This is a genomic window from Bacillus sp. CR71, assembly GCF_003429245.1.
GTDB classification, from domain to species: Bacteria; Bacillota; Bacilli; order Bacillales; family Bacillaceae_G; genus Bacillus_A; species Bacillus_A thuringiensis_S.
The window spans coordinates 1,820,410-1,878,080 of record NZ_CP031748.1 but is presented as its reverse complement, the minus strand read 5'-3'; the positions used below and the strand labels follow the sequence as shown (position 1 = coordinate 1,878,080).

Genomic DNA, 57,671 nt, shown 5'->3' with positions numbered 1-57,671 from the left:
ACTCTGCTCTATCATAAAGTGAAACTTTAATTAGCCCTCACCAGTCGAATCTTTACCGGCAAATAGCGGGATAAAAATAAAAAGCATTCATTCTTTTTTGTTAAGAATGAATGCTTTTTAAAAAATCAATTTCTAACTCTAGCATCTTTTTTTGACGAGGTTTTACTTTCCTTACGGGAACTCCAGCGTAAATATACCAATCATCTAAACTCTCTTTTACCATACTCATCGCGCCGACTGCCGTACCTTCTCCTACAGTTACATTTGGAAAAACAATAGAATTAGCACCAATAATCACATGTTTTTTTAAAATAACTTTTTCTGCTTTCACATCCCTATATTGATTCGGGACGGTTGGCCCCATTAATGTATTTCCACTGAAATCATCAAGTACTGCATATACAATTGTTTTAGCTGAGATGTTTGCAAAATCATGCATTTCAATCCCAACTTCCCCTCCATATAACGCTGTATACGCTGATATGTGCGAATAACTTCCAATTGTGATTTTGCCACTTAAAATGCAAAAATCATCAATTCTTACATGATTACCAATTGATATAGCACCCGGATTATATATACTTGCTTTTTTACTAATCAATACATTTTTCCCAACAGATAAAAACCCAATTTTCTTTAGCTCTTCTTGACTATAAAAACTATTCATCTACCGACACCACCTTCTGCTCTAAACAGATTACAATTTGCTCTACTAGTTCTTTCGTCATTCCTTCCCATAAAGGTAAACTTACAATTCGTTTTGCTATTTTATTCGTTTTTGTTAAATCTGTAGACTTATATTTTCTAAAAAGAACTTGTTGGTGGCAAGATGGTGAAAAGTATAATCTAGCTTCTATTTTCTGTTTTTTCAGTTCTTCTATTACTTGTATGTTGTGAACTTCTTCTGGACAAATGATAGGCATAAATTGATGAATAACCGCTTCTGTCTTTTGGACTTCCCACCCTTTTTTCATTAACCCAGTACTTTGCAATAACTGTTTATACCATTCAGAAATACGGGTGCGTTCTTTTAATTTTTGATCCCATCTTTTTATAGTCGCTATCCCAATAGCTGCTGCGTATTCAGACATTTTACAATTAAACCCCATCATCGTGCATTCACGATTTTTATCAAATCCGAAATTCCCCATTCTTTTAATACGTTGTATATCTTCTTCGTTTTTACTATATATGAGCCCTCCTTCACCAATTCCGAAAGGCTTTGTTGCATGAAAGCTATATACGATCATTCCACTAAAATCCTGACCGTAATGCATACCACTATTCATTAATCCAAATCCCGGTGCCGCATCTACGACAACCGGAACCCCGATTTTCTCTAATTCTTCATATTCTTCTAAGTCCATCCATGATCCAAAAGTTGCGTACGGGACAACAATCGCAACCTCTTCTTTTAATTCTTCTATCTTATCCAAAAGTACGGTTTTATCCATATACCAATCATCGATTGAAATATCAATAAAATAAGGTTCCAATCCACACCAAATAGCGGCTAAGGCAGTCGCAGGGAATGTAAAGCTAGGCATGAGAGCATACTTTCCCTTTCTTCTTTTCTTTAGTTGAATAGCCGCCATTAACCCTAACGTTGCGTTTGCTACTGTTGTAACAGCTCCCCTGTTTTGAAAAAATACCGACATAATTGTTTCCTCAAAACGTTGATTTATAGGTCCATAATTCGTATATATGTGAGATGTATCAATTTCCTTCAATTCGTCCAAATACTCAATTACAGGTACAGTTGAAGCACGTAAAAAAGGAATATTCTCCATATCTATCTATTCCTTCCTATCATTTTCGGACAATATAGAGCATATCCGTTTCAGATAATCCAAATCTCCTAGCACTTTTCATTCCTTGTTTTTCCGCTATGTTATATAATTCCACCTTAAATCCTGCATTCATTAATCGTTGAATAAATCCCGATTGATTATAAATTCTCACATGATCTTCTTGACCAAAAGCTAATTTCCTCAATTGTGGTGTTACAATTAATTCATTCTCTACAATAAAATCTACATTCATTACGATTGGTACTTGAATAATTCCCCATCCATTTGGCTTTAACACTCTATATAACTCTCGCATTGCTTTGTCATCATCAGGAACGTGTTCTAACACATGGCTACATAATATTACATCAAAGGTATTACTATCATATGTAATCCTTGTAACATCAATTTCCTTCATTAATGGATCCTTTGGTTCTAAGTCACCACATACGTACGTAATATTTTTATACTCGTTAAACCAATCTCTTAACTTCGCTTCAGGTGCAATATGAAGCATAGTATAGTTTCTATTTAACAAGTCTGTTTCCGTTTCAATGTATGTACGATACAATCTTTCACGATCCATCGAATTACAAACTGGACATATCCCTGTATCTTTATTCCACATCTCAAATTTATATTTCGGAAAATCATAATGTGCTGGCCAAGGTGAAAATTTTTCAAATTGTTGATTGCAATATTGACAATAACAGAATTCTTTCTCAAACATGTGAGCAACTAATTTGTGTAACCCTTTTTTTATCTTTTCATTATAAATTTGATCTATTTCGCCGTTTCTTACTGCATCCTTAACTATAAATCCCGCATTTTCTAAACAATAAGATAAACTCTCTTTATACTCACTTTCAGAACTTAAAAATCCACTATTATATGCATCTATAATTAATTCAATCCACTCTTCAATTGTCATTAACATAAAATGCATTTGTTTTTGATTTTGTCCACTATGTTGTCTAAAATAACTAAGAGGTTCTTGTATATAAACTACTTTTCCTTTTCTCATCATATCTATCCAAGTTGCAATATCATTAATAGCAGAATAAGCCTTTCCTTTAAAATACCCAAACTTACCTTCAAACAAATCCCGATTAAACAAAACAGTTGTCGGCTCACCAACTATATTTTTTAAGTTTTTTAACATATAATTCCCTAATTCTTTTCCTTCAAAAAGTGTTGTTTCTTTCGCGATTTTCATATTCAATGTTGAAGGTGGTAATATCTCTCCATTCTCATCAATCAGTTCACGATATGACGTCACAAATGAAATGTTTTCTAATGCCAAAAAGTATTTCATCATTCTCTCGATCTTTTCATGATGAAATAAGTCATCATCTAATAAAAAGTTTATATAATCCCCATTCGCAAGTTCTATACACTTATTAAAGTTTTCAGCAACTAATGGCGTTTCATTTTCAACATATGTAATACACTCATATTCACGTAAGTACGGTTGAATCATAACATTGACTTCATTATTTGTACTGTCGTCAGAAATAATAATTTCTATATTTTCATATGTTTGATTCAGAGCACTGTTGAGCGCTAATTCCAAGTAATAAGGTCTATTGTATGCAGGAATAAGTATACTTACTTTCGGTAAAGAAGAATTATTATTTATATGCTGTTTTTTCTTTTCTATATTTATTTTCTTTCCTCTAATTTTTTGGTAATAGTCTAATGTATATAATATCGATGATGGAACTATCCTTCTTGCATAATCTAGAAAATTAGTTATCGCTTTGTCTAAATCTTTTTCGTTGGATAAGAAACCATATTTTTCTCCCGCTATAATACTGTGTGAAAAATCTTCTAACCCATCCATCATTTTATTAGATTCATTTAACTGTTGATCTGGATGTAATCGAAAGTAACTAAGTGTCTCTGCTATATATACTGCTTTTCCTTCACTTAATAAAGATAACCATGAAGCTATATCTACATTACATAAATACCGCCTCTTATCAAAAATCCCATACGGTTCTTGTAACTCATTTTTACGAAATAAAACTGTTGTTGGTTCTCCAATATAATTTTTTTGATCCACAATTACCTTATTTCCTAATTCTATTCCCTCTATAATCGTATCCTCTTCAAATAAACGGACAGTTGAATAAATATGTCGTAGTTCTTTCCCTTTATCATCAATTACTTGACGATGAGATGTTACTAGCTTAATTTCATTATCTAGATCATTGAAAAAATACTTCATCATCTTTTCAATTTTATTCACATGAAATATATCATCATCCATTAAAAAATTTATATACTCACCGTTCGCTTCATGAAATAACATTAGCGCATTTTCAAATTGTCCGAGAGTTGATGTGTTTTTTATATAAATAATATTTAAATGATCACATAAATATTTTTGTAACACCTTTTCTGTTTCGTCATTCGTGCTGTCATCTCCAACTATAATTTCTATATTAGGGTACGTTTGTTCTAACACACTACATAACGCCTTTTCAAAGTAGCGAGGACGATTATACGTAGGAATTAACACACTTACCAACGGAAGTTGCTCTACGACCTCTTCAATTCTTTCAATACGATTTCTCATTTTAACTCTCTCACCTCTTCGCATATTATTTATATACGCGACACAAAAATCACATTACTTTAACTGTATGGAGCCTATATACTTTTATGCAAACATGAAACAAAATATCATACTCTTCGTTCCTGAATAAACATATTTAATAACGCGGACATTTTATTTGCACCTTTTTTATTCATATGATCACTATCATAAAAATCATCCTCACAAAATAATGGCGAATCAAATAGATCTATGATTTGAAAAGAATATTGAGTTTGAAACTCATTTATAACTTTATAAAAATCTTCTTTTAATTTCTTACTACTACAATTGAAATAATGTGAAGTAACAGGGAATACAACAATTAATGGCTTTATATCGTTTTTTAATAGTAATTCTAAATATTTCTTAAAAATCATTTTATTTTCAACTAAAGTATGAGGATACGCCAATTTAGCGTGTGAAGCTGCTCTTATTTTCCCGTGTTCTTCAAAAGGAATGTAAAGAGGAGTAGTATTCCATTCAGCATTTATCCAAGGCAGTACCAATGATTCATCTTTTAGTTCATCTAATAAAATATATTCAAAATGCAAATTAAAAATAGAAAGAAGTGGTTTCGGAGTATTTAGATGTGAGAATCCATCAGTGGGTAGAGGAGAATGAACTACAGTATGATGACCATCTTGAAACAATGGATAATATACTTTGTGAATTCTATATGATTCAGATGATAACGACATATCAAAGAAAAATGAAAAATAGGCTATTCCTATTAAACAATATTGAAATGAATGAGTGTTTGATAGAAGTTGTGACGCTATTAAATAATCATAGTATAGATCTTGCGATGGAAGTGTTAATTTTATTGACTTTTTTGAGAGGAGCTCCGTACTTATGCCACAATGTGGATAAGACAAACCGGTAGCAAACAATTCATACGTCGGATCACTCTTTGCTTTTTTCATAGAAATGTATAAAGACATAAGCTCTGGATTTATTTGATAGATAGAAATTAATTTATCCTTCCATTCATACATGTATTTTGTTAAATTAATAATTTTTGAACTTTGCACGCCCCTATTTATCAAGTCATTTGTAAGTTTTTCTGCTTCCACTCTCCAAATGACTATATATTGAAAAGAATTTTCTATTCGAACAACATCTGAAACGTCTACAACATGAACTATTGTTTTACATTTATTTTTGTCTAATGTATTTCGAATCCTCTCCCCGGATAATTCATCACTTAAAACAATGATTTTATACTGCTCCTTCATGTACATCCCCTCCATTATATGTATAATATGAAATTCATTTTTAATTCGTAACAATCATATACACCTGCAATCTAACAAAAAAATAGCTCCACCATTAGGCGTAGCTATTTTTACAATTATTGCTTATTCAAATCATATTCCTTTATCTAACTCATAAAGTTTACGATACTTTTCATTTTCTTTCAGAAGTTGTTTATGACTACCTTGCATGACAATTTGGCCACGATCAAGGAATATAACTTCGTCTACATGTTCTATTCCTACAAGATGGTGCGTAATCCAAATAACCGTCTTTTCTTCCGTTGCAGAAAACATTGTTTCAATTAAAGACAATTCTGTTTTCGGATCTAAACCGATAGTCGGTTCATCAAGTACAATGATGGGTGTTTCTTGCATAAGAGTTCTAGCAAAAGCAACCCTTTGTCTTTCACCACCAGAAAACCGCTTTCCCATTTCATGCATTTTTGTTTGTAATCCGTCCGGAAGAGAAGTAATATGTGAAGCTAATTGTGCTTTCTCTAAAGCTTTCCATATCTCTTCATCCGTCGCCTCTGGTTTGCCAATTCGTACATTATTTCCAATTGTCGTATCAAACAAATGGGGCTTTTGATTTAATACAGAAATATATTTAGATAAAAGATTCGTATGAGCTCGTTCACCATTCAATACAACTTGGCCGTTTACTGGGCTTAACGCCCCTGTTAACAATTTTAGTAAAGTAGATTTCCCTGTCCCACTTCTGCCTAAAATAGCAATTTTCTTCCCTGCTTTTATTTGTAATGATACGTCTTTTAATACAATCTCATTACTATCTGGATAACTATACGATACGTGATTCAGTTCAATATCTACATGTCTTGGTTCAACGTAATCATTATCTCCATACAAATCCATTTTATCATGTAAAACAATATCACTTTCTACGCCATTAAGACGATGGGTAGATTCTACATACGACGGGATTCGATCGATGGCATCTGCAATAGGAATAAGCGCATTCGTTACAGATAAAGTCATTAATACGAAAGCTGCGATAACTGTAGGAGCAATTTGCTCACTTGCCGCTTCATTTCCAGTCCATATAATCATCGAAATAACTACAATACCTACTACTGATTGAATGATACTGTCCCGAATATGATACCAGCGTTTCACTCTCTTTTCGATTTTTAACAACTGATCATTTTGTTTTACATACTCATTAATAAATTCACCTTTACGACCACTTGCCTGCCAATCAGATAATCCAAAAACAGCATCCGTCAGTTGTTGATACAAACGGCTTCTGCCTTGCTTTAAAGTAACATGGTGTTTCTTCATCAAAAGTAATGATACAAATGGAAGAAGAAACACGATAATAGCTAACATACAACCTACAATAAGTGCAAACACAAGGTCAAATGCACCGATAACAAGTACGAAGATACTATAAACAACTAGCGCTAATATACTAGGAAATATTGTACGTAAATATAGGTTTTGCAAATGCTCTATATCTTCGGATAACACTCCTAACATATCACCCGTTTGAAATCGAGAACGGAAAAATAACCCCTGTGGTTCTACTATTCTATATAGCTTCGTTCTCATTTTTTCTAATATACGTAGTACGACATCATGTCCGACTAAGCGCTCTATATAATGAAACACAGCTTGCCCTATACTAAACGCTCTTGTTGCAACAATAGGAACATATACAGCCATTACATTTTCTGGTCTAAGGGCAGATTTTGAGATTAAATAACCTGAAATAAAAAGTAACATCGCTCCTGAACTAACTCCAAGAAGACCAAGGAAAATAGTTAAAGTCATTCTACCTTTATTTTGTTTTATATAAGGTTTAACCCAGTTACTCATTTCTCTCCCCTCTCTTCCCTATGAAAATGTAATGTCTCACTCTCTAAAAGTTCTTCATACGTCCCACTTTCTTTCATTTCCCCTTTATTTAAAATAAGGATATGGTCCATTTGTTTCATCCAATGTAGACGGTGAGTTGCTAAAAATACTAACTTTCCATTAAATAGACGTAACATCGCTTGCTTTATTTCAAATTCGGTTTCAATATCAAGATGTGCCGTAGGCTCATCTAATAAAATGATTGGTTTTTTACTTAAAAGTGCACGCGCCATAGCAACACGCTGTTCTTGTCCGCCACTTAGCATACGTCCACCTTCCCCAATTCTTTCGTGCATCCCATTTGGAAGTGATGTAACGAGTGAACGAAGGCCGACTTCATTAATAACTCTTTCAACTTCTTCATCTGTTGCTTTTGTTTCATAAAAACGAATGTTATCCTTTAATGAAAGCGGAAAAATATAAGGTTGCTGCGGAATGTAAGCAATATTTTTTTGCCAATCTTCACGAGTAGATCCATCAACTTCTAGACCATTTACTAACATCTTTCCACTCGAAGGAGATAAAAACCCGGCTAATACGTCGATTAACGTCGATTTCCCCGCACCACTTTCACCAATAACACCAATAGCACCGTTACCTTCCCAAGTAAAATTAATCCTTTCTAATATAGCCTTCTCAGATTCAGTATTATTAACTTTGATATCTTGTAATTTCAAGCTACTAGAGGCATTCCATACTATATCTTCATTTAAATCTTTCTTTTCTATTCCTTTTTGTTGTTGCAAAATCTCTTCTATTTGCTCCATCGCAATTTGTCCATCTAATGTCGCATGATAATTTGCTCCCACTTGTTTAATCGGCAGAAAATATTCCGGAGCTAAAATCAAAATTGTAAGGGCTGGTAATAGTATAATCGTTCCATCTATTAAGCGTATCCCTAATCCAACTGCCACAAACGCGATTGATAAACTCGTAAAGAAATCTAATGCAAAAGAAGAAAGAAAAGCAACTCGCAAAGTACGCATCGTTGCTTTTCTATATCTTTTACTTACTTTTTCAATCTTTCCTTCGTGCTGTTCACTTTTCCCTAAATACTTTAATGTTTCTAAACCTTTTAACGTATCTACAAAATGGTTCGAAAGTACACGATATATCTCATACTGACTATCTGCCATTTTTTGCGCTGCTAATCCGAGAAGAATCATAAATATGATCACGATAGGAATCGTTACAACTAAAATGATTCCAGACTCAATATCTAGCGTAAAAACATATAGTACAATTAGACCTGGAACGATACTGCTTCTAATCATTTTAGGAATCGTTAATTCAATATATGTTTTAAATTTCTCAATCCCCTCAATTGATAAGGTAACCAGATGACCAGTTCCAACCGTTTGAACATACCTTGGACCTAATGTGAAATATGCCTCTATCAATTGTTTTCTTAGTAACGACCCTGTTTTTTCGGCAAAACGTTCCACTAATATTTGTGATGTTCGAACTACTATGTGACGCGCTGCAAACGCGATACCAAAATAAACAATTTCACTTAATATTGTTTGTACTGTCTCTCCATGAAATAAAAACGTAATAGCTCGTGCTAAAAAGATTGTTTGCGCAATAATACTAAAAGCTTCTAAAATACTAATAATCGTTAACGCTACATATAAAATACGGCTACCGGGATAAGACGGAAGTCCTCTTTTTCTTTTCATTAGTACTCCAAATCGTTGTCTGACTTAACAGGTTGTCTAAATACATAATAACTCCATATTTGACTTCCGATAACGAAAGGCAAAATAGCAATCGCAAAGTAAGTCATAAGTTTTAATGCATAAGCTCCTGATGCTGCGTTGTAAATTGTCAAATCATTCATTGCTCCTAAAGAGCTAATCATAACACGTGGGAACATACCGATAAATACACTCGCACTTAGTAAAATGATTGTTAAACTCGTCATAAAGAAAGCCCAACCATCTCTTCTTCTTTTATTTAATAAAGTGGACACTAATAGTGCTACAAAAGCTCCGATTGGTACCATAATCCATTCTGTTCCATGAGCAGTGAAAATGTCGGTTTTCCATAACCCCACACCAGCAAAAACAAGAAGTGTAATTAATGAAAATGGTGCAATTTTTATTGCAGCAATTCGTGCACGTTCTCTCAATTTACCAGTTGTACGTATCGTAAGAAATTGTAATCCGTGAACAATACATAGTAGGAGAAACATTACTCCCCCAAGTAACGCAAATGGATGAAGTAATTGCAGGAATCCACCTACAACATTTTTACTCTCATCAATAGGTACACCTACCATAAAGTTTGCAATCGCAACTCCCCAAAGGATAGGAGGTAACATACTTCCAATAAACATCCCCCAATCCCACGCACTCTTCCATTTATGATTATCTATTTTCGCACGAAATTTAAAGGAAACACCTCTTAAAATTAAAGCAAGAAGCATAAATACAAACGGAATATAAAAACCACTAAATAAAGTTGCATACCAGTGCGGAAATGCCGCAAACATGGCTCCACCAGCACAAACAAGCCATACTTCATTCGCGTGCCAGAACGGTCCTATTGTATTTAAGTAAACTCGTTTTTCAAAATCATTCTTTCCTAAAAACCTCGAAACCATTCCTACCCCAAAGTCGAAACCTTCCAGTACGAAGAATCCAACAAATAAGATTGCAATAACTAAAAACCATAACTCATTAAGAGATAACATACTCTTCCTCCTTATCAAATGGATCATGGCTTTGATAATCCTTTTTCGTTTTCTTATTCGTGTGGCCCTTAATGGTACGAACAAATAAGTACACACAAATTCCACCCATAATTAAATACATTGATGTGAATGAAATAAGTGAGAATAATACTTCACCGAATGTTACATTTGGTGATACAGCATCTTCTGTTTTCATTACACCAAATACAACCCAAGGTTGACGACCCATTTCAGTCATAATCCACCCTACTGTATTACCGATGAATGGAAGAGAAATTGCATACACCATTAATTTTAAATACCACGTTTTTTCAGCTAAACGATCTTTTCTTGATAAGAACCATCCGTAAGCTCCTAGAAGAAGCATGAATGTTCCACTCATTACCATCGCTCTAAAACTCCAAAACATTGTATGCACTGGAGGAATATAATCCCCAGGTCCATATTTTTCTTCATATTGTTTTTGAATTTGATTCATCCCTTCAACTTGACCGCTAAACTTATCATACGATAATAGACTTAGCATATAAGGGATTTGAATTTCAAACGAATTTTCTTTCTTCTCTGTATCAATTTTCGAAAATACTGTAAATGGCGCTGGATCCTCACTTGTATTCCATAGTGCTTCAGCTGCCGCCATCTTCATTGGATGTGTCTTAATTAATTGTTGCGCTTGTGCATGACCGAAGAATAATACAAGCGCCGTTGTAATTGTTCCAACAATGATAGAAATGCGGAAAGATTTTTTAAATACTACAGTTTCTTGTCCTTTTGTAATTTTCCATGCACTTACACCCGCAATAAAGAATGCACCTGTTGCAATTGCTGCTGTAATTGTATGCGGGAATTGTACCCATAGTTGTGGGTTTTGAATAATGGCTAAGAAATCATTCATTTGTGCACGACCATCAGCTGCCATTTCATACCCGACAGGTGACTGCATAAATGCACTTGCAGTTAAAATCCAGAATGCTGATAACATCGTTCCAATTGAAAGGAGCCAAATACACATTAAGTGAATTCGCTTCGGTAATTTATCCTCACCGAATACCCATAAACCTAGGAATGTAGACTCAATGAAAAATGCCAGTAATCCTTCAATTGCAAGCGAGGGACCAAATACATCACCTACAAAACGTGAATACGTTGACCAGTTCATACCAAACTGAAATTCTTGTAAAATACCTGTTACTACACCTACTGCAAAGTTAATAAGGAATAATTGCGTCCAAAACTTTGCCATCTTCTTATATACTTCTTGCCCTTTTACCACATACAACGTTTGCATGATCGCAATAATAAAAGCTAAACCAATTGACAGCGGAACAAAAAAGTAATGGAAAATCGTTGTTGATGCGAACTGTATTCGTGCCAATTCGAGCGTTTCCATACTAAAATCACTTCCTTCATAGTTTTTATAATAAAAATTAATTGAGCAATCTTATCAAACTCAATTATTAAGAAATACGAAAAGACAAAAACATTTTGTATGTATTGTCGAAAAATATGAAGTTTCAGTTTTTCAAACTATTGCAATGCTAATTTTTACCTTTTCACTATTTCTGTAGTGTTTTATTCGTTAATCGAATTGTATAATATACCTGCATAGTAAATTCAGGTTATTTTTGACGTATTATTGACATCATTTTGTCTGAAATATGTCTTTTGTCATTTTTTTGAATCAGATTTTTTTCATTAGCAAAATGTGTTTTTTCAATATACTTCTTACTTTTATATCTATAAAACAATCGTTTTTTCTTCATACACTTGACTTTCAACCGAAAAAATGTCCTCGAAACTACCCTCGATAAATGCTTATTTTTTGTCAAGAGAAAAATGTATTTTCAAAATTCAAACTCGAAATAATGTTATTCAAAAATAGAAAACAACTTCCCTCTCCCTCGACTAAAAGTTCATTTTTTTGTCATTTTTCCATAACAAATAAAAAACTGAGAGTCAATTAGACTCCCAGTTTTTTTATTTATTTTGCTGTATGTTTTCTAACGGCTGGTAATATTTCAGTAGCAATTAATTCAATATTTTTCTCAATTTTATCAAATGGTACACCGCCAAAATCAATTTGTGCCATAAAGCGTTGTTGGCCAAACAATTCATATTGGTAAAGCATTTTCTCAATGATTTGTTGTGGGCTACCAACCATTAAAGCATCACGGTAATCTATTGCATTTGTAAATTGCTGTTTCGGATACCCACCACCGCGCAGTGTAAGCATACCAGCATTAATGTGAGGATAATATTCACTAAGTGCATCTTGTGAATTTTTTGCCGTATAAAATAAACTCGTTGTCGCAACTGGTAAACTAGCTGGATCAAATCCACTTTGCTGAGCAGCCTCGCGGTAAGCATCTACTGACACTTTAAAGTTAATTGCTGGACCACCAAGTGTTGTTATCATCATTGGCACACCTGCACGTCCTGCTTTAATTGCACTAGCTGGTGGACCTCCAACTGCACGCCAAATTGGTAAGTTATTATTTTTCGCTCTTGGAATAACCGATGCATGTGCGAGCGGTGCTCTGAACTGTCCATTCCATGTTACATGTTCCTCGTTATTAATTTTTAATAAAAGATCCATCTTCTCTTCAAATAATTCTTCATAATCATTCACGTCATAACCAAGTAAACTATATCCTCCAATACGAGATCCACGACCAGCTACGATTTCAGCACGACCATTAGAAATCAAGTCAATGGTAGCGAAATCCTCATATACTCGAACTGGGTCAGATGTACTTAATATCGTTGCGGAACTTGCAATTTTTATATTTTTCGTAGCTTGCGCGACCGCACCTAAAATAACTGTATGAGCTTGCGTTGTAAAATGCGTTTGATGACTTTCACCTACAGCAAACACATCAAGCCCTGCCTCATCTGCTAACTTAGCTGTTTCAATTAGTTCGTGAATTCTTTTCTCTGGCGTAATTTTCTCCCCATTATGTGGATTTAAAACATGATCACCAATTGAATATAATCCAAACTCAATTCCTTTTCTTGTATCTATACGGTATTTTTCCATAGTTACTCTCTCCTTTAATGAAGTAATATTAGTTTCTCTTCTAAAAACGTTGGTAAGTCAAGTATATCTCCGTATTACCTATCTCATCACTTGATTAGTCAATTGATAAGGTAAAAAAAATTACTCTTGCGGTAATTCTTTTTTTTCACTATGTTTATGAACTTTCGTCATCAGCTCGTATAATATTTTCTGCTCTTCTTCATTTAATACATCATCAAAAAACGAAGATTGAAATGCAAGTTGCTCTGGCAAGGCTCTCTCTAAAGCTGCTTCTCCTTGCTCTGTAAGACTAATTGTTTTCGTTTTCCAATCTTGTTTTCGTACAATATATCCTTCTTTTTCAAGACGAGTTAACATTCGAGAAATGCCACCTTGTGTAACAGTTACCTTTTCAGCTAACTCCATTTGTGTTAGTGGTTGATACGTACGTATTTGCAAAAGCACATCAAATTGAGCTGTCGTTAAATCAAAACGTTTTAAAAACTCATTTGACATTTGATTACTTTGGTTCGTAAATCGTATTAAACGTAACCATATTAATGATCCTATCGTATTATCACGCATGTTTCATCACTTCCTAGCGTTCATCTTACTATCAATTTACTACGCAAGTGATAAAAAAGCAAGATAAAATGTAATAAATATAGCGATAGAGTATTGCATAAATAATGATAAGTAAGAATTCATATAAACATGAATTCTTACTTATCATTATTCTTAACTTTTCATTTCAGTCATTACTATATTTAAAGCTGTTACTGCTTTGGGCCAGCCAACATAAAAAGCCATATGCGTTATTAATGCAATCATTTCATTTTCTGCAATTCCATTTTGTTTGGCCAACTGCAAATGAAATAATAATTGTTCTGTATGACCAAGACTGATTAATGCCGACACTGTACATAAACTTCTTTCTCTTAATGTTAAAGTATCATCCCGCCACACTTCCTCAAACAATATCTCTTCACTATAATGAGCAAATGCAGGTGCCTTTTCTCTCATTTTCTCTTGAATACAATATTCAATTGATTCATTCATCATTTCACTCACCCTTCACTTTTACCAATTGTGCCAATCCTTGACCAAATGACCAATTTTCAGCAGATGTCTCATTTAGCGTAATAAAAATATCTGCACTTTTTATCCCCGAGCATTTAGAAACCTTCAAGGATATCGACTGATATAAATTCCTTTTTTGTTTTATCGTTCTTTCCGGTCCACATGTAATAGAAACATAAATCATATTCTCCGTTCTCTTTTCTCCTCTTTCTAATAAATAATATGGATTATATAAAAAGTGATTTTGTTGATAAGGTAAAAACATTTGAAAAAAATCATTTTCAGGGATGTTAAAATGTTCAATTAATGACAGATGAATACATTCACCTATCTTTTTCAGCTCTTCTTTATTTAATATATTTTCATGATAATAAACGTTCACAAAAGGCATACATTTTCATTCCTTTTTCTTAATTTAATTTCAACAAGTTTTCATCGTGAAATGTGCAAAATCTCATATACTGTAACACCTTTATTTGTTACCATTTCAGGCTTCTCTTCATAAAACTCAAACCTACTGTATCCCCATTTATCCGGATTATAAACGATTACATTCCCTAAACACTTTTCATTGTTTTGTACATTTTCATTTATCGTGTTTAATTGAGTCCCAATCAACGTTTTACTTTGAGAAATACTTCCTGCATATTCAACAACATATCTACTTTTCTTAAATCCATCACTTAGATTAACCACTAATGGAACACCTATATGTATTTGTTGCCATCCAAAAGATTGTAAAATGTTATCGTAATACCCTTCAAAGATAAATTTATTCATCCCTTCATGACCATTCCAAATATATAAAGGTGCATAGCAGTTATAAAAATTCCCGTCTTTCTCCGTTTCCGTAATTAAATAAGCTTTAAAATTTAGTTCTTGGAAACCATCAGTTTTATAGCCATTATCCTTTACCCTTTTCTTAATAATTTCCATGTCATAATCCTTTGGAAAAATGACCTTATATTGCATTCCAATCATGTTTATCACTCGCTTTCAATCTTATATACATTATGATAAATCGATAAGCGGCTAACGTAAAATAGGTATAAATTATGTTTGGTATCATTTATAATGATAGTGCATAAGGGGCTGAGATACATGGAAATAAATGATCTTATTATATTCAAAACTGTGGCCAGTGAGGGTTCTATTAGTAAAGCTGCTAAAGAGTTAGGATATGTTCAACCGAACGTAACTGAGCGAATCAAAAAATTAGAACAAGAATTAGAAACGCCTTTACTACATAGAGATAACAAAGGTGTTTCCTTGTTACCTGCTGGTGACATTTTATTAGATTACACGAATAAAATATTAACTCTATTAGAAGAAGTAAAAGATGAAATTAAAACGAGTGGTTCTTCTTATATAATAGCGACGTCACAATCTATTTTGACAAATTATTTAAGTAAGCGTATTAAAGTAAATTTCAGAAATTATCAAATATATGTAGAAAGTAGTAGTCATTTGCAAAAATTACTGCAGCAACAAAAAGTTGATATGGTCATAACTTATGAGGATTATCCTGACGCATCGTTTAAAAAAGTGTTCACAACCTCAATTTCTGTAGGCTTATTAAAAGCGAAAGAAAAATGTACCATTGATTATTCAAAAGAAATTTTCTTCGTTAGCAATGACAAAAAGTGCCCTTTTAGGAATAAGACAATACAATTTCTAAAAGAAAACAATCTATCTCAGCGACAACTTCAACAGTTGGATTCTTATTCGCTTATGGAAGAGTTTATTGCTGATGGAAAAGGAATAGCTTTTTTACCGATTAAAAATGATACATTAGTAATAATTGAAGATGTTCCCCTTGAGAATTTAGCTGTTCATTTTTTTACGAATCAAACCTTTATCAAGCATATCCCTGATGAACTATTTGATTAATAAAATGACTTTGATTACAAACTTTTTTCAAAATAAAAATCCCTCTTTAACGAATATACAAGAGGGATTTTTATTTTGTATACAATTGATTTTTCACACGTTTTGCTCCACTTCTGTACTTTTCTCCTTTTTATTCCTTTTAAAACTCTTCAATTTCTTAACCGTCCCAACCAATCCTTTCGGAAAAACGAGTAGCACGATAATATACAATAAACCTAGAATAATCGTCCATCTTTCAAAAATCGGATATTCCGTCGCTAGTTCTGATAAATAATATTTTAGTGATTCAATAATCCCAGACCCAGCAATAGCTCCAATTAATGTTCCGACTCCTCCAATCATTGTCATTAAGAGTGCATTTAGTGTCATTTCAATTGAAAATACAGTCGTATTGACAAAGCGTAATGTAATAACAAATAAACCACCGCTAATTGCAGCTACTATTCCTGCGACTACACTTGCGATTATTTTATAATGGAGGACTTTATATCCAAGTGCTTCAACACGTTGTTCATTTTGTGAAATTGCCTTTAATACTTTCCCAATAGAAGACTTTGTAAAAAGACGTAATAGAATAAAAATGAAGCATAAACATACAAGTGATACATAATAAAAAGTAAAACGATCACGGAATATTTCTGGTACCCCAAATGTAAAACCATCTCCTCCGTGAGTAAGCCCACGCCATTTTTCAGCAAGTACGAAAAACAACTGTGAAATAGCAAGTGTTAACATTGCATAAAAATGACTTTTCAATCGTAAAGAAAGCAAACCAATTATATAACTAACGATTGCTGAAACGATAATTGCAGCTACTATTCCAATTAAAAAGTTCGTTATTGATACGCCTTGTCGATCAAATAAAAGCGCTACCCCATATGCTCCTATCCCAAAGAACATACAATGACCGAACGATACAATTCCTGTATACCCAAGCAATACATCAAAACTCATTGCAAAAATAGCAAAGATGAAGATTTGAGTGAACAAAATTAACAGGCTCCGTGAATCATTTACGAACGGAAATACACTTAAACAAATGAGCATACATACTCCGGAGTATACTTTAATTCGGTTCGATGTGTTGTTCACCATTTCACCCCTTTTCACCAACAAGTCCAGTTGGCTTCACTATTAAGAAAAATAGTAACATTAACATATTAATTGCAAGTGATAAATCTGGTATAAAATACGCTGTAAAAGCACCAGCTAATCCGACAATTAAAGAAGCAATAGCTGAACCTTGTACGCTTCCTAATCCACCGATAATTACTACTATAAATGCTAAAATTGCATACTGCATGCCCATCTCGGCGAAAATAACGCCCGAATACGGTGCTAATAAGAATCCTCCCAAAGCTGCCATCCCTGCTCCTAATAAAAAGACGAAAGAAAATATCGCTTTTACATTAATACCAAGCGCTTGAACCATTTCTTTATCCATTACACCAGCACGGATCATAAGACCTATCTTCGTCTTTTTGAGTAATAATAGTAGTGCAATGTAAATAATTATCCCAATCAAAATAACAAATAGACGATATTTAATTAATATAATACCTCCGGATGTAAAACTTCCTTGTAACCATAACGGTAATTTTGCACTAATAGGGTTTGGCCCCCAAAATATTTTAATACACTCACTAAGAACGAGCATTCCTCCAAGCGTAACGAGCAGCTGTCGAACATGATTTCCATATACTGGTCTAATAAGAAACCTTTCTAAAATAAATCCTAGGAACATTCCCATAGCTACTGCTCCAACTAAAGCTAATATATAACTTCCTGTCATATTAAATAACCAAACACCTGTAAATGCTCCCCACGCAAATAAACCACCGTGTGCAAAGTTTAAAACGCTCATTAGACCGAAAATAAGTGAAAGACCTGATGCTAACAAAAAAATGAGCATCCCTGTTGAAATCCCATTTACAAATAAATTTATTAACACATCCATCCTTTTCACCTCGGGTTCATGTTAAGAGATTCCTAAATATTTATGACACATTTCCTTATCCTTTTTTAATTCATTCATAAAACCGTTATGAACAATTCGTCCGTTATCCATAATGTAAAAATAATCGCCAATTTGACTAGCCATCATAAAATTTTGCTCAACAAGTAAAACTGTTGTTTTCTCTTTCATCTTCAAAATAGCTACCATTAATTTCTCCACCATTATCGGGGATAGCCCTTTGCTCGGTTCATCAATAAGTAATAATCCATCACTATTAATAAACGCTCTTGAAATAGCCAACATTTGCTTTTGCCCTCCGCTCAAGAGCCCACTTTTCTTATTCCAAAACTGCTTTAAATCCGGAAATAGTTCCAGCATCCACTCTATTTTCCCTTCTACTTCTTCACCTTTCCCCCTAGCAAGAGCGAATGTTTCTTCTACTGTCAAATCATGAAAAATACCTTGATTTTCTGGTACATACCCTATTCCTTTCCTTGAAATTAAATGTGTAGGTAATCCACTTACTTTTGCACTATCATAATAAATTTCACCATCTGCAATCCGGTGAAACCCCATAACTGAGCGTAATGTCGTTGTTTTCCCTGCCCCGTTTCTACCAAACAGTACAGTAATCGTCCCTTTCTCAACAGTAAGAGATACTCCTTGCAAAATATGAAACTGATCTAAATACGTTTCTATATTATTCACTTGTAATAGTGCCACTATATAATCCCCCTAAATAAGCACTTTGTACACGCTCATCTTTTATAATTTCTTCTGGCAATCCTTCAGCCAATAACTCTCCATGAAATAAAACGATAAGATGATCTGACAAACCTAGTATCATATCCATTTTGTGTTCGATAAGTACAATTGTGCTCTCTGGATGTTTCTTAATATTTTCAATCACTTGTAATATAGCAGGGACTTCCTCAACCGAAATACCTGCCGTCGGCTCATCAAGTAATAACACATCCGTTTTTAAAGCTAATAACATCGCAAGTTCTAGCTTTCTTTTCTCTCCATGTGCTAAATCTTTCGCTAATACGTTCTCTTTCTCGTGAAGTAATACTGTTTTTAAGAAACGTCTCGCCTCTCCAACTTGTTGCTTTAATTTTGCTGGACTCGGGAAAAAACTATAGTAATCTTGTACGAATGATTGAACACTTAAACGGACATTTTCAAGTACCGTTAATTCTGGGAATATGTTTGTAAGCTGAAAAGAGCGACCGATTCCTAAGCGTGTTCGATCTGAAATCGATAGTTTTGTAATATCTTGCCCTTTAAAATACACTTCACCTGTTGTGGGTGAAATCTGTCCACTTAGTAAATTAAATAATGTTGTCTTCCCCGCACCATTTGGCCCGATAATAGAAATGAGTTTTCCTTTTTGGACAGTTAAATTTACATCTTTAATAACATGATCTTCACCAAAAGATACGCTAAGATTTTTCGTCTCTAACAAATGTGTCACGAAATCCCCTCCCTTTAAAGCCGTGAGTATGAAAGAAATATGTATAAAGAGGGTCCCCCCTCTTTATACAAAAACAACAGAAAATTCAGTCTATTTATTTTGAACTGGTGGTTCTGTTTCTTTCATCGTTAATTCTCGCTCTAACACTGGCACCGGATAATCAACACCGTCTTGCTTTTTCAATGTGATAGAATACAGTGTCTGCATCGCTTGGTGATCCTTCTCTCTAAACTTCATCTTTCCTTTTGGTGTATCAAATTCCATTCCTTCCATTTTCTTAATCAAGGTATCTACATCTGTATCACCTTTTGTTTTCTTTAAGGCTTCTACAATAGAAATTGCTGCTGACATTCCTCCCGCTGTAAACAAATCTGGCACTGCACCATTAAAACGTTTTTTATGCTCTTCAACTAGCCAATCATTCACTTTATTTTTTGGAAGTGTGTGATAATATACAGAAAAACCTTGCATACCTACTAATGCATCCATTGTTTTTAATGCTGGTATATCTGGCGCACCTGTAGAAATTTTAATACCTTGCGCTTCCACATTCATATCTTTCAACTGTTTCCAAGGTGAATTTGCCCCTGCCCAAACGATAAATAAATAATCTGGTTTTGAACTAATGATATTTTGAATATTCGCTGTAAAATCTGTTGAATTTGTATCCGCGTATTGCTCATTCACAATGTTCGCACCTAATTTTTTCGCACCCGCTTTAAATGCAGCAATCCCTTCACGACCAAAAGCGTTATCTGGGGCAAATGTCGCAATCTTTACATCTTTTTTCGCAATTGCTGCTGCTCCTGCAATCGCATCTTGTGAGGAACTTCTTCCAGTTCTAAAAATATATTTATTCCAGTTCTTCCCGGTAATACTATCCGCAACTGCCGGTTCTACAACCATAATCTTTTCATATTCTTCTGCCAGTGGTAAAACCGCTAACGTATCACTTGAACTAGACGATCCAACTAAAAAATCAACTTTCTCTTCTTCTAATAACTTCGTAGCTTTCTTCACTGCTACATCCGCTTTCGTTTCTGTATCTTCTACAACAAACTTAATCTTTTTCCCATCTACTTTCCCAGTCCCACCAGTTGCATAGTCTAACCCTAATTCAAATCCGTTCACTGTTTGTTTTCCATACGATTCTAGCGGTCCTGTTAAAGAAGCAAGGACTCCTACCTTAATCGTTTTTTCATCTTCTGTACTTGTTTTCTTTCCTGAACAAGCTGCCGTTATTAATAACGAACCTAAAACACAACCAGTAAACATTGTCTTTAGCCACTTACGTTTTTTCATCGACATTGTGATCCTCCCCATACTTTACTTTCTGATAGAATCAAACACGCCAAAATCCCCTGTCCGTAATCATGACTAACTAATACGATAGATAATGGAAAACTCTTGTAGTACCCTCTACATTCGGCACAAATATATAATCACCTTCCTATGTAATGGAAACGGACATACAATCAATATATATTCTGCAATCCAATTGAAAATACTGTTTCATTTTAGTAATGGCCATACAAAAAGACTAACTTATTTTTTAAGTTAGTCTTTTCACCTTAATTAGAGTTAAGTTCTACTTTCTCTAACCCTTCAGCCAATCGTTTCTTATCTATTCCTTCTCCAATTACTACTAAGTTTGTTGGGAAACCGAAATCTTGTTCCAGTAAAGTCGGTACTCCGAACGAATATTGGAATAGGTGAGGGTATTTATCTCCATGGAATTTCACAAAGCCTTTCACTCGATAAATACTATCTGGTAAATTCGAAAGCCATTCATATAATTTGTCTTGATCAATCGGTTTCGTAAATTGATACGTCATCGTTTGTATATGTAAATGCTGTTTAACGTGTAGTGTCTCATGTTCCTCATCATTTGGAAATTCTGCTTCTTCTATATCTTTTAAAGATATATTACAATACTTTGTCTCATACATTTTCGCATGATCATTTATTGTCTTTACTTCTTCAAGTACTATGTTCTTATCTTCATCTGTTAGTAAATCTGCTTTATTAACAAGAATGTGACTACCAAATTTCAGTTGCTCATGCAATAGCTGTTGTACATTTGCACTTAATATACTTTTGTTTAACCACCTTACTGCATCTAAAACGACTACAATTGATTTCACTTCCAGGAAAGGAGCTAAAATTGGCGAGACACACGCGTCTAACACTTCAATTGGATGCGCAACACCTGTCGTTTCTATATAAATGACATCTGGTCTTTCTTGTTGGTATAACGAATGTAATTGTATTTCAAGCTCTTCTTTTAACGTACAACAAATACAGCCTTTAAGAAGTTCTCTTAAAACATTCTCTTTTCCAATAATATCTGTATCTACCGAGTATTCACCAATTTCATTCATTAATACTGCAACTTTTCTATTCTTCTTTTTCTCTGCTAACAATAAATTTTGTAATAATGTTGATTTTCCACTACCTAAAAAACCACCTAATATATGAATCTCCACTTTATTCATTCAACCGACCATCCATTTCTTTACTTCAAATGTATTCAAAGCGTATTAATTACGATTTATATTTATCATTTTATTAAAAGAATGACCATTTGTAAATATAAGAGATTCACTGTTCATTTACTTCATATGCAACTCTTACTCCAGACTCAATTGCCCCTTGCATCCATCCATGTGTTAATGTCGTATGCTCTCCTGCAAAATGTACTTTTCCAGATGGTGGTGTAATATACGGAAATAACTCGAGCTCTTGGCCTGGTTCGAAAGCTGTAAATGCACCGCAAGAATACGGATTTTTACTCCAGCTAAAAGATGTTCCAGTGACAAACTCACTATAGACGATGTCACCGTATATTTCCGCTAAATTTTTTAATGCGTAACGAATACGATCTCTTTGCGGGAGACTATCCCATGTTAACGCCTCATCTGCCCACGTATAACTTGCTATTACGATAGCTGGTCCTGGAGTATGAATGCCATAACTCGGATAGTATGTAAACCGTATCGGTAAATCAGTAATAGATTTACCGCCACACTGTCCCGCTTTCTCCCAAAATCTACTTTTAAACTCTATTGCAATTTTAGTTGCAGCAATATAATTTAATTCACGAATTGCTCTTTTTTTAAAATAAGAGAATAAATAGTATGGCTGAACTTCTACAAATCTTAACGCTGAAAATGGAATTGTAATAATAGCAAAATCACTTGTTATTGTAAATTGCTCTAACGTTTGTTCATGATTTCCTTGTAACATTACTTTATTATCTTCTTGTATAATTTTATCAACCTTATATGGCATTAAAATATGTTCTCTTAATTGTGGTAAGAATGCATTCGATAACTTATCCATTCCACCAGTTATTTCATAATATTTCGTCGTTGAAGTAAAGAAAATCATTTCACGTAATACTTCAATTAAGGACATTCCCATATAAGCTTCCATATCAAGAAGTACCCCAATCATATCTATTGCACCATCTGAATAATACTCCATTAAAAATAAACCAAGCGAATACGTTTTATACTTTTTTTCAACGATAAGCCAGTTTTTATCAGGATCCTTCTTAATATAATTTAGTATTGGTTCTAATACCTCAATCATTAGCTCTTCTGCCGTTTTTCCTCTTTCTTTATCCAAAACCGGATATTCAAGTACACTTGGATCATTTTCAAACACATTCAATCTCGTTTGAATGTTATTCGTATAAATGATATCTGCAAAAGTTTTATTTATAAAAAGGTTTAAAGGTAGTTTAAATTTATGAATATACGCTAAGGTTAACTTATGGGTGTCAGGGATTCTCATCGGTCCCGCATTAAAATATAAACCCACACTAAATGGTTCCCGAATCGTATACACCCTGCCACCTATTCTGTTATTTGCTTCTATAATCGTTACTTCGTGCCCAGCCTCTTTTAATAAAGAACCTGCAACTAATCCAGAAATCCCTGCACCTGCAATCGTAATCCGTTTTGGGTTATTCTTTTTGACAAGCCCTGCATGAATAATATGAAGCATTTCTTCCATTGCTAATGGGTTCCCCATGCCATTTCCCCTTTTACAAAGGATTTTACTGAATTATATTCGGTTCACTGAATTCCTATGTTTTGTTCGCGGATTTGCACGGATACATTTTCAAATACTTGAATATCTTTTATAAAATGTAATAAACTAGATATGACTCTATAGAAGTAAGACGTATTATCTTACATAATAAAATCAATGAAATTGCGAGGAATTTTGAAATGAAAAAAGGTATTAACCGTGTTGTATTAGTAGGAACAGGAGCAGTTGGATGTAGTTATGCTTACTGCATGATTAACCAAGCCGTAGCTGAAGAATTTGTTTTAGTCGATGTAAATGAGGCAAAAGCTGAAGGGGAGGCAATGGATTTAAGTCATGCTGTTCCATTCGCACCAGCTCCAACTAGAGTATGGAAAGGCAGCTACGAAGATTGTAAAGATGCTGACCTTGTAGTTATTACAGCTGGATTACCACAAAAACCAGGCGAAACACGTTTAGATTTAGTTGAGAAAAACGCTAAAATCTTTAAACAAATCGTTCGCAGTATTATGGATAGCGGATTTGATGGCATCTTCTTAATCGCAACAAACCCTGTAGATATTTTAACTTACGTAACTTGGAAAGAATCTGGTTTACCGAAAGAACGTGTAATCGGTTCTGGTACAACGCTTGATTCTGCTCGTTTCCGCTATATGTTAGGTGAGTACTTCGATATTGGTCCACACAACATTCACGCTTATATTATCGGAGAACACGGCGATACTGAACTTCCTGTTTGGAGTCATGTTTCCGTTGGTATCCAAAAACTACAAACACTGCTTGAAAAAGACAACACGTATAATCAAGAAGATTTAGACAAAATTTTCATAAACGTCCGTGATGCAGCTTACCATATTATTGAGCGTAAAGGCGCAACTTATTATGGTATCGGTATGTCACTTCTACGTGTTACAAAAGCAATTTTAAACGACGAAAATAGTGTATTAACTGTATCAGCTTACTTAGAAGGTCAATATGGTCAAAAAGATGTTTATATCGGGGTGCCTGCTGTTTTAAATCGCGGCGGTGTTCGTGAAATTTTAGAGGTTGAATTAAGTGAAGAAGAAGAATTAAAATTCGATCACTCTGTTCAAGTATTAAAAGAAACAATGGCTCCGGTTCTTTAATTAAGATAAAAAGCAATCCAATTTATTTTGGATTGCTTTTTTATTTTCATTATCCCCTATGACTTTTTAATGATTTTCTATCATTTCTTATTTTTTAGTCGCATCCTCATTATTTATATCAAGTACATCCAATAAAAAGATAAAGATTGGTATCCCGATAATAAGCCCCCATATTCCGAGGAAATGCTCTGAGAAGATGAGAATCATAAATGTATAAAAGATTGGTAAATTTGTTTTTGCAGACATAAACTTCGGATTTAAAAAATAACTTTCAAGAGCGTGGATTACTGTTATGAACACGAGTATGTATACTACGTACATAACTCCGCCTACGTTGTAAGCAATGATACAAAGTGGAAACAAAGAAATAATCACACCTGCAACAGGAATCAACCCTAGTAAGAAAACCATAACAGCTAATACAAGTAGCTGTGGAAATCCTAAAACAATTAATGCAATGACAGTAAGAATACAATTTACAACGGCAATTAAAAACTGAGCTTCAATTACTTTTCCGAACGATCTTGCAAATCTTTCACCAAAATATGCAATTTCCTCATAAAAGATTTTTAACTTACTATCTTTAAACTTAGATGTAAATGTAATAATACGCTCTTTTTCTAATAAGAAAAATAAGCTTAAAATTAGAGATAATAATATTTGTAAACTTACCTTCCCTATATTTGCTATTGATTGATATATAACATCTACACCTTGTTCTATATATTTTGATACTTCCATCCCATTAATTGTCGAAAGTACATATTTAACGATTTCATTATCAGGTGGATTTTGAAAAAATAGTTTAAATTGATAAATTAATTGTGAAATTTGTATCGTCAGCACAGGTAAATATTTATATAACGTTGTGCCTATAAAGGAAACTAGTATTATATACAAACATGCAATAACAATTTTCCGGTTTACTTTCAATTCCCTTGAAATAAAACGTTGAAATCGATCCATTAAAAACGTCAGTATAAACGTAATTAATATTAAATTGATCATACTTTTTAATGCATATAATACAAGCGCTACTATTATTAAAACGAGAAACCGTTGAAACCCTCTACTTCGAAAAAAACTCTTTACTTCATTCATTAAGAATTAACCTCCCCCTCCAATGGATGGAAATTGAATCTATTACATTTTATGAACTCCTATAGACAATCTTTCTTACTAATTGAGAAGAATCCTTTTTTTCTTTTCATATTGTTAGATTCGTTTAACTGGAATCCACCAACATATTTCGGTGGACTCCAGTTATTTTTCATATAATCTTTTTATAAACTAGGTGATTTTCTATTTTTAGACTGCTGTTCATACGCATATCCCATATTGAAAAGCTCTCTTTCACCAAACTGTTTCCCTACAAACACTACACCGATTGGTTCTCCATTTTTATCATATCCAGCAGGAACCGCTAATTCCGGATAACCAGCTACAGCTGATAGAAGAATTTCATCGTTATTAATCATAACTAGAGCATCCAAACCTTTTTCTACTAAATACCTATCTAGCTCTTTTTTTGCATTTGCTTGACTCGTTTGTACTACGTTTTCGAACTCTTCTTTCGTTATAGCAGATTTTTCAGACCCCTCAATTAATGTTTGTCCGTATTTTATTCGTCTTTTACTATCCTTTTTATTAAACGCTATAATCTCTTCTAACGATTTTACCGGTATATTTTTTTGCTGTGAAAAATAGTCGTTTACATTATGCTTGAACTCATATTCTAATGTTTGCAAATTATCTACACCCTCAGCACTTAACTGGATATTATCAGCTAATATCGCACCTGCATCTTGAAGGTCTTTTCTAATTTTTTCTGCTACTGTTTTTCTATTTTCATCTTGTTGGTCTACAGAAAAAAGAAGCCCTATCTTTTTCCCTTTTAATCCATCTATTGATAAATCCTTTGTATAATCAATTCTTTCTTTATCTTTCATTTTTTCTGTCATAACATCTTTTTCGTCATAACCTATCATTGCATTAAATAACGTTGCTGCATCTTTTACTGTTCTTGCCATAGGTCCTGCTGTATCAAGAGTTTCAGCTAATGGAATAATTCCTGTTCTACTTACCATACCTAAAGATGGACGTAACCCAACTACTGATTGCTGCGCCGCTGGTGCAACAATCGATCCCGTCGTTTCTGTTCCAATTGCAAGCGGCGCAAAATCTGCCGCAACTACTGTAGCAGATCCTGAACTTGATCCTGAAGTATCGAATGTAATCGGACCGTACGGGTTTAAATTTTGTCCTTTCTTCCCGCTATACCCACTTGGCATTGTAAAAGATAAATAATTCGCCCACTCAGACATATTCGCTTTTCCTAAAACAAATGCTCCTTCTTCTTTCAACTGCTTCACAATTGTTGCGTCTTGATCTGCAATCCAATCTTTTAATACATAAGTTCCTGCACTAGTCGGCATCACTTTTTCCGTCTGTACATTATCTTTTACAACGACAGGAATACCATATAAATTCGAATTTTTGTTTCTACCCCGCTCTTGATCTAACTTTCTTGCTTCTTCCATCGCATTAGGATTTATCTCTGTAACAGAATTTAATGTTATTCCATTTTGATCATGTTCTTGTATTCTAAAGAGATAAATGCTCGTTAATTCTTCATATGACAACTTTCCATCATCAATCATTTTTTGAAGCTCATCTACAGTCGCATTTACGACTTCTTTTTCTTTTATTTTTACATTTTCTATATTGATTCCTTTAAGCTGATTATGTATCGGTTGTAGCACTCTTTCTTTATCATATACAATACGCTCAGGTTCCTTTGGAAAATAATTTTTATACACGTAATATCCGCCGACACACGCTAATAAGACAATGCCTCCAGCGATAGACAGCGTTACCTTTACCCATTTCTTCATGTTGCTTCCTCCACTCTATAAGGTGCTTCGTTACACGAAAAAGAGAGTTACCTTTTACTTAACTCTCTCCAATCAAAATGCTAAATGAAAAAATGAAAGATTTCAATCTAATTACTTCTTTTTTGCATTTGCTTTGCTAACATTTCTTTCACTTGATTATACGTTAACCCTGAATTTTTATTTAAACGCTTTACTTCCTCAACATCAGTACCTACCACTGTATATTTTTTCTCATCATTCATTTTTCTAATTCCCTTCTCACCGGATTATTTCTTATATTTCTTCCCTAAATGCACATAAATTAACACCACTACAAAAAAGGAAGCTGTTTTTAAGCACAGCTTCCTTCTCGTTACATATTGTATTTCTTAATAAAATTTCACTACATCTTCAGTAGGCAAGAACGTTCTTTCTGCTGGTTGTTCGTTTGGTTCACCAAATGGCATTTGACCTACTAAGCTCCACTCTGCTGGAATGTTCCAAGTTTCTTTCACTTCAGCATCTACGATTGGGTTGTAATGTTGTAATGACGCTCCAATTCCTTCAGCAGATAATAGCATCCACACAGTATGTTGTAACATCGCATTTCCTTGATGAGACCAGAATGGGAACTGATCTTTATATAATGGCGCATTTTCTTGCATTTTTTGTACAGTTGCTTGATCTTCAAAGAATAGAACTGTTCCTACACCTGCATGGAAGCCTTTTAGTCTTTCTACAGTCGCTTCAAAGTTTTCTGCTGGTACGCGAGCTCTTAGTGTTTCTTTAACAATATCCCAAAACTTTTCATGCTCTCCATCCATTAATACAACCATACGACCACTTTGCATATTGAAAGATGTTGGTGCGTGTAAAGCTGTTTTTAACACTTCTTCAATTCTTTCTTTCGTAATTGCATCGTTTTTTGCTACTTTACGAATTGAACGGCGATTCACAATTGCTTCTTTTAAGTTTGTTGTAGTTGCTGACATTTTAATTCCTCCAAATGTTTGTTTTATAATTTATTTTGTTATTTCATAACAAGCGAATTAGCAATATCCATCGGTATTACATTGCATACCTTCAAATGAATTTGTTTTATCCTTTTCAATTTCTTTATCAATGACCCTTTCTAGTGTTTCTTTACTAGCAAGCCCTTGAATGACTTCATCTCCAATCATGACAGTTGGAACAGCCATAATATTCGCTTCATCATATGCGTGTTGAATTGCTTCTTGATGCTTTTCTTTATATTTACGAGTTACTAAAGCATCTTTAAATTCCGCCTCAGGAAGTCCTACTTCTACCGCTAATTTTGTTAACAAATCAATATCTTCAATGTTTTGCTCTTCTTGGAAAAATGCTGTGAATACGCGGTGATGATACTCATTACCTAGTCCACGTTCTTTCGCAAATTGACATCCTTCGAAAGCTAAATGTGTATATGGATGTGGTGAAACACGTGGCAAGCGCATATCAATTCCTAACTTCTTCGCTGTCGGAAGAATGAAAGCATCCCATGAACCTAATTTTTCTGGTTCATTCCATGGATCTATTTTTGAATATGGACTTGGACGTAATTCAAATGGCATCCATTCAATCTCTACATCTTTCTCTTTCGCTACCTCATCTAATGGACCTTTTGCTAAAAAACAAAACGGACATATAAAATCTGAGTATACTTTCATTTTTACAGTCATAACTTTTACACCTTACCTTTATTGTTGTAATCAAATCAGTTACATTAATGACAAAAAAATATAAATAGGATTTAAGCATTCATTTTTTCTTGCAAAGTTTCAAACAACTGCCCCATTGTAATATTTCCCAAAACTTCTTCCATCGCGGATTGTGCTTGAATTAAAATAATTTCTAACACCGCTTGAATATTCGCCCCAATTGGACAATCTGGATTCGGTTGCTCGTGAATATGAAATAGCTTGTCTTCTTCGACTACGTTCACTGCATGATACACATCTAACAATGTGATTTCATATAAATCCTTTAGTAATCCCGCGCCACCCGGTCCACGATTTACGTAAACAAAGCCAGCTTGTTTCAAGTACGACATGATTTTACGAATGACTACTGGATTTGTATTGACACTCTCAGCCATATAGTCTGAAGTACAAAGTGAAGATGGATTGTTTTTCAAAATAGATAAAATATGAACAGCTATGGAAAAGCGGCTACTAATTTTCATCGTAATCACCACCTCGATGTAATCATTATAGTTACAACTAAAAAATAAGTCAATCCTTTTCATAGATTTTTTATAAGTAAATTAAAAAGTGTCCCATTATGATATATGAGACACCTCTTTTTATTCTGCAAATAGCGATTGAAATTCTTCAATAAATAGCTGCACAGCGATTGAAGAATCCTTTAATGAAGGAACAGCTAAAGCAATTTCTCTCCATACTTGTGGTTCCAATTCTCTCGTTTGCACATTTTTTGGTAAATTCGTTAAAGATAATTCAGCTAATATTGCAATGCCCAATCCTTCTTGAATCATATTTAAAGCTGTAGTAACTGTCGAAATTACATATTCAGCCCGAAGTGGTACGTTTGCTTGTTTAAACATATCAATAATGGGTGGTTCGTATCCACCCTTACATAATATGATCGGTTCATTCTCTAAATCACAAATTGTAAGAGCGTCCTTCTTACAGAGAGGATGATCCTCTCTTAAGATAGCAACCATTTTCCCCTTCGTTAATGGAACAATCTCCATATCTTTATTAGGCAAAATAACAATTCCTATATCAATAACCCTCGATACTAACCAATCTTCAACTTCTTTAATCGTTCCTTCACAAAGAACGACTTCTAAGTTCGGATACTTCTCCTTAAAAAGGTTTATCATTTTGGGTAAGAAATGTGCAGAAGCGCTCGGAAAACTCCCAATTCGAATCGTCCCAACTTCGTGCCCTTTCTCCATCGCAACTTCTTGTTCAATCTTCTCTACACCGTTCAAAATCTCTCTAATATGTACAAGAATTCTGTTTCCTACATCCGTAACAATTAATCCTTTTCGTTTATCACGTATAAGAATCGTAACTCCTATCTCTGACTCAATACTTGAAATCGCATGACTAACAGCTGGCTGCGTCATATTTAACACCCGAGCTGCCTTCGTAAAACTACCTAACTCAACGGTTTTTATTAATACTTGCAGTTGTGTAATGGTCATAACTAATCACTTATACTCCCCATAAAAAAGATTCATTTTATTTATTACAGTCGATATCATATCATAGTGAAATGAATAACAACAAGGAGGTCTTACCGTGACACAGCTTTCTCGAACTAAGACGGCCATAATCCTTACCTTTCTCGTTTTCATGTGGGGAATCAATTGGCCTTTATCTAAGTTTGCCCTGCATTATACACCACCCGTTTTATTTGCAGGCGTTCGAACTTTAATTGGAGGATTCATTTTACTCCTTTTCGCATTACCGAAATACAAAGAGTTACACTTAAAAGAAACTTGGCATTTATACGTTATTTCTTCTTTACTTAACATCATTATATTTTACGGATTACAAACTGTAGGCCTTCAATATATGCCAGCTGGGTTATTTTCCGCCATTGTATTTCTACAACCTGTTTTACTCGGCGTTTTCTCATGGATTTGGCTTGAAGAATCTATGTACGGCTTAAAAATTTTTGGGCTTGTTCTTGGATTTATTGGCGTGGGTGTCATTAGCTCTAGTAGTTTAACTGGACATATCTCTATTATCGGAATCCTTCTCGCGATAGGATGCGCTATTGGCTGGGCACTTGGAACAGTATTTATTAAGAAGACTGGGCACCGCGTTAATTCCATTTGGATGGTAACACTTCAGCTCATTATTGGCGGGCTTTGCTTAATTGGATTTGGTTCAGAGTTTGAAAGCTGGTCTAGTATCGCTTGGAGTATACCATTTGTTAGCGTACTTCTCTTTATTTCGTTCTTCGTTATTGCAATGGGGTGGCTTGCATACTTCACACTTGTTGGAGCTGGTGAAGCAAGTAAAGTTGGGGCTTATACATTCCTCATTCCACTAATCGCTATTATTGTAAGTTCAATTTTCTTACATGAGGCCATTACAATGAGCTTATTTATTGGGCTATTATTTATTGTTGTGAGCATTTGTTTTGTAAATATAAAACCAAAAGCACTTGCTATAAGGCAGCAAGTTGAATTGAAATAAACGTAAGAAAGAGCCTACTGTTTGTAGGCTCTTTCTTACGTCTTACTTTTTACGACGTACTACAAAAACACACGCACCAACCGACGATACAATCGCCAAAATAGATAAGACAATCGCTATTACTTGCATATTACTAGTGCCTTCATTCTTTTCTACACTAGACACTTCACCATGTTCTCCTGTTAATGACGTACCTTTTGCAATTGTAGTAAGTGAATGTGGTTTTTCAGCTTTTTCATCGCCTGTCCATTCAACAATTTCTCCATCTTTATATTGTTGATATGCGTCCCAAGCTATTTTTTGCTCTTTATCCGGATTTTTAGCGACGAAAGTAAATCGTTGGAATTGACCGGTTAAAATCCCTTCTCCTGTCGCTTCCCATACTACAGTTTTCACTTTTCCAGCACTATCTTTTTGCGCTTCCACTTTCCACCCTGGCACTGGCTCATACTGTTGAAACTCAACGCCAGACGGTATTTTTAGTGTGACTTTTGTTGTTGCTATATTTTTTTCAACTGGTACCTTTATTGTGTAAGTCTCCCATGAATTAACATCAGAAGTTTCTGGCTTTACCGTCACATGAGCACTAACAGGTAACGAAAAGATTCCCATTGCAATTATTGTTGCGATCATTGTTGTTCCTAATTTTTTTATACGTTTCATTTTCTATTAACTCCCTTTCATCTATAACGCCTCTTTATCTGCCACCTACAATAAATTTATAATCTGTATCGAAGCTATCCAGAGATTTTGTTAATCCATGAACATGTATATTCCAGTTTCCTGTCATGTTAATATACATACCTTCTGCTTCATATTCTCCCGGTGAAACTGCTGAAACTTTAAATGAACCTTTTCCCATATTCATATCTAATGATTGAGTAGTTAAAATAATTTGCTCCATATCAGTAACAGGTTGTCCGTTTTCATCCTTTAAAGTAATATGAAATGTATTTTGTCCTACTTTATTAGGACTTACATGTAAAGTAAGTTCATACCCATTATCCAGTTGCTTACTTTCTGTAAAAGGTCCAGTAGGAGGCATCGGTGGTGTTTGTACGTTTGTCATAAAAGCTACGATGACAAAAATGATAATTCCGATGATAAACTCTACTTTCACCGTAGCGCCTAATCCCTTCTGCGCTCTCATTTTCCCTTTCACATAATGTACAATTCCCAATATCCCCATGAAAATGAATAAAAGTATTTTTGCTAATAAAGCTAATCCATACTTCGTATCAAATAAAGAGTGGATTGTTGGAATAAAAAATGTACTGTTAAAAAGACCTGTTATTAAAATCACGATGACAGCACCTGTTGCCCACGGTGAAAAACGCTTAATCATATCCCAATACATACTCCACTTGTCATCCTCTTTACGTAAAAGAAGAATAATGGATGATAGACCGCCAATCCATAATGAAGCTGCAAATAAATGCAGAAAATCCATAACGACAGCAATCTCTTTAAACTTCAAACCATATGCATGACTATTAAAGGCTTTCATAACAAGTATCCCGATAAACAATACTATTGGAATACTCCATACTTTAAACGACGATAGCTTCCCACACTTCATCGCAAAATACGTAACAATTATAAGTGAACTAATAAGAACCATTTGAGTAATCCATACATATCCAAAAACAGAAAGCTGTAACGTTTCTTTTAAGAGTAAAGGATTGAATGCTTCTAGCCATGAAACATCTGCATTTATTTTTGCTTGCAATGGTAGGTTGAATAACAAGCTAATAAATATCCCAAATAAGGAAATCCATATTATGTTCTTACTCCTTGATCGAACCGAGGTTGCATTCCCTTTATACATAATAAGATTAAAGAATAGCACTCCTATAAATAGTGAGAAACTTGTATATAGAACCCCACGTTCCATAATCATATCTATTTGCGGGACATACCCCATCTCTTCTAATTGTACATCATCTGCTCCCGCTTCCGCTGACCCAATTCGGAACGGAATAACTCCTTGAATTGGATGTCCATCAGCTGAAATCACTTTCCACTGAATAGAGTAGAGTCCGTTTTTCAGATTTTCTTTTAACCCTGCTTCTAATAGTTTTTTGTTTTTTTTATCAATATGAGCATCTTTCAAATCGACCCTTTTACCTGATGTATCCCTCACGTACAATGTATTAAAACTTGAAACTTGTATGTCCTCATCGAATTCGATTTTCACAACAGATGGTGCCTTCTTCAAAGTTTCATTTTCAACAGGGTTTGATTTCACAACGTACGCATGAGCAGATGTACTTTTCGGTATCGATATGATAAGCACACATGCAATTAATAACCATGTCCCTAACTTTCTCATTACTTTCACAATCACTTCACTTCTTTCTTACTCATCGCTATACTTCCATTCCTTTAACTTTCCAAGTTTGATTATCGGGCGAAATATTAACCTTATTAAATATAATCTTCTATACAGTATAACTATTTATTTCTCTCTCACCTCTAAACTTCCAATATAATAGTAACTACCTTCATAGATACTACTTACATTTTTAAAGTCGATTGTTATTATATCATAAAATATATTTACGTAAGTTCCTGAAGAAGAAAAGTTATCGTGAATCATTTGTGAAGAAAGTGTGAAATACATAAATAAAAAGGTATTACGTTATTACGTAACACCTTTTAAAAAATATCCCTCTTCTATTTCTCTTCCGGATAATCACAATACTCTATGATTGTTCCCTCTGTATCCGCTGGGTTAAGATAGATTAATCTTCTGCCGTGTTTATTAATTCGAAGTGTATGCTTTAACGTTCGAATACCTTGTTCTTTCAATTCCTCTAAAGCCACATCTAAATCATCTACTCGATACGCAACGTGATGAACACCTTTACCTTTTTGTTTAATAAAACGGGCAATTGGAGATGTCGTATTATTCGTCGGTGCAAGTAATTCAATTCTATCTCCATCCACTTCAAGAATGGCTACTTCGCTTTCCACACCAGGAGCTTCACTTACGTAACGATCTATTAAAGTTCCTAGTAACACATTTTCATAAAAACGTATCGTACTATCTATATCACGAACTGCGATTCCGATATGATCAATTGTTTTTTTCATTTTATTTCCCCTACTACTTTATTTTTTCTCATTATTAATAGTAACAAAAAAAGCTATAGAAACAAGTCTATAACTTTTTTTATTTAACCTATTTTCTTATCTGCTCTAGTTGCTGGTTGAACTTGGTTTTTCACTTTTAAAATGCTAATGCCATATCCGATAAATCCACCGATAATCGCTGGGAAGATCCAGCCTAATCCTACTTCCTGCATCGGAAGGAATTTAGTGAACACTTGGCTTACTACTTCAATGTTAACTCCAGCTGCACTTAATCCATCGAATAAGCTGATGATAAATGTTACGATCAAGCTTACTTGATAAACTTCCGCTCTTCCTTTAAATAATGAATGGAAGAATGTTAAGAAAATCAATACGATTGCTAGTGGATAAATTGCTGTTAATACTGGAACAGAAACTGCGATTAATTGTGTTAATCCTACGTTTGCAACAATGGCACTAAATACACAGAGCGTGATTGCAATTGCTTTGTAAGGAACATTTGGGAATAACTTATGGAAGAATGAAGAACATGCTGATACAAGTCCCACACTAGTTGTTAAACACGCTACTGTAATCATTAATCCTAATAATACTCCGCCGTATGATCCAAAATAGTAGTTAGAAACTTTCGCTAATACTTCTCCACCGTTCTCTAAATGTCCAAGCTTTGCAACACTTGAAGCACCCATATAAGAAAGAGCTGTATAGATAATTGCTAAAATAGATGCTGCAATTATGGTCGCTTTTGCACAAACGACCATAATTTGTGTTTTCGTTTTTGCACCTTTTTCTTTAATTGCATTAATGATAATAATCCCGAATACGAATGATGCGAGCGTATCCATCGTTAAGTATCCTTCTTGGAATCCTTTAAAGAATGCATGTGATGTATAAGCTTCCACTGGTGCTTGCATATCTCCAATCGGATGTATAAAAGCAACGATTACTAAAATACCGATGAAAGTCAACTTAATTGGCGTTAAAATTTTTCCAACAATATCGACAATTTTCGCGGGATTTAGCGAAAAAAAACAAGTGATGCTAAAGAATATAATTGTGAAAAGAATTAAAGGTGTAGAACCTACTCCCTCTGGCATAAACGGCTTAAGACCAATTTCATAAGATACATTTCCTGTTCTCGGTATTGCAAATAACGGACCGATCGCTAAGTATAAAACTGTTGTAAACACAATCCCGAACACTGGGTGAGCGCGACTTGCTAATGACTGCAAATCATCTTTACCTGAAAAACCAAATGCTAGTACACCTAGTAATGGTAGTCCAACACCAGTTACTAAAAATCCAGCGTTAGCAATCCATACATTCTCTCCTGCTGATTGACCAAGCATCGCTGGGAAAATTAAATTTCCCGCTCCAAAAAATAGTGCAAATAACATTAATCCAATAACTACTATGAACGAAAACGGTACTTTATTCGCCATAATATAACCCCCATTCAAATTTCCTTATCTCATTTTCCAATTTTAACTAATTGAATTTTCTGAATATTTAATTTAAGTATCAACTATTCTTGAACTCATTATAGTTTGCTATATAATATTTTGCAATACTATTTTCGAACTTTTCTTTTATTTTATAAATATACATTTTTTAACATGAAAAATAGACTAAAAAACCAACATGGTCATCCATGTTGGTTTTTCCATTTACTATCATGAATTAAAATTTCGCTGCTACTTTTTTAACGTTTTCTAGACCTTCTTCAACAATTTGTTGTGAACGATCTGGATATTGATTGTGCCCTTCAATTACAACTGTCTCTGGATTTGTAATTCCCCAGAATCCAAGTACAGTTGTTACGTAATTAACTGCCATTTCCATAGGAGCCATTTGTTCTGAAGAGTAATCTGAACCACGAGCACCTAACACAACTACTTTTTTACCACCAACTAAACCTTCTGGGCCATTTGCTGTATATTTAAACGTTTTTCCAGCTTGAGATAAGTATGAAATATATGTGATTAATGGTGCTGGTACTGTAAAGTTCCATAATGGGAATGCAAATACAACCTTATCAGCTTCTAAAAACTGATTTAAATATTGATCTACTGTAGCAACTGCCTTCTCTTCTTCAGCTGTTAACTCCATGCCTTGGCTACGTTTATATCCACCTGAAATCGCGATATTTCCGTAATAAGGAAGATCTAATGCAAATAAATCTAATTCCGTAATTTCTGTATTTGGATTTGCTTCTTTATAAGTACTTACAAATGTTTCATACATTTTTGAACTAACTGCTTGCTCCGCTGGACGATCGTTTGCTTTTACAAATAATACTTTTGACATTTTTTTATTCCCCTCTACATTCTTATTTTCTTCTTTTTTACCAAATAACGAGCTAAATAATCCCATTTTCTTCACCTAAACTTTCTTATCATATTCATTATTCATCATCATAAAAATTCTTATTCTAATAAAAAGTTCCAATTGATACCTTAAGTAAAGCCAATCAAAACTTTTTGTTATTTAATTACCTTATGTAAGTGATTGTAATATAGCAACTTACTTTAGTCAAGTAACTTTTAATAAAAAACAAAATCTCAATTTAAAAATATTAACTAAAATACAATTGAACACCAAATACATCTTTATTACTTGTATAATAAACTTAGAGAGGAAAATTCATATATAGAAAGGATTTATTCATGAGCACTATAGAAAAGATTCAAACTTTTATTATTCTTTTTGCTGTTACATGCGGCATCGTACTCGGACAATTTAATATGATACATACGTATTCAGACAAGTTTATTGTTCCCTTCTTATTTTTTATGCTATATGGATTATTCCTCAGCATCCCATTAAAAGAAATAAAAAACGGATTTCGCAATTTAAAATTTGCTGGAACAAGTCTTACTATTAACTTCTTATGGACACCTTTACTCGCTTGGGGGTTAGGGGCACTATTTCTTTCAGATCATCCAGCACTTTGGGTTGGATTTATAATGTTAATGGTTACTCCATGCACAGATTGGTACTTAATCTTTACTGAAATAGCGAAAGGAAATGTAGCACTTTCTACTGCAATTTTACCTGTAAATTTAATTTTGCAAGTTCTACTCCTTCCAATTTATTTATTTTTATTTGCTGGTGTCATGAAAACTGTAGCGGTTTTTGTTTTAGTAGAAAGTATTGTTATCGTAATCGTCTTACCATTTATACTTGCACACGCTACAAAATTCATTATGAATAAAATGAAAAAAGCTGAAACTCTCGAGAATAAACTCATTCCGTTTTTCAGCTCTGCTCAAATTGTATTTTTAAGTTTAGCAATAGTAGCGATGTTTGCATCACAAGGTAAATATTTACTGCAAAATATGAATGTCGTTTTATTATTACTCGTTCCTGTTCTATTGTTCTTCATCATTAATTTTTTACTAGGACAATTTATCGGGCGCATGATGCATTTATCTTACAAAGATACAGTAAGTCTAAGCTTAACAACGTTAGCAAGAAACTCACCTGTTGCACTCGCTATCGCTGTGACCGCTTTTCCAGATGAGCCTCTTATCGCACTTGCACTCGTTATTGGACCATTGATTGAGTTACCAGTACTAGCTGGTGTGTCACAAGTTTTGTTGCTTATTAAGAAAAAACGGCAATACGCATAATAAAAAACGTCCCATTTTGGGACGTTTTTTATTATGGAAAGATTACATACAACACTTATTTCTTATTTATCATTACAAATGAAATTACCGAAACTACAAACATAATAATACCAATTATAATAAAGTGAAACTTTAATCATTGGGGGTTTTGTTCATCCCCCAATGATTATTAGCCCTCACCACTCCCGCATTAACAGATCCTTTCTAATTAAAAATGATAGGAAACGTAAATATGACGAAAGCTGCCCAAAGTCCATATATTGGCAAATACTTCGTAACGGCATCTTGGATAGCTTTTGGTCCTGATTTATTTTGCAAGAAACGCATATAGGAAAACATAATCCAAATTAGATTTGCCCAGATCAGTATGTTTACACCTAAAACAGCTAGTCTATTAGGTGTAATCCCGTAAGAAGAAAGTCTAAATACGATGGCTGACAATGCAACAGTATCAATAATAAGTGCCAGAACAATTAAGGCAAAATTTATATAATCTGAAATACTCTTTTTCTCGTCTGAGTCACTCTCAACGATAGAAAATATAGTAACAGCCAATACACCAAGCAGTATTCCGTTGAAGGCCATTAGGAAATTGCGATCCAAGAATGGATTTTTCCCGACCAAAATTACCGTTATAAGATAGATAAGCAAGGTAATCAGGACGAGAGGACTAAAAATTTTAGATATGTATGGTGTAATATTTTTAGCAAGCTTAAGATTCATTGATACTAAGTATGCAGTCACAATAGCGAGAGCCGCTGCTCCAAATAAAACAACATTACTAAAATAGAATTCTCCTATATCTAAGTCAACAAAGCTAAATAAACGCATGGTGAATATTGCTAGTATCATTCCGCTCACTGCCATGCTCCCGTAGAGAAGACAATATTCTAAATTAAATTTAATATAGGCTAATCTTGTACTGCCTTTTGAATATTCATTTCCTGTAAATGCAAGCCCTACTAAGACCCATAAAAATATAGGAAGATGTAAATACGCAAGTATGGTACTGTCTTTATAATTTATTGGCAACGTATTAAGATACACCCCGGAAACTAGGAATAACGCTATAAGGGAATAAATAATACTTTTTTTCGGCTTATTATTGTAAACAAAATAAGCAGCAATAAAGGGAATTACACCAAAAGCCAAATTAATTGGAGCAATTGCTTCCTGCTCAACAAAGTGGAAAATGATTCTAGTGCTTATGCCGGCCAGAATAGCTAAAAGGCCCATGAATAAGAAACCTTTTTGAAACAAAGATGTTTTTTCTTTATTTACTTTCTCCTTAAAATGCAACCTTTCATACCAAGCACCTAGAATTTGAGAATCAGGGTTTTGGTCCCATGCTTGTGAGAATGCTTTTTTAAAAGCTTTCGGATCTTTTCTATACATCTTCTCCAACTCATGGGGGTTATCCATATGTTTAACAATCAAATTGTTACTGTTCATAGTTATACCTCCTCTAATTTTAAAAATAAGGTTGTTACCTTTTAACAAAAGCATCTCACTCATTTATTATGATTTTGATTTTAATACAAAATTTATCGTTTTACAATAAAAAATTATTATTTAAAGGTTTTTTTTTATCGTTAAATTTTATATAAAAGAAAAAACAAAAGAGCATGACAGTTTTATGTCATGCTCTTTTAACAAATTAATTCTCAAATACAAAATTAATCTTATTATCTTTCCACTCTAATTTCGCATCAAACGTTTTCTCGCCCTTTTTAAAGCCTTTAATTAAATCAGTCTTTTCACCTTTTAAGAGCTTTGTCATATTCTTTTGCGAAATTGTTTTACTTAATATCTTCTTTGAAATGGTGAAATCACATTGCGTTGTATTATAGTTAGAACAACCGTAAAACGTTGACTTATCAATTACATCTCCATCACATTTTTTACAGCTACCAACCTTTTTACCCGTTGTAAATTTCGATCCTTTTCGTTCAACCGATTCAACATGTAGTCCCGTGAAATCCCACTTCTCAGACATTTCCACTGCGTCTTCAATAATTTTAGCTGATAGCTTTTTCGTCTGTTCCATAAATGTAGCTGGTGAAGCTGTACCTTCCCCGATTTCCGCAAGGCGTTGCTCCCATTTTGCAGTCATTTCTGGTGAAGCGAGTATTTTATCACCGATTGCTGTAATTAATACTTTTCCTTTATCGGTCGCATACACTTGGTTTTTCTGCACATCTATATATTTACGGTCTTTCAGCATCGTAATAATACCTGCACGAGTTGCCTCAGTACCTAAACCTTCTGTTTTCTTTAATACTTTCTCAAGCTCTTCATTCTCTAAATACTTACCTGCCGTTTTCATTAACGTAATAAGTTGTCCTTCTGTATAACGCTTCGGCGGCTGTGTTTTTCCTTCTTTCACTTTCACCTTTACAACTTTTCCTTCTTCGCCTTCAGCAACAATTGGAAGAATTGTTTCGTCATCTTTATCATCTTGGAAAATAACTTTACGCCAACCTTCTTGAATTTGCTGTTTTCCTTTTGAAATGAATTCAGCACGTTCATCTACAAGCGTTACAATCGTTGTATAGTCAAAGATTGCAACTTCATAATGAGCTGCAATAAGCCTTCTTACGATCATATCGTATATTTTCTTTTCATCACCTGATAGTCTGCTTGGGTTTGTAACTTGCTCTGTCGGAATAATCGCGTAGTGATCTGTTACTTTCTTTTCATTTACATAACGCTTATTGTTCATAATGGATTCAACCGGAGCCGGTAATAAACCTTTATATTCATCAAACTGACTTAACTTCTGTAAAATATCAGGGAAAGTCGCTGCTTCTCCTTGAGTAACATAGTTAGAATCTGAACGTGGATAAGAAACAATCCCTTTTTGATAGAGTGCTTGCGTTATATCAAGCGTCTTTTTCGGTGAAAACTTAAAGGCTTTATTTGCCGTTGCTTGCAGTGATGATAAGTTGAATAAAAGCGGCGGCTGAAACTCTTTACGCTCCGTTTTCATTTCCTTCACAACAGCCGGTTTCCCTTGGCAAAATGCCGCAATTTTATTCGCCATATCAGGGTCTTTTAAGCGGTATTCATTATCCTTCTCCCATTTCCCGTCATATTTCTTTCCTTCTATATTAAAGGTTGCAAACACTTCCCAGAAAGGCTCTGACTTAAAGTTTTCAATTTCTTTCTCACGCTTTACAATCAATGCTAACGTTGGTGTTTGGACACGACCAGCAGAAAATACATCATTCATTCCTTTTTTCTTTAACAAAATACTAAACACACGTGATGCATTCATGCCAACAACCCAGTCAGCACAAGATCTTGTGTATGCTTCGTAATACGTATTAATTGTATCTGATTCATCAAGTAAATTTTTAAACCCTTGATAAATAGCTTGCTTCGTTAAAGACGAAATCCATAGACGCTTCATAGGCTTTTGCACGTTACAAAGATTAATAATATTTCGTACGATCAGTTCCCCTTCACGCCCAGCATCGCCTGCGTGAATAATTTCTGTTACCTGTGGATTATGTAACAGCTGTTTCACAACGTTAAATTGCTTATACTTTGACTTTGTAACTTCAAATTGAAAACGCTCTGGAATCATCGGTAACGTATTAAGTGACCATTTTTTCCACTCTGCGTGATAATGCTCTGGATTACATAACTGCGTCAAATGACCAATTGCCCATGTACAGTACGCTCCATTTGGAAATAACTCATTCGCTTCTACTTCTAAATATCCATCTTTCCGGCGATATTTAAACTGTGAAACAAGAGCCAACCCTTGATCTGGTTTCTCGGCAATAATTAATTTCATTTTATAACTCCCTATCTGTATTCCAGTGTTACTTTCATTGTATATATGTTTAGAAGCGATGATAAAACAACAATCTTATTTATCATTCGCGGTTTGTCTCGCAAATGTGAGACCTATAATATTATACGCTTATTCTTTATGGCTTCACAATAGAAACTCATAATATAACAATTTCTTTGATATCCTTAAACAAAAAAAGACACCATAAAATTTGGTGTCTTTTTCTCTATTTTTTAACCACTATCTTTTCATTTACATTGTTTTTTATACTCTCTTCATTGCAATTAATTTTATCGATACTATCTACCTTCAATTTACCATCATTTTTCTAAAAAAGATGGTACTGTAAGGAAATGCCACAATAATTTATGTATTAAACTTTAAAAAATTAGAATTTTTTATAATTTTATCCATAGAATACTTTAACTATCTCGTTGTAGTAGACAAATCATAATTTGCTCTTTAACAGCGAGCTTTCTCTACATGATTATTAACTCTCTTTAAAATCTATCAATCAAGTTGTATCCATTTCACTATACTCGCTCTAGAACTTTAAGGTTAGATTTTGTACTTTTTTCCAAATTCAATATATTTCCCGTCTTTATATTTAGCCCTAAACTTTTATCATTATCAAACCAATCAACTTCTAATTTTGTAAATTTAAGATTTTCCTCACTCCTTATTTCATAAGTGTAGAGTTTATCCCATAATCCCCATAAATGAGGATATAATCTCACTTTCAAATTAAAGGGTTCTAATATACATGTAAATAATTTTTGTTTTTTATTCTGACCTACATGTATTGATTTAAATAAATTATAGGCTACCAAACGTGATTCTCCATTTCTATTCTTATCAGCAATCAATAAACATAACGGTTTTTTTAATGAACATAATAAATTAATTGCTTCTGATTTAAATGTTAGGTTTAAAAAAGTTGTATTATTATCTTCTGTACTAATCCACTTACACAAAAAGTTATCTAAAAATAACAAACCAGGATAAATCTCATCTTCCTTAATCTTTTTTAAATCGGAAATATTCAAATATTTACTTCGAGTTAAAAAAACATTTGTTTTAAATATTTTACATAATTGATAATCAATGAGATTAAAATCACCAAATTGAAAAGTACAAAAAAATCCCTGAGCTTTTTTACACAAATAAATGTTATCTAATCCTACTATTTCTTTAAATCCTTTGTAATAATGAGGGGTTAATCTATATTTTCTTTGTATATATTTATTAATCCGATAATTCCGCCAAAGGTCTATTACTTCTACATTTGTAAATCTATTAAAAGATGCTAGTTCTTTTGATAGGTTAGCAAGGGCTATAAAATCACTATATTCTGACCCAATTATTTTCTCAGTAGCTATTTGGCAATCTATAAAGGATTCAGCCAGATAATTTAATTCCTCATTCACGTAATTCCTCCTAATTTCTAGATACTTTATCTTCATTTTGATTTTATTAAAATGAAGCTTTTTAATATACCTCTACAAATATTAAAAGATGTTTATGTTATATATATTTGCACGACACCTAACTATTACAATGATCTTATATCCTCACTTATTACATCATGAAGCACACAATTGTATGTATCCTTAAATCTTTATATTTTGTCCGCACTCAACTTGCATAATATTAAGTACGATTGATAGGCAGTAAACCATACATATTTCCCCTTTTTTCACACCCGATAATTAAAATTATGGAATACTAATTGTTTTCAATTAACAAAAATCCCCCACCTTCATAATCCTCGTTAGTAATTTTTTAATTATATTTGTATTTATAATTTCTTGTGCTATAAATTCTCCATTATAACAAATACTAAAAACCGCAAAAAAACACTGTATTTTCTTTTGTTATTAATCTAAGAGTATTAAAAGAAACTTCTTTATCACTCTTCTAGGTCCCCACAAACCCCCAACAGCAATTTTGTTTTAGTATAAGCCGTTATTTTAGTTAAGCATTCTCTTTCATTAAAGAGATAATCTCTTTAATCTTTTTAAATACAATTTCATTAGATATTTGTGGATGCATAGTACAGATAGATAATTTATGATTTTCATCTATGAATAATTTTTTAAAATAATAATATCGATTATCCAATAAACTTTTCATTTTAATTATTTTTAAATAATTTCTTAAATCAATTGAAAATGACTCCAAAGGTATCGATAACCCTCTCCCAATCGCTTTAATATAACTCTCTTTTAAAGTCCATAAATCGTAAAATCTATTAATTTGTTCGTTTTGTGATTTAATGGAAAATACATATTCCGCTTCTTCAGTGGAAAAAAAAGATAGCACTAGACTTAAATCTATCAATTTAATAATTTCTACATCAATTCCCACTGGTGATGAATCAAATGCACAAACCACCCAATCTCCTGAATGTGATAGATTGAAATAATTTCCCTCTCTCTTTATATAAGGCTTACCATAGGCATTGTAATATATATTAATATCTTTGTTCTTTAATGATAACTGTTTACCTAGTATAGATCTAACTAATATTTCTCCAACTAATGTTCGTTTTGCATCTTTAAAATGCAAAAAACTCTTTATTTTTTTTTGTTTTTCTAATGGAACATAGCTAAGAAGTTCTTCAAAATCATTGACAGAAAGCTCCTCTGATATATTTACGGCGATTATTTGCATCTGCTCCTACCTCACATTAAATTTCATAAAATCTGTACTACACAAACTGCTTATGATTTTAAATAATATACAGATTCCTGTCTTTTTGCTGTATTAAATACCGAAAAAATAATTCCTAAAATCAAAATAATACAACTATATCTATACGTATTATTAAAACTATTAGTAATCGCTTTTTTATATTGCTTCTTTGCATCCTGATATATATCCGAGATTGTTTTTTCTTGTAATTCAAAATCTTGATTTACTTTTTCTGCAAGCTCTTCAGGAGTATTATGTATAGCAACTTTTTTTCTTTCTTCTATTTGATAAATAAATTTCTCTAAAGAATCTTTAGAAGATGTGTCTTTCATATGTTTTCTATCTATTTGTTGAACATTTATAATTAATTTCTCTTTTATTTCTTTTGGCATATTTGTATGTTCAACTTTGTTTACCATTTCTTTTTTGACCAGATTTAGTTGTGATTCCAATTGATTATTTAGTAATGCTACTAAAACTGCTACACCTAATATACTACCAATAGTACGAGATATATTTGTTATGCTAGAAGCCATACCCGACTTATTAACAGGAACACTTAAAATTGCAGTAGTAGATATTGGAGCAAGTGTACATCCTGTTCCTACCCCACCTACTGCTACTCGCCAAATATAATCTAAACTTGTAAAATCTGTAGACATTGTAGTAAAAGAGTAAGTAGTAACAGCTAATAACAACATTCCTGCCATTCCTATCCATCTACTACCTTTTTTAGTGGCTATAGGTGTCATTATAGTTGTCACAATCATAGAAAATATGGCCAATACACTAATTATCAGACCTGCTTTCAATTCACTTATTCCTTGAACCTGTGTTAAAAAAAATGATAATAAAAAAATGATATTCATCATACCCATTCCTACTATAAATAGCAATAGATTTCCGACTGAAAATTGACGATTATTAAATAGCCAAAGTGGTAATATTGGATACTTTGATTTTTTTTCAATATTAATAAAACTTATAAAACTAATAATAGATATTACAAATAATAAAATTATATACTCTTTGTTCCAACTATCGTCATTCACTTTTAATAAAGCTAAAACTAAAGTAAATAAAAATAGAGAAGATAACAATACCCCTAACCAATCTATTTTCTTCTCTGATAATTCATCATAAGATTCTTTAAATAAAATCAATACTAATACACAGGCAATCAATCCTATAGGAATATTTATGAAAAAAATCCACTTCCAGCTTAATTGATCACTTAGTATTCCCCCCAAAGCCGGTCCTATAGCTGCAGCAAGTCCTCCAAAGGCCCCCATTATTCCTCCTATAATCCCTTGCTTTTCTTTTGGTACTAATTCTAAACCTAAAGGCATTGCCACCGGAACAATTATAGCTGCTGAAATTCCTTGAATTACTCTAAATAGGACTATTGTTTCCAATGAAATAGATAGTCCACATAATAAAGAACTAATTGTAAATACAAATAAACCTATTACATAAAACTTTTTACGTCCAAATCGATCAGCTAATTTTGCCATAGGTAACAAACAAACAGCAAATGCTAAATTATAACTATTTATAACCCAAGAAATATGTTCTACCGAAGTGTTAAAACTGATTGTCATTTCAGGTAAGACAATATTAACTATGTTTGAATCTAAAATTGCCATAAAAAAACCTGAGATTAAAGCAAATAAAGCAAAGCTATGAGTTAATTTATTATTCATTCTTATCTCCCCAATCTTTAAATTTTTTTACCTTACAGTGCCTTGATAGTAGATTTATATTAGTAAGTACTTACTAACATTTTATCACTTTTTTTACCTAAAACAAATAAATTCTTTGTGCATCAATATAATATACTTCAAAACTCTCATCGTTAAAGTTAAATATAGGTTGTTGATAATTCTCACCAACAACCTATATTTATTTTATTTAATCTAATTGATTATAAAATTTTTCTATATATTCATTATGATTTGATAACCATTTAAACCCTAAACGCTCTAACATTAAATTTGTTCTGTCACACACTCTTAGAAAATTTGATTCCTTAGTATTTCTAAATAAAAATGAATTTAATAAAACTTGAATTACAGATTGTCTTTTCATTGGGTCTTCAAGGTGATTAGATAAATATTGAACAAAATCATCAAAATTAACAACATCAACCGCTATACCCAAAGATTGAGCAACAATCCCCATATCATTCCAACTAATCTTATTAGGGTTAAAAACATGAAAAATCTCATTTTGAAGACACTCTTTATTAAAAAGGGTTACTATGGCTTCTGCTACCTGATTTACCCCTGATAAATCTAGTACTGGATTTATTAAAAAAGGATAGATTCCTAAATTATTCATTGCCTTTATTACCATATAGAAGCCTTCTTCTTTAAAATTATAAGGCATTTTTTTGGAGCAATAATTCATAAATAAAGAATTTAAACGATATATATTACAATTCAGTCCAGAATCCCTTGCAACTAGTACAGCTTCTTCTGCTAGTACTTTACTTCTTAAATAGTAGTTTTCAATCATATGATTTCCCTTTTTGTCATATTCACTAAATATGACATAATCACCACCACTTGCTATACTAAGTGTAGATATATAGTTGAAATCTTTTTTTAAACCTGTCTTTGCAAACTTCAATACATTTTTTGTTCCTTCGATATTAACATTATGGAAATCTTCCCAGTTCCCATAATGTTTTATTTTTGCCGCACTATGAAGAACACAATCTATTTTATAAGACAGTTTCTCATATTCCTTACATTCCATACCAAATTTATTTTGGGTAATATCTCCTAAGATAATATTGATTCTGGATTGATATTTCTTTAATAGATTTTCTTCATTAAAGTAATAAAGAAATCTTTTATTTAATTTTTCTTTAGCAGCTTCTACTGAAATTGAATTGACTAATAGATATATAGTTGATTCTGTTCTGTTTAATATTTCATTAACTAAATGAATTCCTAGGTACCCTGTTCCTCCTGTTAAAAATATATTGTTATAATTCTTTTGTGACAAAAGAACTTCATTAGAATAGCGCTTAACATCATTAGTATAGATATCTTTATATTCCTCTAATGCTTCAATATCGTTATGATTTATTAAACCTATGTCTTGTGTTATTTTATCTAGTTTGTTTTTTAAATAATTTTGCTTATAAGTCATATTCTTTGCAAACTCAAAAATTGTAGGAAATGCATATACGTCATTAATAGATACCTCGAATAAATCTACCAACTCAGAAATTATCTCTATCGCTTTTATAGAATTACCACCAAGTTCGAAGAAATTGTCATATATACTAATAAACTCAGTATTTAATACTTTCCCCCATAAGTCTGCAAGTAGTTTTTCTCTTTCACTACTTGGTTCAACTCTTTTATTCTTTTCTCTTTTTTGAAGTATTTGTAATAATGCATTTCGATCAGTTTTCCCATTTGCATTTAATGGTATTTTATCTATACATATAAAGTTTGATGGGACCATATATTTCGGTAATATTCCTAACAAATACTTACGTAATTCTGAACCACTAAACTCTTTTTTCTCTTTTATAACCAAAAAGGCATATAAAGTCGCTTTTTCATCTTGTTTCACTATCACTTTAGCTTCTTCGATACAATAATAATTTTTTAATATAGATTCAATTTCTTCTAGCTCTATTCTATATCCATTTAACTTAACTTGATTATCTTTTCTTCCTAGAAATTGAATGTCTCCTGTTGGAAGATAGCGAGCTAAATCTCCAGTTTTATACATTAAGGATTCTTCACTAAAAGGATTATTAACAAATTGTTCTTTGTTTAATTTATGATTGTTTAGATACCCTTTTGACAAGCCTTTACCAGCTATAACTAATTCTCCAACCCCACCAATAGGTTGTAACTTTAAGTAATCATTTGGATTAACAATAAAGCACTGATAATTCATAAGAGGGGTTCCGATCGTTATTTCAGTATCTTTAGTAACTTTTTTATATGTAGCCCACACTGTAGCTTCTGTAGGACCGTATGCATTATAAATATCAGCTGTTGTATGCTGCTGAACCTGTTTTAGTAATTCTTTTGGAAAAGATTCTCCGCCTACTATAATTACTTTTAATTTTTCAAGACCGCTTGCATCCTCAATTAATAATTTTAATCTTGAAGGTGTCAATTGTATTATATCAACTTGATTATCCATAATTAATTTATTTATTTCTTTAATATTCATATGTTGCTTCTCATTTGCAATTATAACTTTTAATCCTACCGCTAATGAATATAAAGATTCTAAAATAAATATATCAAATGATATACCTGTTAATGCTAACATTACAGTAGTTTGTTTTTCATTTAATATATTCCTCATAGCTTCTACAAAGTTAGTAAGTGCCTGATGTTGTATTTGTACTCCTTTAGGCTTTCCAGTTGATCCCGATGTGAAAATAACATACGCTATTTGATTCTCTTGTATCTGTAAATCCAGATTTTCAGAACTATACTCTAACAACTTCTTATAATCATGCTGTTTTTTCAACAGATTAGATTCATTAGACTCTTTTACTATGAGTTTATTTACTTCTAAAATCACATCATAGCGATACTTTGTCAGCTCATTTTCAATTTTGCAATTTTTTCCCGATATATTTAATGAATGAATTATATGGCTTTTTATTTGCAAATCATTAAACCAAGATTTTGCTAGAAATAACTCTGATGAAAAATCAACTTTGGTTCTATAATTTGGGTTACTTTTAGAAAAATGAACAAGTGATTCAATCATTTCAGATTTTTTATCCTGATCCATTATATCACCAAGAAATATAACACCTTTCTGATCCAACATATCTGTGGCAATATTTATAACCTTTTTCAAGTAATTATGACCTGGAAAATATTGAACTGTACTATTAATGATAATCACATCAAATTTCTGCTTAATTTGCCCAATTTCATGAGCTGCTAAACATTCTAATTTAATATTTTCAATACCCTGTTTTTTAATGTAGTTTTTATTTTTTTCAATAGTCACATTTGACATATCAGTACCATAATATAATTTACAATATGGCGCTATCTTGTACATTGTAATACCAGATGCACAACCTATTTCCAATACACGAATATTTTCATGTAAATAAGGAGTCAATTTTCTCAAAACGTTATTTGAATACTCTTCCATCTCCTCCCTACTAAATTCTTCTCCTGTATAACTATTTATCCAACCACCCATACCTATTCTATTATTTGTACTAGCTCCAATATGATTCCATAATTTCGGATCCATTAATTCATTATTATGTGTATCTTCCATTTCTTCAATGTTATTACTATCCAAACATACATAAGCTTTAAATTCGAAACATTCCCACTGAAGTTTATTTAGCATCTGAACATAATTAGATTTCGAAATAATAACTTTTATTGCAGTATTATCTATAATATTTTTAATTCTATTTGTAGGTAAAGTCGGATCAATAGGTACATAAGAAGCGCCTGCTTTTAAAACCCCTAACATTGCTACAATGGTATAATGTGATCTCTCAAGTAAGATACCTACACACTCATTTGAATCTATGGTATACTCGCTAATTAAATACTGAGCTAAACGATTAGCACATTTATTAAGCTCCTCAAAAGTTAGTACTGTTTCTTCAAACTTTAAAGCTATTTTATTCGGTGTTAATTTTGCTTGTTTTTCTATTAAGACATGAATTGGTTCATTAAATTCTTGATTAATCGCCTCTATATTGGAATTAAATTCAAATAAAATTTTGTTAGAATCATATTCAGATGTAGCATTTATATTTTTTAGTAGAACATCTGGATTTGTTGTTGTCTCCTCATAATACAATATTAGTGTACGTAGCATCGCCTCTATTGTTTCTCTAAAATATACGTTTTCATTAAATTCAACTTTTATTTCAATGCCGTCGTTTAAATTAAATATAAATGCAATATCCGCAAATATCGGCTTTATGTAATTTATATCTTGTATTTCTTCTAGTAATGTAACTATTGGGAACAAGGGCATTTTTTCATCTTCTAATAAGATTTTATTCTCTTGTAAAATCTTTTGGTAAGGAATTTCTTGATTTTGTAATGCTTCCACTACAACTCCTTTAACTTCATTTATCCAATCTCGAAAGCTTATTTGACTATTAATTTTCTTTCTTAAAGTAAGTAACTGATTTATTGTCTCCTCATCCCCTCCCATATTAATTATAGGAGTTCCAATAACAACATCTTCGTTATCAGTATATTTATATACTAAATACATGATTCCTGATAGTAATAAAATATAGGTTCCTAACTCAGAATTTTTACTTATCCGAAAAACATCTCTTACCAATTCATCAGGAAATTTTAATTTTACAATTTCTTTTTTATATTCTTTTAATAAAACACGTGACTTATCTGTTGGGAAGCTGCTCATAGCAACTTCTCCTTTTAGTTTTTCTTTCCAATAACCTTTTTGATTCTCAAAAATTTGATTTGTTACATACGGATCATTCGTTGTTTTACCCATTTTCATTCACCTTTCTAATGAATTCAAAATTGAAACTCTATATTTTCTACATTTAAATTAATTTGCGTAGGCTTTTCTCTCAAAATATCATTAATCTGTATTTCAGGGTTTGAAGTAATATCATCTAAGATCTTCAAATAATGTTCACTCATCATTTTAATTGTTTCTCTTTTAAACAGTTGAGTACTAAATTCAAATGAAAATTCTATACCCTGAGCTTGTTCAGAAGCAAACAACGTAATATCAAACATAGAAGTATTATTTTCAAATGGATACTTTTCCAAAGAAACACCCTCAAGATCAAAATTAGGTTTCTCCATATTTTGAAGTACAAACATTGTATCAAATAAAGGATTTCTTGCTGCTTCACGTTTTACTTTTATATTTTCAACTATTTTTTCGAATGGATAATTCGAATTATCAAAGAACTCCATAACATTTTTCTTTGTGTTTCTCATAAAGTCAAAAAAGCTTTGATTTGTTTGTATGCTAGTTCTTATAGGAATTGTGTCAACAAACATCCCTATAACATTTTCTAAATAATAATGTGGGCGACCATTTATTAACGTGCCAACTACAATATCCTTTTGAAGAGTATATTTATACATTAAAAGATAATAAGCTGATAACAAAACAGTAAATAAAGTTGTTTCGGCTGTTAATGCTAACTTTCTCAACTTACTTTCTAATTCTTTTGAAGAATAGCAAATAAATTTTTCTCCACTATATGTTAGCCTATCAGACCGTGAAAAATCAGTCGGTAAATTTAGAATTGGTATCTCTCCTGAGAAAATTCTTTTATAAAATTCCTCTTGTTTTTGATATTCATGACTATTTACCATATTTTCTTTCCAATTTGTAAAGTCCTTATATTGTCTATTTGGTTTATAAATCTCTTGTCCCGAATATGCTTTTATAAATTCATTTGTAAAAATCGCCATAGAAGTTCCATCTGCAATGATATGATGAATGTCTAGTAATAATAAATATTTATTTTCTTCTATTTCACCAATACCTACTCGAAATAATGGTGGTTCTTGTAAATTAAATGGTCTAATAAAATTCCGAATAGTTGTATTTATATTTTCTTTAATTTTTATTTCTTCAACTTCAAATGGCAGTGAAGCATGGATTTTTTGTACAGGTTGGCCATTAATTAACTGAAATGAAGTTCTTAATGACTCTTGTTTTTCCATTAGATCGAGAAAGGATTGTTTTACTTTTTCTAAATTTAAATTCCCCTCTAGTATAAAAGCTTGTGGCATATTATACGTTGTTGTTCCACTTGTAAATTGTTCCATTATATATATTCTTTTTTGGGCAGATGAAATGGGGTAATAATCCATTACTTTACTTAACTCAATGTCATTTTTTAATTTAGTAACTTTTTCACTAGCGTCTTTATCTATATGCCTTATTAAATCTTTAAAAATTGGGTATTTTAATAAATCAGTGACTTTCCACTCTAAAGATAAATATCTATTCAATTTATTGATAACTTTTAAAGCTATTATTGAATCGCCACCTAGTTCAAAGAAGTTATCAATTATATGAATAGTCTTTAATCCTAATTCTTCTGCCCATACCTTTGCTACAAGTAATTCATTTTTAGAATAATTTTGTTTATCTTTTCCAACTATTTTTATTTCACTTAATATATCCTCAACACTGTTATTAATTGATATATAACTATCCCATTTCATTGTTAAATTTTCTATTTCTTTTTTTAAATCAGCAGGCACCTTAGAGTCTTTTAGTAAATGAGAAATATTCAAACTAAACTCTTTACTGTCATTTTTTTCTGGGATACTTAACCAGCATGGGTATTTGTCAAATACATATATAGGTAAAATTACTTTTTTCCGCAATTCACCTTTATACAGAAAACCCCAATCAATATCTGCTCCTTCAATGTAGTATTCACATATATTTTGCAATTCATTTCCTTTTACGTAATAAGGATTTTCTATTTGATTTATATATCTTAACGCTTCTTGGCTTGACTTTTTTATGTTTAACTCACTTAAAACTTTTATGTTTTCATCTGTCCTTCTATTTATTAGTGAGTATTCCCCCCAAAAAACCCCTTGTTTTTTTTGATTTTTTAAATTTTCTTCAGTAACTAGCAAATTTAATTTTGTCTTAAGTTCTTCCTCACTTTGGAATATGATAGCAAGGCGGTAATTATAATGCCCTCTTCCAGTATTTGCTGTATAACATAAATCTCTAAGGTCATACTGGTTTTCATTTAATAATTTTTGGTATTTTTTTATTAATTCTTTCACTGCTTTTTCACTTTTTGCTGAGATAGTTAATAAATGAAACATGTTATTATATTGATGGTTATTTACAGAATTCTCATTATTCCATTCTGACAAGACAATATGGCAATTAGTTCCACTCATTCCAAATGAACTTACACCACAAACCCTAGCTTTCCCTCCATTTTCCCAGGGTAGTAACAAATCATTCACAAATACAGGAGATGACTCAAATTCTATTTTACGATTAGGACGGTAAAAATGGATTGAAGGTGGCAACTCCTTCATTTTCATGGCCATGACACTCTTTACAACTCCAGCCAATCCAGCCGCTGCCTCTAAATGTCCTAAATTAGACTTTACAGAACCGATTGCACAAAATTGCTTTCGCTCAGTAAACCTTTCAAACGCTTTTTCTAAACCAGCTATTTCAATTGGATCACCTAGAGATGTCCCTGTAGCATGTGCTTCTATATACGTAATGTCTTCGGGAGATACTCCAGCATTTTCCCACGCTTGACAAATTACCTTTTCTTGAGCTTCTACATTTGGTGCTGTCAATGCAATTGAATTTCCATCTTGGTTAATTGCCCCCCCTTTTATAACAGCTTCTATATGATCCCCATCTTCTATCGCACAATTTAAAGGCTTTATTAGAATAGCTATAACTCCCTCTCCAGATCCAGTCCCTTCCGCACCATCATCAAATGATCTTGTTCTATAATCCGAAGCTTCAATGCCTAACTTTTGTTCTATTTCAAACGGTAATAAATTAATATGCGCGGTACCAACAATGGCTTGTTTACAATCGCCATTTTTAATAGCCTGACATGCTAAATATAAAGAGGTAAGCGATGATGAACAGGACGTATCAATTAACATGCTTGGCCCATTTAAGTCTAAAAGATAAGATATTCTACTTGGAATAACTGATGGTAAATTCCCAATAAATCCTGTCATATATGAATCTGGTTCAATATTTTGAATCATTTCTCTATAGCTTATTCCGCCTAATTCACTATGGCCTACAAATACTCCTGTCTCTGTGCCATTTAATCTCTTTCCTCCATAACCAGCATGCTCAATAGCTTGATAAGCAACTTGAAGAAACAATCTTTGTTTCGGGTCCATTAAACTTGCTTCTTTAGGTGATAAATTAAAAAATTTGTAATCAAAATTATCTATCTGATCAATATAACCCATTTTTTTATATCTATATTCATTTGTATTCAATATATTTACATGATGTAAATATTTATCCGCTTGCTCTTTTCTCAAATTTGGAATAGCATGAACACAATCTGTACCTAAACGTATATTCTCCCAAAAACTTTGAACATTATCAGCTAATGGAAATACACCTGCCATACCAATTATCGCAATATCATCATCACTTTTATCTAAATCTTTATTTTTCAAACTATTGTCCATGAAATCTTCCAATTTTATATCGTTAAAATTTAACATGATTCTCCTCCATCCTTAAAAACTTCAATGAAAATTCAAATTAAAAAGAGTATTTCACTCCTGTTTCTTCATATAATTTTTCAAAACGTTTTTGTTGTTCTTGAAAAGGGACTCTTTTTGTATCAAATACTGTTTTTAGAAGTTTTAATGCATAATGCATTTGTTCTATAGATGGTTTTTTATCATTTAATTCAAGATTTTCTTGAATCTTTCTTAACATTCTGATCGACTCAATAACTCCTGATGCATATTCGGAAGTATTGGTATTATAATTTTTCGTCGCTACCATCATTCCTAAACATCTAGTTATCAAAGAATATTTAGGCCTTGGAGCAACATTCAACCTGTCAAATAATAGCTTTTTATCCGTCCCATTATCATAAGAAAAAAATTCCATTTCTTGAACATTTCCTTTAGACAAATTAGTTAATACACCTTTAGGACCCATTTCAATCGCAATTGTTACTCCTTGATTTTTTAGATAGTCTATTGTTTGACTCCATTTAACTGGTTTAGTGATTTGAAGTGTTAGGTTCCTCTTCATTTCTTCTATGCTAACATAGGGCAAAGCTGTAGTATTTGAAATAATTTTCCCTTTAAATGAATGATATTTATTATTATCTAAATGTCTTGTAAAACTTTCGGCTACTGATTCCATTAAACTTGAATGAAAAGGAGCACTAACATTCAATAAGTTTGTACTAACCTTTTTTTGTTTCAAATAACTCTCTACTTGCTGAATGGCCTGTGCATTACCTGAGATAACTGTTTGAGTCGGGGAATTATAACAAGCAACACTTACTAAATTACCTTGTCCATTTACCTTTTCTAAAACTTCTTTTAAAATATTCTTATCAAAGTTATTTACCGCTAACATCATACCGGTATGCATATCACTTGCCGTTTTCATTAACTGTCCCCTTGTTCTAACTAATTTTAGAGCATCAGAAAATGAAATGGCTTGCATACAAGTTAATGCTGAAAACTCGCCTAAGCTATGGCCAGCGACATAATCAGGAAAAACACCAAACTCCTGTAAATATACACGAAACATAGCCACACTTGTTGCTAGAATAGCTGGTTGTGCATTCTCAGTACTTGTTAATACCTTAGAATCTCCTGAAAAACATATTTTCTTCAAGTCCATGTGCAAAACGTCTGACGCTTCTTCAAATACCATTTTTGCAAGGGAAAACTCTTTACAAAGAGCTTTCCCCATTCCAACATATTGAGAACCCTGTCCCGGAAATACCATTGCAATCTTTTCCATAAAACCTACCCCTTAATGGAATATTTACTTATTATCATTTCTATTAGCTTGATAAACATATTAGATAGTTCCTGTAATGTGTGCATCGCTATTCTTTCCTTATTAGATTTAATTGTAAAATGAACTATATTATTTAATTCCTTAACTTCTATACTAGTATTAGACAGTGCTAAAGGATCAATTTTTCCCTTCAAGAATGTTTGATTATACATAAGGTAATCAAAATTGTTACTTTCCAAATGTTTATTATTGGTTGTCTTTATGTTTATACTTTGCTTACGCTGCTTATAAATTTCTTTAAACATAGTATTGAAATCATGTAAATTATTCATATCCAAAGTGATAGTTTTTACATTTTCACTATCCAATAACGTTTGAACTTTCATATTCATCTTATTTGTTATTTTTGTAAACAAATATGTTGAGAAAGCTATTAATAAATCTTCTAACTGTACTTTTTCTTTATGAGCAATGCTTCTAATTTTTTGTGTTAATAATGCTGTAATTTTCCCTTCAGCAGTATAAATATTCTGAGCTTTCGATATCTCAATATCATTTTTATCAATAAACTTTGCTAGTTTTGATACGGTGTTATAAATAAACATATCTGTTATTTTACATTTCCCAGGATATAATTGTTCTAGCTTCCTATGCATTTGAATTAAATGTATAGATGATCCTCCCAGTTCAAAAAAACTTTCATTTAAGCTAATATCCCCAACATGTAATACCTCACCGATTAACTGTTTAATTATATTTTCTGTTCGTGTTAACAACTTAGGGGCTTTTTCTTCCAATTTATTTTTTCTTATTTCCAAAGCAAGCAACACTTTACGATCGATTTTTCCATTTGGAGTCAGTGGCAATTGCTCTAATTTCACAAAATATTGCGGAATCATATATTCTGGCAACTTTTGTGCTAGATATTCTCGAATACTTCCCATGACTTTTTCATCATCTACAACAATATACGCACATAGGAATTTTTTCCCGTTTGAATCTACTTGATCTATTACTACTGCTTGTTGAACATTCTTATGCTCTAATAGTTGATTAGA

45 protein-coding genes are annotated in these 57,671 nt (G+C 32.7%); 4 read left to right on the top strand and 41 right to left on the bottom strand.

The window, feature by feature from the left end:
* Positions 1–100: 100 nt before the first annotated feature.
* From DOS87_RS09615 to DOS87_RS09555, 13 genes are all read right to left on the bottom strand, one after another.
* Entirely contained in the window at positions 101–667 is a 567-nt protein-coding gene (locus DOS87_RS09615) for an acyltransferase (RefSeq protein ID WP_001084172.1), read from the bottom strand.
* Positions 660–1,790: a DegT/DnrJ/EryC1/StrS aminotransferase family protein gene (locus DOS87_RS09610; protein ID WP_150158395.1), complete on the bottom strand. Its 1,131-nt coding sequence runs from the start codon at positions 1,788–1,790 to the stop codon at positions 660–662. Before DOS87_RS09610 ends, DOS87_RS09615 begins: the two co-directional genes overlap by 8 nt.
* Before the next feature lie 19 nt (positions 1,791–1,809).
* Positions 1,810–4,371: a glycosyltransferase gene (locus tag DOS87_RS09605; protein ID WP_086413576.1), complete on the bottom strand. Its 2,562-nt coding sequence runs from the start codon at positions 4,369–4,371 to the stop codon at positions 1,810–1,812.
* Between the two features lie 107 nt (positions 4,372–4,478).
* Positions 4,479–5,627: a hypothetical protein gene (locus DOS87_RS09600; protein ID WP_000664258.1), complete on the bottom strand. Its 1,149-nt coding sequence runs from the start codon at positions 5,625–5,627 to the stop codon at positions 4,479–4,481.
* A gap of 132 nt (positions 5,628–5,759) precedes the next feature.
* On the bottom strand, positions 5,760–7,484 hold the full coding sequence (cydC, locus tag DOS87_RS09595) for a thiol reductant ABC exporter subunit CydC (protein WP_208730247.1): 1,725 nt from the start codon (positions 7,482–7,484) through the stop codon (positions 5,760–5,762).
* The gene (gene cydD / locus DOS87_RS09590) at positions 7,481–9,202 is read right to left on the bottom strand and encodes a thiol reductant ABC exporter subunit CydD (RefSeq protein WP_000824019.1); all 1,722 of its coding nucleotides are present in this window, start codon (positions 9,200–9,202) and stop codon (positions 7,481–7,483) included. The genes cydC and cydD overlap by 4 nt, the downstream gene beginning before the upstream one ends.
* Positions 9,202–10,218: a cytochrome d ubiquinol oxidase subunit II gene (gene cydB / locus DOS87_RS09585; protein WP_000950083.1), complete on the bottom strand. Its 1,017-nt coding sequence runs from the start codon at positions 10,216–10,218 to the stop codon at positions 9,202–9,204. The genes cydD and cydB overlap by 1 nt, the downstream gene beginning before the upstream one ends.
* On the bottom strand, positions 10,205–11,608 hold the full coding sequence (cydA, locus tag DOS87_RS09580; protein WP_000448870.1) for a cytochrome ubiquinol oxidase subunit I: 1,404 nt from the start codon (positions 11,606–11,608) through the stop codon (positions 10,205–10,207). The genes cydB and cydA overlap by 14 nt, the downstream gene beginning before the upstream one ends.
* Before the next feature lie 591 nt (positions 11,609–12,199).
* Positions 12,200–13,255, bottom strand: a complete 1,056-nt coding sequence (locus tag DOS87_RS09575) for an LLM class flavin-dependent oxidoreductase (RefSeq protein WP_000417550.1) — start codon at positions 13,253–13,255, stop codon at positions 12,200–12,202.
* A 120-nt stretch (positions 13,256–13,375) separates the two neighbouring features.
* On the bottom strand, positions 13,376–13,819 hold the full coding sequence (locus DOS87_RS09570) for a MarR family winged helix-turn-helix transcriptional regulator (protein WP_001205523.1): 444 nt from the start codon (positions 13,817–13,819) through the stop codon (positions 13,376–13,378).
* A 153-nt stretch (positions 13,820–13,972) separates the two neighbouring features.
* Complete coding sequence (locus DOS87_RS09565; RefSeq protein ID WP_208730246.1) at positions 13,973–14,296, bottom strand: carboxymuconolactone decarboxylase family protein; 324 nt, start codon at positions 14,294–14,296, stop codon at positions 13,973–13,975.
* Between the two features lies 1 nt (position 14,297).
* Positions 14,298–14,705 carry a tautomerase family protein gene (locus tag DOS87_RS09560; RefSeq protein WP_001117255.1) on the bottom strand — a complete coding sequence of 136 codons (408 nt, stop codon included), beginning with the start codon at positions 14,703–14,705 and terminating at the stop codon, positions 14,298–14,300.
* 41 nt (positions 14,706–14,746) lie between these two features.
* Positions 14,747–15,295 carry a DUF4865 family protein gene (locus DOS87_RS09555; protein WP_000579873.1) on the bottom strand — a complete coding sequence of 183 codons (549 nt, stop codon included), beginning with the start codon at positions 15,293–15,295 and terminating at the stop codon, positions 14,747–14,749.
* Positions 15,296–15,415: 120 nt separating this feature from the next.
* Here DOS87_RS09555 and DOS87_RS09550 point away from each other — a divergent pair, with 120 nt between their 5' ends.
* Positions 15,416–16,204, top strand: coding sequence for a LysR family transcriptional regulator (locus DOS87_RS09550; protein ID WP_000404994.1), 789 nt, complete (start codon positions 15,416–15,418; stop codon positions 16,202–16,204).
* A gap of 93 nt (positions 16,205–16,297) precedes the next feature.
* On the opposite strand, the gene DOS87_RS09545 is transcribed toward DOS87_RS09550, so the two are convergent.
* The 7 genes from DOS87_RS09545 to DOS87_RS09515 form a co-directional block, all read right to left on the bottom strand.
* Positions 16,298–17,251 carry a branched-chain amino acid ABC transporter permease gene (locus tag DOS87_RS09545; protein ID WP_002083259.1) on the bottom strand — a complete coding sequence of 318 codons (954 nt, stop codon included), beginning with the start codon at positions 17,249–17,251 and terminating at the stop codon, positions 16,298–16,300.
* Between the two features lie 49 nt (positions 17,252–17,300).
* On the bottom strand, positions 17,301–18,161 hold the full coding sequence (locus DOS87_RS09540; RefSeq protein ID WP_000382788.1) for a branched-chain amino acid ABC transporter permease: 861 nt from the start codon (positions 18,159–18,161) through the stop codon (positions 17,301–17,303).
* Positions 18,162–18,182: 21 nt separating this feature from the next.
* On the bottom strand, positions 18,183–18,884 hold the full coding sequence (locus DOS87_RS09535) for an ABC transporter ATP-binding protein (RefSeq protein ID WP_001196709.1): 702 nt from the start codon (positions 18,882–18,884) through the stop codon (positions 18,183–18,185).
* Positions 18,862–19,635, bottom strand: a complete 774-nt coding sequence (locus DOS87_RS09530; RefSeq protein WP_000149310.1) for an ABC transporter ATP-binding protein — start codon at positions 19,633–19,635, stop codon at positions 18,862–18,864. The genes DOS87_RS09535 and DOS87_RS09530 overlap by 23 nt, the downstream gene beginning before the upstream one ends.
* A 90-nt stretch (positions 19,636–19,725) precedes the next feature.
* Positions 19,726–20,943 carry a substrate-binding domain-containing protein gene (locus DOS87_RS09525; protein WP_000061996.1) on the bottom strand — a complete coding sequence of 406 codons (1,218 nt, stop codon included), beginning with the start codon at positions 20,941–20,943 and terminating at the stop codon, positions 19,726–19,728.
* A gap of 263 nt (positions 20,944–21,206) precedes the next feature.
* A complete protein-coding gene (locus tag DOS87_RS09520) occupies positions 21,207–22,130 on the bottom strand; it encodes a CobW family GTP-binding protein (protein WP_001044926.1) in 924 nt (307 codons plus the stop codon).
* Between the two features lie 106 nt (positions 22,131–22,236).
* Positions 22,237–23,673: a flavin monoamine oxidase family protein gene (locus tag DOS87_RS09515; protein ID WP_000527999.1), complete on the bottom strand. Its 1,437-nt coding sequence runs from the start codon at positions 23,671–23,673 to the stop codon at positions 22,237–22,239.
* A 200-nt stretch (positions 23,674–23,873) separates the two neighbouring features.
* On the opposite strand from DOS87_RS09515, the gene DOS87_RS09510 reads away from it, so the two are divergent.
* Entirely contained in the window at positions 23,874–24,818 is a 945-nt protein-coding gene (locus DOS87_RS09510) for an L-lactate dehydrogenase (RefSeq protein WP_000715322.1), read from the top strand.
* Positions 24,819–24,905: 87 nt separating this feature from the next.
* On the opposite strand, the gene DOS87_RS09505 is transcribed toward DOS87_RS09510, so the two are convergent.
* From DOS87_RS09505 to DOS87_RS09480, 7 genes are all read right to left on the bottom strand, one after another.
* Positions 24,906–25,919 (bottom strand): AI-2E family transporter, encoded by a 1,014-nt coding sequence (locus DOS87_RS09505; RefSeq protein ID WP_001006594.1) that lies wholly within the window; start codon positions 25,917–25,919, stop codon positions 24,906–24,908.
* Positions 25,920–26,101: 182 nt separating this feature from the next.
* A complete protein-coding gene (locus tag DOS87_RS09500; protein ID WP_000759451.1) occupies positions 26,102–27,712 on the bottom strand; it encodes an amidase family protein in 1,611 nt (536 codons plus the stop codon).
* 107 nt (positions 27,713–27,819) lie between these two features.
* Positions 27,820–27,954, bottom strand: a complete 135-nt coding sequence (locus DOS87_RS30075; RefSeq protein WP_000997346.1) for a hypothetical protein — start codon at positions 27,952–27,954, stop codon at positions 27,820–27,822.
* A gap of 126 nt (positions 27,955–28,080) precedes the next feature.
* On the bottom strand, positions 28,081–28,683 hold the full coding sequence (locus DOS87_RS09495) for a nitroreductase family protein (RefSeq protein ID WP_001277013.1): 603 nt from the start codon (positions 28,681–28,683) through the stop codon (positions 28,081–28,083).
* Positions 28,684–28,740: 57 nt separating this feature from the next.
* Positions 28,741–29,391: a DsbA family oxidoreductase gene (locus tag DOS87_RS09490; protein WP_000216665.1), complete on the bottom strand. Its 651-nt coding sequence runs from the start codon at positions 29,389–29,391 to the stop codon at positions 28,741–28,743.
* Positions 29,392–29,462: 71 nt separating this feature from the next.
* A complete protein-coding gene (locus DOS87_RS09485) occupies positions 29,463–29,894 on the bottom strand; it encodes an Rrf2 family transcriptional regulator (RefSeq protein WP_000704083.1) in 432 nt (143 codons plus the stop codon).
* Positions 29,895–30,014: 120 nt separating this feature from the next.
* Complete coding sequence (locus DOS87_RS09480) at positions 30,015–30,884, bottom strand: LysR family transcriptional regulator (RefSeq protein ID WP_000156761.1); 870 nt, start codon at positions 30,882–30,884, stop codon at positions 30,015–30,017.
* A gap of 97 nt (positions 30,885–30,981) precedes the next feature.
* Between DOS87_RS09480 and DOS87_RS09475 the strand changes: the two genes are divergently transcribed.
* On the top strand, positions 30,982–31,887 hold the full coding sequence (locus DOS87_RS09475; RefSeq protein WP_000192819.1) for a DMT family transporter: 906 nt from the start codon (positions 30,982–30,984) through the stop codon (positions 31,885–31,887).
* 42 nt (positions 31,888–31,929) lie between these two features.
* Here the strand turns inward: DOS87_RS09475 and DOS87_RS09470 are convergent, their stop codons facing one another.
* From DOS87_RS09470 to DOS87_RS09450, 5 genes are all read right to left on the bottom strand, one after another.
* On the bottom strand, positions 31,930–32,550 hold the full coding sequence (locus DOS87_RS09470; protein WP_000821388.1) for a YcnI family copper-binding membrane protein: 621 nt from the start codon (positions 32,548–32,550) through the stop codon (positions 31,930–31,932).
* A 34-nt stretch (positions 32,551–32,584) separates the two neighbouring features.
* Complete coding sequence (locus DOS87_RS09465) at positions 32,585–34,234, bottom strand: copper resistance CopC/CopD family protein (RefSeq protein ID WP_000636159.1); 1,650 nt, start codon at positions 34,232–34,234, stop codon at positions 32,585–32,587.
* A 329-nt stretch (positions 34,235–34,563) separates the two neighbouring features.
* Positions 34,564–34,983, bottom strand: coding sequence for a VOC family protein (locus DOS87_RS09460; protein WP_000750851.1), 420 nt, complete (start codon positions 34,981–34,983; stop codon positions 34,564–34,566).
* Positions 34,984–35,066: 83 nt separating this feature from the next.
* Positions 35,067–36,425 (bottom strand): branched-chain amino acid transport system II carrier protein, encoded by a 1,359-nt coding sequence (gene brnQ / locus DOS87_RS09455; RefSeq protein ID WP_001284783.1) that lies wholly within the window; start codon positions 36,423–36,425, stop codon positions 35,067–35,069.
* Between the two features lie 238 nt (positions 36,426–36,663).
* The gene (locus tag DOS87_RS09450) at positions 36,664–37,356 is read right to left on the bottom strand and encodes an FMN-dependent NADH-azoreductase (RefSeq protein ID WP_000522502.1); all 693 of its coding nucleotides are present in this window, start codon (positions 37,354–37,356) and stop codon (positions 36,664–36,666) included.
* A gap of 293 nt (positions 37,357–37,649) precedes the next feature.
* On the opposite strand from DOS87_RS09450, the gene DOS87_RS09445 reads away from it, so the two are divergent.
* Positions 37,650–38,615 carry an arsenic resistance protein gene (locus DOS87_RS09445; RefSeq protein WP_000103813.1) on the top strand — a complete coding sequence of 322 codons (966 nt, stop codon included), beginning with the start codon at positions 37,650–37,652 and terminating at the stop codon, positions 38,613–38,615.
* A 204-nt stretch (positions 38,616–38,819) separates the two neighbouring features.
* Here the strand turns inward: DOS87_RS09445 and DOS87_RS09440 are convergent, their stop codons facing one another.
* The 9 genes from DOS87_RS09440 to DOS87_RS09400 form a co-directional block, all read right to left on the bottom strand.
* Positions 38,820–40,067, bottom strand: a complete 1,248-nt coding sequence (locus DOS87_RS09440) for a DUF4153 domain-containing protein (protein WP_001087655.1) — start codon at positions 40,065–40,067, stop codon at positions 38,820–38,822.
* Between the two features lie 205 nt (positions 40,068–40,272).
* Complete coding sequence (topB, locus tag DOS87_RS09435) at positions 40,273–42,417, bottom strand: DNA topoisomerase III (RefSeq protein WP_000766773.1); 2,145 nt, start codon at positions 42,415–42,417, stop codon at positions 40,273–40,275.
* 533 nt (positions 42,418–42,950) lie between these two features.
* Entirely contained in the window at positions 42,951–43,844 is an 894-nt protein-coding gene (locus tag DOS87_RS09430) for a hypothetical protein (protein ID WP_098506306.1), read from the bottom strand.
* 547 nt (positions 43,845–44,391) lie between these two features.
* Entirely contained in the window at positions 44,392–45,090 is a 699-nt protein-coding gene (locus DOS87_RS09425; protein WP_208730245.1) for a 4'-phosphopantetheinyl transferase family protein, read from the bottom strand.
* Between the two features lie 50 nt (positions 45,091–45,140).
* Complete coding sequence (locus DOS87_RS09420; RefSeq protein WP_016122316.1) at positions 45,141–46,814, bottom strand: MFS transporter; 1,674 nt, start codon at positions 46,812–46,814, stop codon at positions 45,141–45,143.
* A 208-nt stretch (positions 46,815–47,022) separates the two neighbouring features.
* Complete coding sequence (locus tag DOS87_RS09415) at positions 47,023–51,615, bottom strand: AMP-binding protein (protein WP_170953248.1); 4,593 nt, start codon at positions 51,613–51,615, stop codon at positions 47,023–47,025.
* Positions 51,616–51,638: 23 nt separating this feature from the next.
* Positions 51,639–55,343: a condensation domain-containing protein gene (locus DOS87_RS09410; RefSeq protein WP_098506315.1), complete on the bottom strand. Its 3,705-nt coding sequence runs from the start codon at positions 55,341–55,343 to the stop codon at positions 51,639–51,641.
* Between the two features lie 40 nt (positions 55,344–55,383).
* Entirely contained in the window at positions 55,384–56,613 is a 1,230-nt protein-coding gene (gene fabD, locus DOS87_RS09405; RefSeq protein WP_061667412.1) for an ACP S-malonyltransferase, read from the bottom strand.
* 5 nt (positions 56,614–56,618) lie between these two features.
* Positions 56,619–57,671: phosphopantetheine-binding protein (locus tag DOS87_RS09400; protein ID WP_242476149.1), on the bottom strand; the 1,053-nt coding region annotated here is incomplete at its 5' end.

What these genes read in the sequence shown, in the direction of transcription:
- DOS87_RS09495 (WP_001277013.1), bottom strand. Translation starts at nt 28,683, where the DNA reads ATGTCAGCAACTACAACAAACTTAAAAGAAGCAATTGTGAATCGCCGT.
- DOS87_RS09510 (WP_000715322.1), top strand. Translation starts at nt 23,874, where the DNA reads ATGAAAAAAGGTATTAACCGTGTTGTATTAGTAGGAACAGGAGCAGTT.
- cydB (WP_000950083.1), bottom strand. Translation starts at nt 10,218, where the DNA reads ATGTTATCTCTTAATGAGTTATGGTTTTTAGTTATTGCAATCTTATTT.
- DOS87_RS09500 (WP_000759451.1), bottom strand. Translation starts at nt 27,712, where the DNA reads ATGAAGAAATGGGTAAAGGTAACGCTGTCTATCGCTGGAGGCATTGTC.
- DOS87_RS09420 (WP_016122316.1), bottom strand. Translation starts at nt 46,814, where the DNA reads ATGAATAATAAATTAACTCATAGCTTTGCTTTATTTGCTTTAATCTCA.
- DOS87_RS09545 (WP_002083259.1), bottom strand. Translation starts at nt 17,251, where the DNA reads ATGCTCATTTGTTTAAGTGTATTTCCGTTCGTAAATGATTCACGGAGC.
- DOS87_RS09555 (WP_000579873.1), bottom strand. Translation starts at nt 15,295, where the DNA reads ATGATTGGAATGCAATATAAGGTCATTTTTCCAAAGGATTATGACATG.
- DOS87_RS09445 (WP_000103813.1), top strand. Translation starts at nt 37,650, where the DNA reads ATGAGCACTATAGAAAAGATTCAAACTTTTATTATTCTTTTTGCTGTT.
- DOS87_RS09560 (WP_001117255.1), bottom strand. Translation starts at nt 14,705, where the DNA reads ATGCCTTTTGTGAACGTTTATTATCATGAAAATATATTAAATAAAGAA.
- DOS87_RS09450 (WP_000522502.1), bottom strand. Translation starts at nt 37,356, where the DNA reads ATGGGATTATTTAGCTCGTTATTTGGTAAAAAAGAAGAAAATAAGAAT.
- DOS87_RS09470 (WP_000821388.1), bottom strand. Translation starts at nt 32,550, where the DNA reads ATGAAACGTATAAAAAAATTAGGAACAACAATGATCGCAACAATAATT.
- cydC (WP_208730247.1), bottom strand. Translation starts at nt 7,484, where the DNA reads ATGAGTAACTGGGTTAAACCTTATATAAAACAAAATAAAGGTAGAATG.
- DOS87_RS09540 (WP_000382788.1), bottom strand. Translation starts at nt 18,161, where the DNA reads ATGGATGTGTTAATAAATTTATTTGTAAATGGGATTTCAACAGGGATG.
- DOS87_RS09480 (WP_000156761.1), bottom strand. Translation starts at nt 30,884, where the DNA reads ATGACCATTACACAACTGCAAGTATTAATAAAAACCGTTGAGTTAGGT.
- DOS87_RS09440 (WP_001087655.1), bottom strand. Translation starts at nt 40,067, where the DNA reads ATGAACAGTAACAATTTGATTGTTAAACATATGGATAACCCCCATGAG.
- DOS87_RS09525 (WP_000061996.1), bottom strand. Translation starts at nt 20,943, where the DNA reads ATGTCGATGAAAAAACGTAAGTGGCTAAAGACAATGTTTACTGGTTGT.
- brnQ (WP_001284783.1), bottom strand. Translation starts at nt 36,425, where the DNA reads ATGGCGAATAAAGTACCGTTTTCGTTCATAGTAGTTATTGGATTAATG.
- DOS87_RS30075 (WP_000997346.1), bottom strand. Translation starts at nt 27,954, where the DNA reads ATGAATGATGAGAAAAAATATACAGTGGTAGGTACTGATGTTGAGGAA.
- DOS87_RS09615 (WP_001084172.1), bottom strand. Translation starts at nt 667, where the DNA reads ATGAATAGTTTTTATAGTCAAGAAGAGCTAAAGAAAATTGGGTTTTTA.
- DOS87_RS09575 (WP_000417550.1), bottom strand. Translation starts at nt 13,255, where the DNA reads ATGGAAAAATACCGTATAGATACAAGAAAAGGAATTGAGTTTGGATTA.
- DOS87_RS09425 (WP_208730245.1), bottom strand. Translation starts at nt 45,090, where the DNA reads ATGCAAATAATCGCCGTAAATATATCAGAGGAGCTTTCTGTCAATGAT.
- DOS87_RS09600 (WP_000664258.1), bottom strand. Translation starts at nt 5,627, where the DNA reads ATGAAGGAGCAGTATAAAATCATTGTTTTAAGTGATGAATTATCCGGG.
- DOS87_RS09550 (WP_000404994.1), top strand. Translation starts at nt 15,416, where the DNA reads ATGGAAATAAATGATCTTATTATATTCAAAACTGTGGCCAGTGAGGGT.
- DOS87_RS09565 (WP_208730246.1), bottom strand. Translation starts at nt 14,296, where the DNA reads ATGATGAATGAATCAATTGAATATTGTATTCAAGAGAAAATGAGAGAA.
- DOS87_RS09415 (WP_170953248.1), bottom strand. Translation starts at nt 51,615, where the DNA reads ATGGGTAAAACAACGAATGATCCGTATGTAACAAATCAAATTTTTGAG.
- DOS87_RS09505 (WP_001006594.1), bottom strand. Translation starts at nt 25,919, where the DNA reads ATGAATGAAGTAAAGAGTTTTTTTCGAAGTAGAGGGTTTCAACGGTTT.
- fabD (WP_061667412.1), bottom strand. Translation starts at nt 56,613, where the DNA reads ATGGAAAAGATTGCAATGGTATTTCCGGGACAGGGTTCTCAATATGTT.
- DOS87_RS09485 (WP_000704083.1), bottom strand. Translation starts at nt 29,894, where the DNA reads ATGAAAATTAGTAGCCGCTTTTCCATAGCTGTTCATATTTTATCTATT.
- DOS87_RS09610 (WP_150158395.1), bottom strand. Translation starts at nt 1,790, where the DNA reads ATGGAGAATATTCCTTTTTTACGTGCTTCAACTGTACCTGTAATTGAG.
- DOS87_RS09410 (WP_098506315.1), bottom strand. Translation starts at nt 55,343, where the DNA reads ATGTTAAATTTTAACGATATAAAATTGGAAGATTTCATGGACAATAGT.
- cydA (WP_000448870.1), bottom strand. Translation starts at nt 11,608, where the DNA reads ATGGAAACGCTCGAATTGGCACGAATACAGTTCGCATCAACAACGATT.
- DOS87_RS09570 (WP_001205523.1), bottom strand. Translation starts at nt 13,819, where the DNA reads ATGCGTGATAATACGATAGGATCATTAATATGGTTACGTTTAATACGA.
- topB (WP_000766773.1), bottom strand. Translation starts at nt 42,417, where the DNA reads ATGAAATTAATTATTGCCGAGAAACCAGATCAAGGGTTGGCTCTTGTT.
- cydD (WP_000824019.1), bottom strand. Translation starts at nt 9,202, where the DNA reads ATGAAAAGAAAAAGAGGACTTCCGTCTTATCCCGGTAGCCGTATTTTA.
- DOS87_RS09605 (WP_086413576.1), bottom strand. Translation starts at nt 4,371, where the DNA reads ATGAGAAATCGTATTGAAAGAATTGAAGAGGTCGTAGAGCAACTTCCG.
- DOS87_RS09460 (WP_000750851.1), bottom strand. Translation starts at nt 34,983, where the DNA reads ATGAAAAAAACAATTGATCATATCGGAATCGCAGTTCGTGATATAGAT.
- DOS87_RS09490 (WP_000216665.1), bottom strand. Translation starts at nt 29,391, where the DNA reads ATGACTGTAAAAATGAAAGTATACTCAGATTTTATATGTCCGTTTTGT.
- DOS87_RS09515 (WP_000527999.1), bottom strand. Translation starts at nt 23,673, where the DNA reads ATGGGGAACCCATTAGCAATGGAAGAAATGCTTCATATTATTCATGCA.
- DOS87_RS09520 (WP_001044926.1), bottom strand. Translation starts at nt 22,130, where the DNA reads ATGAATAAAGTGGAGATTCATATATTAGGTGGTTTTTTAGGTAGTGGA.